Annotated in this window: 51 protein-coding genes, 1 tRNA gene and 1 CRISPR repeat array (2 of these 53 cut by a window edge); of the genes, 42 read left to right on the forward strand and 10 right to left on the reverse strand. The window is 36.1% G+C overall.

The window, feature by feature from the left end:
- From ACI6PB_RS04895 to ACI6PB_RS04935, 9 genes are all read left to right on the forward strand, one after another.
- Positions 1-518, forward strand: the final stretch of a protein-coding gene (locus tag ACI6PB_RS04895) for a CRISPR-associated helicase/endonuclease Cas3 (protein ID WP_056955990.1). 2314 nt of this gene lie to the left of the window's left edge; the window shows 518 of its 2832 coding nt (coding positions 2315-2832); its start codon lies beyond the left edge, outside the window; its stop codon occupies positions 516-518.
- 2 nt (positions 519-520) lie between these two features.
- On the forward strand, positions 521-2233 hold the full coding sequence (locus ACI6PB_RS04900) for a type I-E CRISPR-associated protein Cse1/CasA (RefSeq protein WP_404327819.1): 1713 nt from the start codon (positions 521-523) through the stop codon (positions 2231-2233).
- A 9-nt stretch (positions 2234-2242) separates the two neighbouring features.
- Positions 2243-2845, forward strand: coding sequence for a type I-E CRISPR-associated protein Cse2/CasB (gene casB, locus ACI6PB_RS04905; protein ID WP_404281079.1), 603 nt, complete (start codon positions 2243-2245; stop codon positions 2843-2845).
- Positions 2845-3915 carry a type I-E CRISPR-associated protein Cas7/Cse4/CasC gene (gene cas7e / locus ACI6PB_RS04910; RefSeq protein WP_404327820.1) on the forward strand — a complete coding sequence of 357 codons (1071 nt, stop codon included), beginning with the start codon at positions 2845-2847 and terminating at the stop codon, positions 3913-3915. The genes casB and cas7e overlap by 1 nt, the downstream gene beginning before the upstream one ends.
- Entirely contained in the window at positions 3896-4615 is a 720-nt protein-coding gene (gene cas5e / locus ACI6PB_RS04915; RefSeq protein ID WP_404327821.1) for a type I-E CRISPR-associated protein Cas5/CasD, read from the forward strand. Before cas7e ends, cas5e begins: the two co-directional genes overlap by 20 nt.
- A gap of 15 nt (positions 4616-4630) precedes the next feature.
- Positions 4631-5305 (forward strand): type I-E CRISPR-associated protein Cas6/Cse3/CasE, encoded by a 675-nt coding sequence (gene cas6e / locus ACI6PB_RS04920; RefSeq protein ID WP_025085955.1) that lies wholly within the window; start codon positions 4631-4633, stop codon positions 5303-5305.
- A gap of 1 nt (position 5306) precedes the next feature.
- Positions 5307-6263, forward strand: a complete 957-nt coding sequence (gene cas1e, locus ACI6PB_RS04925) for a type I-E CRISPR-associated endonuclease Cas1e (RefSeq protein WP_404327822.1) — start codon at positions 5307-5309, stop codon at positions 6261-6263.
- A complete protein-coding gene (gene cas2e, locus ACI6PB_RS04930) occupies positions 6260-7162 on the forward strand; it encodes a type I-E CRISPR-associated endoribonuclease Cas2e (RefSeq protein ID WP_404327823.1) in 903 nt (300 codons plus the stop codon). Before cas1e ends, cas2e begins: the two co-directional genes overlap by 4 nt.
- 29 nt (positions 7163-7191) lie before the next feature.
- Positions 7192-7463: direct repeats of the CRISPR family, unit length 28 nt; unit sequence GTGCTCCCCATATACATGGGGATGATTC.
- A 270-nt stretch (positions 7464-7733) separates the two neighbouring features.
- The gene (locus tag ACI6PB_RS04935; RefSeq protein ID WP_034544610.1) at positions 7734-8666 is read left to right on the forward strand and encodes an IS30 family transposase; all 933 of its coding nucleotides are present in this window, start codon (positions 7734-7736) and stop codon (positions 8664-8666) included.
- Between the two features lie 26 nt (positions 8667-8692).
- Here ACI6PB_RS04935 and ACI6PB_RS04940 read toward each other — a convergent pair whose 3' ends face one another.
- On the reverse strand, positions 8693-9322 hold the full coding sequence (locus ACI6PB_RS04940) for a 1-acyl-sn-glycerol-3-phosphate acyltransferase (RefSeq protein ID WP_025085173.1): 630 nt from the start codon (positions 9320-9322) through the stop codon (positions 8693-8695).
- Between the two features lie 62 nt (positions 9323-9384).
- Here ACI6PB_RS04940 and ACI6PB_RS04945 point away from each other — a divergent pair, with 62 nt between their 5' ends.
- The 17 genes from ACI6PB_RS04945 to rbfA all read left to right on the forward strand — a co-directional run bounded on the left by ACI6PB_RS04945 (position 9385) and on the right by rbfA (position 28278).
- Positions 9385-10116, forward strand: a complete 732-nt coding sequence (locus ACI6PB_RS04945; protein ID WP_404327824.1) for a tRNA1(Val) (adenine(37)-N6)-methyltransferase — start codon at positions 9385-9387, stop codon at positions 10114-10116.
- Positions 10103-10387, forward strand: coding sequence for a GIY-YIG nuclease family protein (locus ACI6PB_RS04950; RefSeq protein ID WP_025085175.1), 285 nt, complete (start codon positions 10103-10105; stop codon positions 10385-10387). Before ACI6PB_RS04945 ends, ACI6PB_RS04950 begins: the two co-directional genes overlap by 14 nt.
- 123 nt (positions 10388-10510) lie before the next feature.
- Positions 10511-11314: a 30S ribosomal protein S2 gene (gene rpsB / locus ACI6PB_RS04955; protein ID WP_025085176.1), complete on the forward strand. Its 804-nt coding sequence runs from the start codon at positions 10511-10513 to the stop codon at positions 11312-11314.
- 67 nt (positions 11315-11381) lie between these two features.
- Complete coding sequence (tsf, locus tag ACI6PB_RS04960) at positions 11382-12257, forward strand: translation elongation factor Ts (RefSeq protein WP_025085177.1); 876 nt, start codon at positions 11382-11384, stop codon at positions 12255-12257.
- A 168-nt stretch (positions 12258-12425) separates the two neighbouring features.
- The gene (pyrH, locus tag ACI6PB_RS04965) at positions 12426-13157 is read left to right on the forward strand and encodes a UMP kinase (RefSeq protein WP_025085178.1); all 732 of its coding nucleotides are present in this window, start codon (positions 12426-12428) and stop codon (positions 13155-13157) included.
- Positions 13150-13707: a ribosome recycling factor gene (gene frr / locus ACI6PB_RS04970; protein WP_025085179.1), complete on the forward strand. Its 558-nt coding sequence runs from the start codon at positions 13150-13152 to the stop codon at positions 13705-13707. Before pyrH ends, frr begins: the two co-directional genes overlap by 8 nt.
- Positions 13708-13715: 8 nt before the next feature.
- A complete protein-coding gene (locus ACI6PB_RS04975) occupies positions 13716-14456 on the forward strand; it encodes an isoprenyl transferase (protein ID WP_025085180.1) in 741 nt (246 codons plus the stop codon).
- 14 nt (positions 14457-14470) lie between these two features.
- Positions 14471-15265 (forward strand): phosphatidate cytidylyltransferase, encoded by a 795-nt coding sequence (locus tag ACI6PB_RS04980; RefSeq protein WP_025085181.1) that lies wholly within the window; start codon positions 14471-14473, stop codon positions 15263-15265.
- Between the two features lie 19 nt (positions 15266-15284).
- Positions 15285-16547 (forward strand): RIP metalloprotease RseP, encoded by a 1263-nt coding sequence (gene rseP, locus ACI6PB_RS04985; protein ID WP_025085182.1) that lies wholly within the window; start codon positions 15285-15287, stop codon positions 16545-16547.
- 12 nt (positions 16548-16559) lie between these two features.
- Positions 16560-18266, forward strand: a complete 1707-nt coding sequence (locus tag ACI6PB_RS04990; RefSeq protein ID WP_404327825.1) for a proline--tRNA ligase — start codon at positions 16560-16562, stop codon at positions 18264-18266.
- A 39-nt stretch (positions 18267-18305) separates the two neighbouring features.
- Entirely contained in the window at positions 18306-22607 is a 4302-nt protein-coding gene (locus tag ACI6PB_RS04995; protein WP_404327826.1) for a PolC-type DNA polymerase III, read from the forward strand.
- Between the two features lie 118 nt (positions 22608-22725).
- Complete coding sequence (gene rimP, locus ACI6PB_RS05000) at positions 22726-23199, forward strand: ribosome maturation factor RimP (RefSeq protein WP_034544097.1); 474 nt, start codon at positions 22726-22728, stop codon at positions 23197-23199.
- A gap of 10 nt (positions 23200-23209) precedes the next feature.
- The gene (nusA, locus tag ACI6PB_RS05005; RefSeq protein ID WP_025085184.1) at positions 23210-24415 is read left to right on the forward strand and encodes a transcription termination factor NusA; all 1206 of its coding nucleotides are present in this window, start codon (positions 23210-23212) and stop codon (positions 24413-24415) included.
- Between the two features lie 14 nt (positions 24416-24429).
- A complete protein-coding gene (rnpM, locus tag ACI6PB_RS05010; RefSeq protein ID WP_025085185.1) occupies positions 24430-24738 on the forward strand; it encodes an RNase P modulator RnpM in 309 nt (102 codons plus the stop codon).
- Positions 24738-25034 (forward strand): ribosomal L7Ae/L30e/S12e/Gadd45 family protein, encoded by a 297-nt coding sequence (locus ACI6PB_RS05015; protein WP_309511015.1) that lies wholly within the window; start codon positions 24738-24740, stop codon positions 25032-25034. Before rnpM ends, ACI6PB_RS05015 begins: the two co-directional genes overlap by 1 nt.
- A gap of 20 nt (positions 25035-25054) precedes the next feature.
- Positions 25055-27907 (forward strand): translation initiation factor IF-2, encoded by a 2853-nt coding sequence (gene infB / locus ACI6PB_RS05020; RefSeq protein ID WP_404327827.1) that lies wholly within the window; start codon positions 25055-25057, stop codon positions 27905-27907.
- Positions 27908-27918: 11 nt separating this feature from the next.
- The gene (rbfA, locus tag ACI6PB_RS05025; RefSeq protein ID WP_025085187.1) at positions 27919-28278 is read left to right on the forward strand and encodes a 30S ribosome-binding factor RbfA; all 360 of its coding nucleotides are present in this window, start codon (positions 27919-27921) and stop codon (positions 28276-28278) included.
- A gap of 201 nt (positions 28279-28479) precedes the next feature.
- On the opposite strand, the gene ACI6PB_RS05030 is transcribed toward rbfA, so the two are convergent.
- Positions 28480-29403 (reverse strand): IS30 family transposase, encoded by a 924-nt coding sequence (locus tag ACI6PB_RS05030; RefSeq protein ID WP_404327429.1) that lies wholly within the window; start codon positions 29401-29403, stop codon positions 28480-28482.
- 82 nt (positions 29404-29485) lie between these two features.
- Positions 29486-30697: an ISL3 family transposase gene (locus tag ACI6PB_RS05035; RefSeq protein ID WP_404327829.1), complete on the reverse strand. Its 1212-nt coding sequence runs from the start codon at positions 30695-30697 to the stop codon at positions 29486-29488.
- 277 nt (positions 30698-30974) lie between these two features.
- On the opposite strand from ACI6PB_RS05035, the gene truB reads away from it, so the two are divergent.
- The 6 genes from truB to dnaJ all read left to right on the forward strand — a co-directional run bounded on the left by truB (position 30975) and on the right by dnaJ (position 37813).
- Positions 30975-31886 (forward strand): tRNA pseudouridine(55) synthase TruB, encoded by a 912-nt coding sequence (gene truB / locus ACI6PB_RS05040; RefSeq protein ID WP_025085188.1) that lies wholly within the window; start codon positions 30975-30977, stop codon positions 31884-31886.
- Positions 31887-31898: 12 nt separating this feature from the next.
- Entirely contained in the window at positions 31899-32834 is a 936-nt protein-coding gene (ribF, locus tag ACI6PB_RS05045; RefSeq protein WP_025085189.1) for a riboflavin biosynthesis protein RibF, read from the forward strand.
- A 179-nt stretch (positions 32835-33013) separates the two neighbouring features.
- Positions 33014-34060, forward strand: a complete 1047-nt coding sequence (gene hrcA / locus ACI6PB_RS05050) for a heat-inducible transcriptional repressor HrcA (RefSeq protein WP_025085190.1) — start codon at positions 33014-33016, stop codon at positions 34058-34060.
- A 16-nt stretch (positions 34061-34076) separates the two neighbouring features.
- A complete protein-coding gene (gene grpE / locus ACI6PB_RS05055; RefSeq protein ID WP_309511013.1) occupies positions 34077-34643 on the forward strand; it encodes a nucleotide exchange factor GrpE in 567 nt (188 codons plus the stop codon).
- Positions 34644-34683: 40 nt separating this feature from the next.
- Entirely contained in the window at positions 34684-36549 is a 1866-nt protein-coding gene (dnaK, locus tag ACI6PB_RS05060; RefSeq protein WP_025085192.1) for a molecular chaperone DnaK, read from the forward strand.
- A gap of 124 nt (positions 36550-36673) precedes the next feature.
- Positions 36674-37813 (forward strand): molecular chaperone DnaJ, encoded by a 1140-nt coding sequence (gene dnaJ / locus ACI6PB_RS05065; RefSeq protein WP_025085193.1) that lies wholly within the window; start codon positions 36674-36676, stop codon positions 37811-37813.
- A gap of 54 nt (positions 37814-37867) precedes the next feature.
- Here the strand turns inward: dnaJ and gap are convergent, their stop codons facing one another.
- Positions 37868-38881 carry a type I glyceraldehyde-3-phosphate dehydrogenase gene (gene gap / locus ACI6PB_RS05070; protein WP_056955939.1) on the reverse strand — a complete coding sequence of 338 codons (1014 nt, stop codon included), beginning with the start codon at positions 38879-38881 and terminating at the stop codon, positions 37868-37870.
- A gap of 107 nt (positions 38882-38988) precedes the next feature.
- Here gap and ACI6PB_RS05075 point away from each other — a divergent pair, with 107 nt between their 5' ends.
- From ACI6PB_RS05075 to ACI6PB_RS05100, 6 genes are all read left to right on the forward strand, one after another.
- A complete protein-coding gene (locus ACI6PB_RS05075) occupies positions 38989-39831 on the forward strand; it encodes an AraC family transcriptional regulator (RefSeq protein WP_025085753.1) in 843 nt (280 codons plus the stop codon).
- Positions 39832-39916: 85 nt separating this feature from the next.
- Positions 39917-41764 (forward strand): translation elongation factor 4, encoded by a 1848-nt coding sequence (lepA, locus tag ACI6PB_RS05080; RefSeq protein WP_025085752.1) that lies wholly within the window; start codon positions 39917-39919, stop codon positions 41762-41764.
- Between the two features lie 63 nt (positions 41765-41827).
- The gene (locus ACI6PB_RS05085) at positions 41828-43132 is read left to right on the forward strand and encodes a dihydrolipoyl dehydrogenase family protein (protein ID WP_404327830.1); all 1305 of its coding nucleotides are present in this window, start codon (positions 41828-41830) and stop codon (positions 43130-43132) included.
- A gap of 58 nt (positions 43133-43190) precedes the next feature.
- Positions 43191-44024: a helix-turn-helix domain-containing protein gene (locus ACI6PB_RS05090; protein ID WP_404327831.1), complete on the forward strand. Its 834-nt coding sequence runs from the start codon at positions 43191-43193 to the stop codon at positions 44022-44024.
- Between the two features lie 91 nt (positions 44025-44115).
- Positions 44116-45309 (forward strand): MFS transporter, encoded by a 1194-nt coding sequence (locus tag ACI6PB_RS05095; protein WP_404327832.1) that lies wholly within the window; start codon positions 44116-44118, stop codon positions 45307-45309.
- Positions 45293-46333: an alpha/beta hydrolase gene (locus ACI6PB_RS05100; RefSeq protein WP_309511008.1), complete on the forward strand. Its 1041-nt coding sequence runs from the start codon at positions 45293-45295 to the stop codon at positions 46331-46333. Before ACI6PB_RS05095 ends, ACI6PB_RS05100 begins: the two co-directional genes overlap by 17 nt.
- A 154-nt stretch (positions 46334-46487) precedes the next feature.
- Here the strand turns inward: ACI6PB_RS05100 and ACI6PB_RS05105 are convergent, their stop codons facing one another.
- The 3 genes from ACI6PB_RS05105 to galE form a co-directional block, all read right to left on the reverse strand.
- Entirely contained in the window at positions 46488-47720 is a 1233-nt protein-coding gene (locus ACI6PB_RS05105; RefSeq protein WP_227005137.1) for an ISL3 family transposase, read from the reverse strand.
- A 631-nt stretch (positions 47721-48351) separates the two neighbouring features.
- A complete protein-coding gene (locus tag ACI6PB_RS05110; protein ID WP_404327833.1) occupies positions 48352-48597 on the reverse strand; it encodes a hypothetical protein in 246 nt (81 codons plus the stop codon).
- A 419-nt stretch (positions 48598-49016) separates the two neighbouring features.
- Positions 49017-50009, reverse strand: coding sequence for a UDP-glucose 4-epimerase GalE (galE, locus tag ACI6PB_RS05115; RefSeq protein ID WP_025085746.1), 993 nt, complete (start codon positions 50007-50009; stop codon positions 49017-49019).
- Positions 50010-50181: 172 nt separating this feature from the next.
- On the opposite strand from galE, the gene ACI6PB_RS05120 reads away from it, so the two are divergent.
- From ACI6PB_RS05120 to ACI6PB_RS05135, 4 genes are all read left to right on the forward strand, one after another.
- Entirely contained in the window at positions 50182-50841 is a 660-nt protein-coding gene (locus ACI6PB_RS05120; RefSeq protein WP_404327962.1) for a class A sortase, read from the forward strand.
- A gap of 115 nt (positions 50842-50956) precedes the next feature.
- Complete coding sequence (gene recJ, locus ACI6PB_RS05125) at positions 50957-53266, forward strand: single-stranded-DNA-specific exonuclease RecJ (RefSeq protein ID WP_404351119.1); 2310 nt, start codon at positions 50957-50959, stop codon at positions 53264-53266.
- Between the two features lie 21 nt (positions 53267-53287).
- A complete protein-coding gene (locus tag ACI6PB_RS05130) occupies positions 53288-53806 on the forward strand; it encodes an adenine phosphoribosyltransferase (RefSeq protein WP_025085743.1) in 519 nt (172 codons plus the stop codon).
- A gap of 27 nt (positions 53807-53833) precedes the next feature.
- Positions 53834-53923, forward strand: a tRNA-Ser gene (locus ACI6PB_RS05135).
- A gap of 204 nt (positions 53924-54127) precedes the next feature.
- On the opposite strand, the gene ACI6PB_RS05140 is transcribed toward ACI6PB_RS05135, so the two are convergent.
- The 3 genes from ACI6PB_RS05140 to ACI6PB_RS05150 form a co-directional block, all read right to left on the reverse strand.
- Positions 54128-55276, reverse strand: a complete 1149-nt coding sequence (locus ACI6PB_RS05140; RefSeq protein ID WP_404327991.1) for a tyrosine-type recombinase/integrase — start codon at positions 55274-55276, stop codon at positions 54128-54130.
- A 348-nt stretch (positions 55277-55624) separates the two neighbouring features.
- Positions 55625-57214: an SIR2 family protein gene (locus tag ACI6PB_RS05145; protein ID WP_404327990.1), complete on the reverse strand. Its 1590-nt coding sequence runs from the start codon at positions 57212-57214 to the stop codon at positions 55625-55627.
- A 53-nt stretch (positions 57215-57267) separates the two neighbouring features.
- A protein-coding gene (locus tag ACI6PB_RS05150; protein WP_404327989.1) for a hypothetical protein crosses the window boundary here: on the reverse strand, positions 57268-57671 show its 3' portion. The gene runs 199 nt beyond the window's last position; 404 of the gene's 603 nt are visible here — the last part of the coding sequence; its start codon lies beyond the right edge, outside the window; the stop codon is at positions 57268-57270.

The following is a 57671-nucleotide window of genomic DNA, read 5'->3' on the forward strand; positions in this document are numbered from 1 at the left end:
CAGAAATCGGAGAATCGAGAATTAAGTTAGATAAAGATCAAGCACAGGAAAAACAGCGTTCAAAGGTTTTCCAAATTGCGGCACCAAAATTTAGACTTAAATCGACTATTCATGGTTGGTTAGATTATGATTTCCGTAATTTAAATAAAGATGAACAAAGTGCTAATGCGGCGGTAAGAGATATTCAAGAAACGGTTGAGGTTATCTTGATACAATGTACAGCAAAAGGACAATATTTAGTGGATGGACGGTCATTAAGAGACGTTTCAGATCGTGAAATATCTGAACAAGTAATTCGTCTACCAATGGCCATTACGCCTAATGCTGCCGTGATTACTAAAGTTATAAATGATCTAGAAGATAAAACTGCAGAATACTTTGATAAATGGCAAGAGAGCCCATGGTTAAGGGGGTCCTTGGCATTGCCATTGGATGATAATTTATCAGCAACTCTTGGCAACTGGCGATTAATGTATTCAGAAGATTTAGGATTAAATTATACAAAGGAGGATAAGTAAATATGACGAGTCAGAGCTTTAATTTGACAACAGATCCTTGGATTAAAGTGATACAGACTGATACAGGACGGGAGAAGTCTGTATCACTGATTGAATTTTTTAGTCATGCACAAGACTATCGTCAATTGGCCGGAGAAATGCGCTCACAGGATTTAGCAATTATGCGTTTTTTGTTAGCAATTTTGACTACAGTATATTCGCGTTATAATGCTGGCAATATGCCATATTCTTGGATTACCGTGGATTCTGACACAATGCAAGCAACAGATGTTGATGATGATACAGATGCTGAGGATATTAATGAAGATTTACTCGATACGTGGAACAAACTCTATCGAGCAGGAAAATTTTCTAAAATTGTGACAGATTATTTGAAGTGTTACGATAATCGCTTTGATATGTTTGGTGATCATCCCTTTTATCAAGTGACGACCGCTGACTATGACGCTCTAGTTCCTAGTAATAAACGGGTCGAAAAGGGAAAAGGTCAGGTACTAGTTAAACAACTTAATCGACGTATTTCGGAAAGTGGGAATACGCCATCAATTTTTGCTCCAAAAACGGGCGAACGGAAGAATTCAATTGATATTGATGAACTTGTGCGTTGGTTGATTAGTTATCAAAACTTTACAGGTGTAACTGACAAAACCAAAATTGAGACGAAAGAAAAGTTTTCCAATTCTGCGGGTTGGTTGTATCGGCTTAATCCAGTTTATGCCCAAGGACAGACTGTATTTGAAACTCTGATGTTGAATCTGAAATTAGGTGGTGAACAAGTAGACCCGTTAGCCTTACAAAAGCCAGTTTGGGAGTATGAGATTCAAGATTACATTGCTGTTCGTAAACAACAGGTGGTACCGGATAATCTAGCAGAGCTTTATACAACTTGGTCACGAATTCTTCATATTGAATGGCAAGATAATAAGCATCCATTAATTTTTAGTGCGGGGATTCCAATTTTTGAAGCTACAGGTGCTTTTATTGAACCAATGACAACGTGGAGAGTAGACAAAAAAACAGGGGAATATCGTCCTGCTGTTAAGAGTCTTCGCTCGTTGAGTATTTCTATGTGGAGAAACTTTGGTAATTACGTTGATGTTCACAGCAATTCAGGACAATTGGAACCTGGAATTGTTAGTTGGTTGCATGATATAAAAGATCAAGATACATCAGTCATTGCAAATGATCAATTGTTAACATTAGCTTCAACAACTCTGATCAGCGATGGTAATGCGACCTCACAGGCTCCAGCGGTTGAAGTAGCCGATGATATACGATTACAATCAGACGTGTTGTTTGATCCTGAAATTGCGGAATATTGGCCTGTACGAATTGAAGATGCTATAGATACAACTCAAATGATTGGAACAGATTTTTACCATTTTGCTTCAACAATTGGTCAAATACGTAATGTGGATGCGCGTTCATTTGCCAGCAATTTAAGTGCCAGTTTTTATCAGAAATTGAATGCTCCATTTAAAGAATGGCTATCCCAATTGACTGGTGATGATGACAGAGATCAAAAAATTGAACAATGGAAAGAGCAATTAGAAGATATTTTAAATGACACAGTTCGTGATGTCATGAAGTCTAGTTCTCCTAGGGACGTCAGTGGTATTGAGGATGATAAAGGCCGTTTGTTGAATATTTTTACCGCTCGAAGAAGACTAAATTATAATGTTCGCATACATTTAGGGCCTCAGGATAAGGAGTGATATATCGTTATGGGAAAAATAGAAAAGGTTACCGATAGAGTGATTCGGAGTCTTTGGAGAGATGGAAAACCAGACAAAGCTGTTTTATCAAATGTTCGAGGTGCTGCTACGCTGTTAAGTCGGCAAGCACAGTCTGTTTGGCCAGTGATGATGGCTAATCTGGATGAAAAGATGTTAAGTCGCGATGGTCGTCCCACTTATGCGGAAACGGCAGTATATGCAGCCATTCGTTTTTATGCGATTCATCAACAAGGACAAACACAATTTGTTTACAGTTCAGTTCACGGGGATGATGAGAATAAAGGAGTGAGTTTATTTAAAGCGCTTGCTCAGTTAAGAAATCAACCAGATCGTCAAGAAGCTCTGGATCGTCGAGTGAAAGCACTCTTGGCAACAAGTAATGTGGCTAGTATGATTCAGTCTTTATCTCATTTGGTTAGTATTTTAAAAGCCACTAATCCAACAATTAAAATTGATTATGCCTTATTAGCACAAGATTTATATGATGCACAATTTGGTGTTGATGTTGCGAACCAAGTTCATTTGCGCTGGGGGCAGCAGTACTATTGGAGCACGAAAAATCAGAAGACAACTGAAGGGGAGAAAAACTAATGACCAATAATTTATATTTAGACATAAATATCATTCAAACTGTTCCATCATCTAATTTAAATCGAGATGATACAGGAGCACCTAAGACCGCTTTGTATGGTGGTGTTACGAGAGCTCGAGTTTCTTCACAAAGTTGGAAACACGTCGTACGCCATGCATTTAAGGAAGATCATGTGACATTTAGTTCACGAACAAAAGAGTCTGTTCAATTATTGGCTAATGAGTTACGTAAGCAAGATGGTTCTCTTGATGAAGAAGCTGCTTTAACCAAAGCTAATGAAGCTTTTAAATCAGCTGGTATCAAGGTTGACAAAAATAATGAGACGGGTGCTTTACTTTTAATCAGTAATGGCCAAATTAAAAAATTGGCTCAGTACATACTCAATAATGATGAACTTGATAAAAAAGAAATTAAAAAAGTTCTTAAGGGGGACCAATCCCTAGATTTAGCTTTATTTGGTCGAATGGTAGCCGATAATCCTGAATTAAATGTTGATGCCGCCTCACAAGTTGCTCATGCAATTTCAACTCATGAAGTGATTCCTGAATATGATTACTTTACTGCCTTAGATGATGAACAAGGTGAAGATACTAGTGGAGCCGCTATGTTAGGAACTATTGAGTTTAATTCGGCCACACTATATCGGTATGCTAACGTGAATGTCAATGAATTAGTTCATAATCTGAATAAAGAAGATGCCATCGCTGGTATATCTGCTTTTATCAAAGATTTTGCCCTATCAATGCCAACTGGAAAACAGAATACTTTTGCAAACAAAACGCTTCCAAACTATGTCATGGTTACGATTCGACAAGATACACCTGTCAATTTAGTTTCGGCATTCGAAAAACCAGTTGTATCTAACGATGGTTATGTTGAAAAATCTGTTGAACGACTAGAAAACGAGTATAAGCAGACATTGGATTTTGTAGATCAACCGTTATTGACGGTAGCTTTGAGTAAATACAATACAGAAGCTGGCAAGACAGCAACAAACTTGTCTGATCTCTTGAAACAGGTTATGACGGAGTTGACGAAGGTGGTTGAGGATGAAAATACTAACGATTAGATTGACGTCGCCTTTACAATCCTATGGTGATGAGGCTACGTTTGAACGTCGGACAACCGGAGATTATCCTTCAAAAAGTTCAATTATTGGAATGATTGCAGCAGCTTTGGGTTATTCAAGAGAGGATCCACGAATCTCGCAATTGAATGATTTGAATTTTGCTGTACGAATTGACCAAGCTGGACAAATTTTAACTGATTTTCATACTGTTGAATGGAAAAAGAATGTTCGCAAAATTACTTATCGCGATTACATACAAGATGCAGTATTTGTAGTTGCCGTGGGAAGTAATGATGATCAACAAATTACAAAAATTCACAATGCACTGCGTCATCCGCATTATCAGTTGTTCTTGGGGCGTCGAGCTAATGTTCCAGCAGGGGTTCTTCTAATGGAAGAACTTGACGATAAAAATCCTGTAACAGTTCTGGAAAATTTAGGTTGGCAAGTTTCACCTTGGTCTCAAAAAGTTTATCGAAAACAAAATCCTGGTAAAATGTTTCCCAAAGTTGATATATATGCAGATGCAAATTTACTTAACGATCATCATAGTGTAATGGTTAAAGATCGAGTGGGTTCATTTGATCAAAGAAATCGATACTTTGGTTATCGAGCAATGTCAACAGAACGAGTTCAACTGACACATTCTTGTATAGCAGTTGATGAATCAACAGAACATGATGCATTAAGTGCACTTTAGAAAGGGGGGTAGTCTATGTATTATTTATCAAGAGTTGAAGTTGATGTTCAAAATCGTGCAAAAATCAAAGATCTTACTCATTTAGGTGCATATCATAACTGGGTTGAGCAGAGCTTTCCAAAGGAAATAGCGACCGGAGAACGTCATAGACATTTGTGGCGTTTGGATACATTAGCGGGGAAAAAGTATTTATTGATCATGAGTGAATCCATACCTGATTCTGAGTTTTTATTGAAATATGGTGTTACAGGAACTATTGTGACTAAATCATACGATGGATTCTTAGACAAAATTCATGATGGTCAGATTATGCGTTTCCGATTGACGGCTAATCCCACACATACGATTACACGTCCTGGAAAAAAACGTGGGAAAGTTTTCCCTCATGTTACAGTTACTCAACAGGAAAAATGGTTGGTAGATCGATCAGAGAAGTCTGGATTTGAATTGGTCAAACAAGTTGGTGTTAATGATTTAAATGAAACGCAGACGCTGGCTTTTAAAATTGTCGAACGTGATTGGCCAATGTTACACCGCAATCCAGGACGAGCCGTTCGTCTCAGTCGAGTAACGTTTGAAGGCCTGTTACGCGTTGAAAATGCAGAGACTTTTAAACAGACTTTAGTAAAGGGAATTGGACGTGAAAAAGCTTTTGGTATGGGAATGATGACTGTTATTCCGGAGGCTTAATATGTCAGAAAGAAAAATGGGTGCTAAGAAGCCAGAAATTTCTGAACTTGGTCGTGTACAAGATCGTATGACCTTTTTATATTTAGAACATGCTGATGTTAATAGGCAGGATAGTGCTATTCAAGTGACGGATCAACGTGGAATTGTATGTATTCCAGCTGCTATGGTGAGTGTCTTATTGTTGGGCCCTGGGGTTAATGTAACTCATAGAGCTATGGAATTAATTGGAGATTCAGCTATGGCTGTAGTCTGGGTTGGTGAGCAAGGAGTACGTGCATATGCTCATGGTCGTGCTTTGAACCACTCATCACGTTTATTACAAGCACAAGCAAAATTAGTTTCGAATCAACGTACTAGAGTTGCTGTTGCGCGTAAGATGTATCAGATGCGCTTTCCTGATCAAGATGTTTCAGGGTTGTCTATGCAAGAACTTCGTGGCAAAGAAGGTGCTAGAGTTCGAAGTGTTTATCACAAAGAATCAAGAAAAACAAATGTACCCTGGAATCGTCGTGAGTATAATCCAGATAATTTTGAGTCGGGTACACCAATTAATCAGGCTTTGACTGCAGCACATCAAGCACTTTACGGATTGAGTTATAGTGTAATTGTGGCGTTAGGGGCATCACCAGGATTGGGATTTGTCCACACAGGTCACGATTTATCTTTTGTTTACGATTTTGCAGATTTGTATAAAGCAAAAATATCTATTCCTGTTGCATTCGAAATGACTGCAAAATATAGTCAAGAAGAAGATCTAGCAGCTAGAACACGATTAGCTATGCGAGATGCCTTTCGAGACGGTAAACTATTGTCTCAGATGGTGACTGATTTGAAAAATCTATTAAACATAGATGATGGTCAAGATGGCGCAGATTTATTTCAACTTTCGGATGATAAACTTGGTATGCAGAAAATGGGAGTTCAGTATCATGATGTAACGGCAGGTGATGACGAATGATTGTTGTTACTTTATCTAAAGTTCCGCCTTCACTTCGTGGTGACTTGACTAAATGGTATCAGGAGATTCAAACAGGTGTGTATGTAGGTAATGTCAGTGCACGAGTCCGTGACCTACTCTGGGAACGTATTTTGAAAAATATTGGGACCGGTGAAGCAACAATGGCGTATAATGCTGCCACTGAATTAGGCTATCAGTTTCGGACAACACGTAAGGATCGACAAGTGGTCGATTATGATGGTATTCCCTTAATGATGCATTTAAAGCAACAAGAGGTGCCAGTTAAACATGGGTTCAGTAGTGCGGCCAAATTCCATAAAGGGATGACAATGTCACATCGACGTATGACTAAATATCGAAAAGATGTAAAGCCTATATTATCAAAACCTTTGGTGGCACTTGATTTAGAAACAACTGGATTGGATAGTACTAAAGCAGAAATTATTTCAATTGGAGCAGCCAAGATAATGCCCGACGGACAATTACTGCAATTTGAAAAATTAATTCGAAGTGTGGATTTAGTACCATCCAAAATTACTGAACTTACCGGAATCACTTCAGAACAGTTGCAAAAACAGGGTGTTGAGCTTTCATTAGGATTAGAGGCATTGTCTGATTTTGTTAAGGATTCAGTCATCATCGGTTATAATCTTGAATTTGATGAAGGGTTTTTAACGGAAGCATTGCGGAAAGTTGGAAAAACCGAATTTACTAACTCTACCCACGATCTTATGCCAATAGTAAAAACAACTCAGGAGTTTTTAGATAACTATCGTTTAACAACTGTCTTGGAGGCATATCAGATAGAGAATTTAGATCCACATCATGCATTATCTGGTGCTCAAGCTACGTTGTCTTTAGCAGAGAAGTTAATAAAAAACGGCAACCTTGTAATTTGAAAATGCCTATGTAACGGCTTTTTTTAAGTGTGCTCCCCATATACATGGGGATGATTCTAAAAAATGAACCAATTGAGAGTACAAAAAAACGTGCTCCCCATATACATGGGGATGATTCCACTATGTTTTCTTGACTTATGCCATGGGCTCTGTGCTCCCCATATACATGGGGATGATTCTTGACTAGCGATTTTTTTGTATAAAAAGGTTCCGTGCTCCCCATATACATGGGGATGATTCCTTTCTTACGTCCACTTGCATTAATACTTGTAGGTGCTCCCCATATACATGGGGATGATTCTATTAAATATGGTTATAATTTAATGGTTAGTGTATGAAATAGGAAACCAATTATTTTATATTTAAGCAAATAAAACCCCACATAGATTATACGTGAGGTTTTGAAGATGATTTTTAAATGCATAATAACCAAAAAAATTTTATTATTTGATTAGGTAGATTGTAAGATTAAATAGAATTCTACCCAGACGAAAAATTTGGATAGAAAAAGGGCAATGGACCCGGTATTGTTTTAAGTGACAAAACTATAAACAATAGGAGTCCATTACCCATGAGTCACATTTTAACATTATCGGATAGAACTGTCATCCAAACGCTGCTTAAGGTTGGTTACTCACAAAAACAAATTGCTGAAGAAGTTGGTGTAGTTCCTTCAACCATCAACTATGAACTAAAGCGCTGTCCTAAGGGATACTATGACGCTGATCAAGCTCAGGAAGACTGCGAAAAGAAGCTAACTCACCGGGGGCGGAAAACTCTTCTAACAGAGAATTTAAGAGAATTCGTCCGTGGGATCATTCTCGAACAGCGGTGGAGTTTTGAAGTCATCGCGCATATTCTCCAAATGCCATTCAAAACCCTCTATAACTGGCTGGACAAGGGCTGGTTGGACATCAAACGCGAGGTCCTTCCAGACCACGGTGTGCGGTACCGAAAGAGCCACGACGGTCGTGGTCAGTACACACGTGGGGCGAAGTTTATCAACCAACGCCCGGACGAGGCTAACCTGCGTCAAGAGATTGGTCATTTTGAAGTCGATACCATCCTATCAGGAAAAACCAGGGGCGAGGTCCTAGCTACCTTTACTGATCGTAAGTCCCGACTAATGATTATTCGTCGTTTACCGGGACGTGATAGTAAAGCTATGACTAAGGCAATCCTAGAGCTTAACGAGGAGTTGCGCGGCTTGGTCAAGTCAATCACCAGTGATCACGGTAAGGAATTCGCAGGCTTCAAGGAAATTGAAGCCTGCGGAATTGCCCATTATTTTGCCCACCCGTATGCGCCACATGAACGCGGAACCAACGAACGGTTGAACCGCGAGATTCGGCTACACATTCCAAAGAACCAGCCAATTGAGAGCGTTACGGACGAAGAGCTGACTATGATCTCAAAGTACTTAAACTGGCGTCCCCGGAAATGTTTAGGGTGGAAAACGCCACTCCAAGTCTTCTTTGGTGACTTGTCCGAAAAATTCGATTAATTGTTGCAATCTACCATATTATATAGTTACTTATTTTTTTTCTCAGGTGGAATATACTCAAAGGATGGATCAATTTCATTATCAATTCTATCCCAAGCTTTTTCCATATCATCATTGACTTGTTTAGTTTGTTTTTCATCAAGCTTAGCCTTGAAGTCAAAGTCGATTTCAGGTCCTACACCAATAGTAATCTGTTTATGCTTCATTAAACCACCAAAAGATAAGGGCCCTTGATAAACGAAGGGAACTAATGGGGCTTTTGAAAGTTTGGCAATCAGTGAGGCTCCACCTTTCAGTTGTTCAGAGTAACGAGTTCCTGATGGAAACATGATTAAAACTTTATCTTCCTTTTTCAATGCCTTAACGGGTGTTTTTATTACCGAAGGACCAGGATGAGCACGATCAACAGGAAAAGCATGCGCGTGTACAAGAATAAACCTTAAAATCGGATTCTTAAAAAGTTCCTTCTTTGCCATAAAAGTGGCCTCACGTGGAGAAATTACTAATGCAAAGAAAATTGGTTCCCACCAAGTACGGTGCGGTGCTACTAAGATGAAAGGCTTGTCGGGCAGATTTTCTTTACCCACGACTTTATAACGGCCATTTAAAATGAAAACAATGCCTCTCGCTATTACACGGATAAATTTATAAAACATAGAATTATCATTCTCCCTAAAATAATCTTAACTTATTTAAAATACCATAAAGCAGGTGTAACATGTCGATTTATTCTCAAGATATTATTTCTAATAGCGGAATAATTATTAATCAAGATAAAAAACTTTATTCATTTAACCTCGATACTATTTTACTTTATAATTTTGCAAAAACTGTTAAAAAGGGAAAAATAGTCGATTTATGTTCTGGAAATGGAGCCATTGGGTTGTCATTGGCCTCGAAAACTAAGGCTCAAATATATTTAGTTGAGATCCAAAAAGAGCTAGCTAATTTGTCTCAAAAAAGTATTGAAGATAATAATTTGGAACAACAAGTACATCTTATCAACGATGATTTAAAAAATGTTCAAAAACATATTAATCATGATACGGTCGACATGCTAGTTTGCAATCCACCTTATTTTAAAGTTTCCAATCAAACTGCTTTGAAGGAGAATCCAGTTTTAGCAATTGCGCGTCATGAATTAAAAGTTAATTTAGAGGATATCTTATATGCAATTAAAGTTTTGTTAAAGGAAAATTCTCATGCATATTTAGTGTATCGACCAGAGCGTTTGAGTGAATTAATTGCCTTAATGTTACAACAGCGCCTGCAACCAAAGCGCATACGCTTTGTCAGAACTAGTTCACAGAAAGATGCTAATCTGGTTTTGATTGATGTTATAAAGACAGTTAAAGAGGCATCGCTAAAGGTTGAACCAGATTTAATAATTTATGATGAAAATCATCAGTTAACTAAAGAGGCTAGTCAGATAATTAATGGAAACGAGTAAATATTATGTTTATATGCTTTTATGCAATGACAAAACTTTTTATACTGGCACAAGTAACAATGTAAAGAAGAGAGTTGCGACTCACAATGCTGGCAAGGGTGCTAAGTATACTAAAAATAGACGACCAGTTAAATTAATGTATACCGAGGAATTAGCAAATAAATCACAGGCTTTAAAGCGGGAAATTGCTATCAAAAAGTTATCACGAACGCAAAAAGAGAACTTATTAAAAAGTAATGGAATAAATTGGCAGGACTACTTGATTTCATAATAATATTCCCTTATAATATTTATCTGTATTGAATACACACACTTAACGATTTAGTTGTTGGTGCACAGATGTGTTTCAACTAGACATGACTTAGGTGGAGGTAAAAACCAGGAGGAACTTTTTATGTCAGTTATTTCTATGAAACAACTTCTTGAAGCCGGTGTACATTTCGGTCACCAAACAAGAAGATGGAACCCTAAGATGAAGCCATTTATCTTTACACAAAGAAATGGTATTTACATCATTGATTTACAAAAAACAGTACGCATGATCGACGATGCTTACAACTATATGAAGGCCGTTGCCGGTGATGATGGTATTTTCCTATTCGTTGGTACAAAGAAACAAGCACAAGATGCTATTGCTGAAGAAGCAACACGTGCTGGTCAATACTATGTTAACCATCGTTGGTTAGGTGGTACTTTAACTAACTGGAACACAATTCAAAAACGTATCAAGAGATTAAAGGACATCAAGGCAATGTCACAAGATGGTACTTTTGATCGTCTACCTAAGAAGGAAGTTGCTTTACTTACAAAGCAACAAGCTAAGTTAGAGAAATTCCTTGGTGGTATCGAAGATATGCCAAGAATCCCTGATGTTATGTTCATTGTTGACCCTCATAAGGAAAACATTGCTGTTAACGAAGCTAAGAAACTTAACATTCCTATCGTAGCTATGGTTGATACAAATACAGATCCAGATCCTATCGATGTTATCATTCCTTCAAATGATGATGCTATTCGTGCCGTTAGATTAATTACATCTAAGATGGCAGATGCTATTGTTGAAGGTAAACAAGGTGAAGAAGCTGTTACAGATGCAGACTTTGCTAAAGACGACAACAAAGATGAAAATTCAAATGCTGCCGATGCAAAATCTATTGAAGATTTAGCAGAAGCTAAGAACAATAACGAAGATAAATAATAATAATAAGCGTAAAATAGAGTCATCTGAGTAAGATGGCTTTATTTATACGACTGGAGGATTACTAATGGCTAAAATTACTGCTGCTCAAGTTAAAGAATTACGTGATAAGACAAGCGTTGGTATGATGGATGCTAAAAAGGCATTGGTTGCTGCTGACGGTAACATGCAAGAGGCTATCGACAAACTTCGCGAAAAGGGTGTAGCTAAAGCTGCTAAGAAGAGTGGAAACATTGCTGCTGAAGGTTTGACACACATTGAAGTTTCAGGTAACAAAGCTGCTATCATCGAAGTTAATTCAGAAACTGACTTTGTTTCATCAAATGACAAGTTTATCAATCTTGTAAATGAAATTGGTAAGGCTATCGTTGCTAACGAACCAAAGACAATGGATGAAGCTTTGGCACTTAAGATTGGTGACCAAACAATTAACGACGCCATCACAGGCTTAACAGCTGTTATTGGTGAAAAGATTTCCTTGAGACGTTTCAAGGTTCTTGATAAGACAGATTCACAAGTATTCGGTTCATACCTACATAATGGCGGTTTGATCGGTGCTATCGTTACTCTTGAAGGTAGCGACGAAGATGCTGCTAAGGATGTTGCTATGCACGTTGCTGCTATCAACCCTGAATTCATGGATCGTAATCAAGTTCCTGCAGATCGTTTGGAACACGAAAAGGCTATCTTTACTGAAGAAACAAAGGCTGAAGGTAAACCTGAAAAGATTATTCCTAGAATCGTTGAAGGCCGTCTAAACAAGTTCTTGTCAGAAATTAGTTTGGCTGACCAAGAATTTGTTAAGGATTCAGACATGACTGTTCAACAATTCGTTGAATCAAAGAATTCTAAACTTGTTTCATTTGTTCGTTACGAAGTTGGTGAAGGAATCGAAAAGAAACAAGAAGACTTTGCTGAAGAAGTAAAGAACCAAATGAAGTAGTTTAAAAACATTTTTTGGAAAGGTCGCTTAATTCATTTTGAATTAAACGGCTTTTTCTTTATATTTAGGGTTGTATCCACACAAAATTTATTTAAAAATAGTCTTTGGATAAATTTAGTGTAGCGAATATGTTAAAATATTTAGTAGCAAAATTAAAGGAGAGAACTTATGCCTGATATCAAGTATAAAAGAGTAATTTTAAAAGTTTCTGGAGAAGCCTTAGCCGGTGAGAAAGGCTTTGGTATTAATCCACCAGTTATCAAAACAATAGCTGAACAAATTAAAAGTGTTCATGATCTAGGAGTTCAAGTTGCCATCGTTTGTGGTGGTGGTAACATTTGGCGTGGTGAAACAGGTGCCGAAATGGGAATGGATCGTGCCCAAGCAGATTACATGGGTATGATGGCCACTGTTATGAATGGACTTGCTTTACAAGATGGTTTGGAACATATTGGTGTCCCAACACGTGTACAAACATCAATCGAAATGCGCCAGGTTGCTGAACCTTACATCAGAAGAAAGGCAATCAGACATCTGGAAAAGGGTCGTGTTGTTATCTTTGCTGGTGGTACTGGTAATCCTTACTTCTCAACAGATACCACTTCCGTACTTCGTGCTGCTGAAATTGAAGCTGATGTTATCTTAATGGCTAAAAATAACGTTGACGGTGTTTACTCAGCTGATCCTAAGAAGGACCCTAATGCTAAGAAGTATGCAGAATTAACACAACTTGATATTATTAATAAGAATCTTGGAGTTATGGATACAACTGCTTCATCATTGTCAATGGATAATGATATTCCATTGATCGTATTCAATTTGAACAAAGCTGAAAACATTAAGAAAGTTGTTCAAGGAGAAAATATCGGAACAATAATAAAGGGTGGTAATGATGACTAACAAAGCTGTTACAAAAGCACAAGAAAATATGTCAAAATCAATTGACGTTCTTAGAAAAGAATTGGCTAATATCCGTGCGGGTAAAGCTAACGCTTCTATCTTGAGTAACGTTAAAGTTTCATACTATGGTACTGATGTACCATTGAATCAAGTTGCTTCAATCAACATTCCGGAAGCACGTGTTTTGATGATTACACCTTATGATCAATCATCATTGGATGATATTGAACATGCTATCAATTCATCTGATTTAGGATTGAACCCTGCTAATGATGGTAAGGTTATCCGTTTGGTCATTCCACAGCTTACTGGTGAACGTAGACAAGAGATTGCTAAGCAAGTAGGTAAAGAGGCTGAAGAGAGCCGTATTGCCGTTAGAAACGTTCGTCGTGAGGCTATGGACGATCTTAAGAAGCAATTGAAAGCTAACGATGTAACTGAAGATGAATTCCATGATGTTGAAGATCAAGTTCAAAAGGTTACTGATAAAGCTATTGCACAAGTTGACGAATTAGCAGCAGCCAAAGAAAAAGAAATTACTGAAGGATAATAGTCTTTATGACAGAGAGTAAGAGACAGTTGGATTCAGATATATCAGTTCCTAAGCATATTGCTATTATTATGGACGGTAATGGTCGTTGGGCTAAGAAAAAGGGTCAACCTCGTATTGCTGGTCATAAAGAAGGTATGAACAATGTCAAGACGATTGCTACAGCAGCTAGTCATCTTGGGGTCAAAGTTTTGAGTTTGTATGCTTTTTCTACTGAAAATTGGAGTCGACCTAGTAAAGAGGTTAATTTCTTAATGAAATTACCAGTAGACTTCTTTGGAACTTTTATGCCGGACCTAATTAAAGAAAATATTCGAGTGTTTGTAACCGGATTTACTGATCACTTACCTGACAAAACCAGAAAAGTAGTTTTAAAAGCAGTTGAGGATACTAAGGGTAATACTGGAATGATCCTCAATTTTGCTTTTAACTATGGTGGTCGTGCTGAGATTGTTAATGCTGCTAAAAATTTGGCAATCGAAGCGGCTAGTGGTTCAATAGATCCAAGTGAGATTAACGACACTATGTTTGCAGATCATTTGTTGACTAATCACTTAAAGGAATTAGCTGATCCGGATTTGCTAATTAGGACTAGTGGAGAAGAAAGAATTTCTAACTTCATGCTCTGGCAATTAGCTTATACAGAAATGATCTTTGATGACAGTTATTGGCCTGATTTTACAGTCGATGATTTAGTCGAGGATATTAAAGAATTTGACAGAAGAGATCGTCGTTACGGTTCTGTTTAGTTTGGGGGAAAATTATGAAACAACGTGTCATTACTGCCGTTATTGCACTAGCAATCTTTATTCCCATATTGCTTGCAGGTGGAGTCTGGCTGGAAGTTGCAGCAGCAGCTCTAGCCGCAGTCGGTGTCTTTGAAGTTTATATTATGCGTAAACGTATCATCGTTTCATTTGACTTTTTAGTAACTATCCTAGGAACGCTAGCCTTAGTGGTTCCTAATGGGTTTTACCGTGGGTGGTTTCCAAAAAGTTTTTCAAGATTAGATTTATTCTATGTTTTTGCAGTGATTTTATTGATTATTACAGTACTAACAAAGAACAAGTTTAATTTTGAAGATGCAGGCGTTTCAGTGGTTTCAATGTTGTACATTGGTACAGGATTCCACTATTTAGCAGCTGTAAGAAATTCAGATCCCGGTTTGGGATTGTTAATGTATGCTTTGATTGTTGTTTGGTCAACGGATATTTTTGCTTATACATTTGGTAGAAAAATTGGAAAGCATAAATTATGGCCTGCAATTAGTCCTAATAAAACTTGGGAAGGAACAATTGCCGGTATTATCATGGCTCTAGTTCTTTCTGGTGTTTACATGTACTTTGTACCTCAAGAGTACTCAATGACAACAATGTTGATGATTGCCTTTGTTCTATCAATCATGGGACAAATGGGTGATTTGATTGAATCAGCTTATAAGAGATATTACAAAGTTAAGGATTCAGGAAATATTTTGCCAGGACATGGTGGAATTTTAGATCGATTCGATAGTATGTTAATCGTATTACCTTTGTTACACATATTCGGTTTAGTTTAAGCATCTCGTGGAGGTTAAAATGACCGCGATAATTACATTTATAATCGTTTTTGGAATATTAGTTATTGTCCATGAATTCGGACATTATTATGCTGCCAAAAAATCAGGAATTTTGGTTCGTGAGTTTTCTGTAGGAATGGGTCCGAAAATCGTCGCTTACCGTAAGAATCATACGACATACACATTGAGATTATTACCTTTAGGTGGATATGTACGTATGGCTGGTGCTCAGGAAGATGATTCTGATATTCAACCAGGAACGATGGCATCTTTAGTATTAAATGATCAAGATAAAGTAATAAAAATAATAACTTCCAGTAAGGTTTATGATGCAAATGCGGTCCCCGTTCAAATTTCTAAATCAGATTTAGTCGATGATTTAGTGATTGAAGGGTATGAAAATGGCGACGAAACTGTCGTTAAGAAATATTCAGTTGATCATGATGCAACAATTGTTGAAGAAGACGGTACTGAGGTTCAAATCGCACCACGCGATGTTCAACTTCAGTCCGTTTCTGTTTGGAAGAGAATGATTACTAATTTTGCAGGTCCTTTCAATAATTTTGTTCTAGCAGTTTTGGCAGCTATTTTAGCTGCTTTCATGATGAATGGTGTTGCCACTAATCAATTAGGTCATATCGAAAAGAATTCAATTGCTCAAGAAGCAGGTTTGAAGGTTAACGATACGATTGTAGGTGTAAATGGCAAGAAGACTAGTTCATGGACTGCTTTATCAACTAACATTCAAAATAACCCTGGTAAGAAAGTTACTTTAAAAGTTGAATCAAATAAAAAACTTAAAACAATTAAATTAATTCCTAAGTCTGTTAAGTCACAAGGTCAAAGCTATGGGTTTATTGGTATTATGCCAAAAACTGATTCAAGTGCTTGGGCTAAGATTAAGTACGGCTTTTCATATAGTTGGGGAACGACCGTAATGGTGTTCCATGCATTAGGTAAAATGGTATCCGGTGGTTTTAATATTAATCAATTATCAGGTCCGGTGGGGATCTACTCGATGACTTCAAAAGTGGCATCACAAGGTATTATTAATATTATTTTATTTACATCAATGCTATCGATGAATCTAGGTATTGTTAATTTAATTCCAATTCCAGCCTTAGATGGTGGAAAAATTTTATTAAATATCGTTGAAGCAATCAGAAGAAAACCAATTCCTGAACAGTATGAAACTGTTATTACACTGATTGGTGTCGGAATTCTAGTCTTGTTGATGATTGCTGTTACATGGAATGATATTCAGCGCTTCTTTATAAAATAGGGGGATAAGAACTTGAAACAATCAAAATTATATATTCCAACACTGAAGCAAACTCCTTCAGATGCTGAGGCTGTAAGTCATCAGTTGATGTTGCGAGCTGGTTATATTAGACAAGTTTCTGCAGGGGTATATGCATACTTACCATTAGCTTGGTCAGTTATTCAAAGAATTGAAAATATTGTTCGTAAAGAAATGGAAAAAATTGATGTCGTAGAAATGCGTATGCCAGCAATTTTACCAGCTGATCTTTGGAAGGAAAGTGGTCGTTATGAAACTTATGGCGATAACTTATTTAAATTTAAAGATCGTCATGAACGTGATTTCATCTTGGGACCAACTCATGAGGAAACATTTACTAGTGTTGTAAAAGAAAGTTTGAATAGTTACAAGAAATTACCTCTTGTTTTATATCAAATGCAAATGAAATATCGTGATGAGGATCGTCCTCGTAATGGTTTACTTCGTGGCCGTGAATTTATTATGAAAGATGCATACTCTTTCACAGCTAATAAAGAACAACTTGATGTTATCTTTAACCAAATGGAACAAGCTTATCGTAATATTTTTGATATTTGTGGTTTAAATTATCGAGCTATTATCGGTGATGCCGGTGCCATGGGTGGTACTGATTCAAAGGAATTTTCTGCTATTGCTTCTATCGGTGAAGATACAATTGCCTACTCAGATGACAGTGATTACTCAGCTAATCTTGAAATGGCTGCAAGTAAAATGGAAGAAAATTTAGTTGAAGATAAAAAAGAAGCAAAAGTTGTTGATACACCAGATGTACATACAATTGACGCTTTGGCAGAATTGCTAAAAGTTGAACCTTCAAGAATTATGAAGGCTGTTGCCTACATGGCTGATGATGAACCAGTTATGGTTATGATTCGTGGAGATTACGATGTAAACGATGTTAAGTTGAAGAACTATTTAGGTGCTGATTTCTTACGTGAAGCAACTCCTGACGAGGTTAAGGATGTCTTTGGTAGTGTACCTGGATTCATTGGACCTAAAGGTATCAACGATAAAGTTAAGGTACTTTATGATAGTTCATTAGTTGGCTTGATGAATTTTGTTGTTGGTTTCAATAAAGCTAATGTCCATTTGTTTAATGCTAACTTTGAAGATATTGTTGATGAAACACCAGAATTTAGAGATTTCCGTGTTATCAAAGAGGGAGAAGTTTCACCTGATGGTCATGGTCATATCAAATTTACACGTGGTATCGAAATTGGCCATATCTTCAAATTGGGTACTAAATTCTCTAAGGCACTTGGTGCTAATTTCTTAGATGAAAATGGTAAATCTAATCCATTGATCATGGGAAGTTATGGTATTGGTATTTCTCGTCTATTGACAGCTATCATTGAACAACACAGTGATGAAAATGGTATTATTTGGCCAGTTAGTTTGGCTCCATATCAAGTTCATGTTGTTCCTATCAAGTACAACAATGATGTTCAAGGCAAATTAAGTGACGAAATCGTTGAATTGTTACAAAATGAAGGATATGACGTCTTACTTGATGATCGTAAAGAACGTCCCGGCGTTAAGTTTGCCGACTCTGATCTAATTGGTATTCCTATTAGAATTACTGTTGGTAAAAAGGCTGGCGATGGAATTGTCGAACTAAAGATTAGAAGCACCGGTGAGACAATTGAAGTAAGTAAAAATGAATTAGTAAATTCAATAAAAATATTGCTTAAGAATCAGTAATGAGGCTTAGGCCTTTTTTTATTTTTTGAAGGAAAGAATATGTCAGATACAAAACAACTTTTTGAAATTTTAGTTAAACAAATTAAACTAGATAGTTTGTTGACGTCTAGTGATGCGTTTATCGATGGAAAATTAAATAAACTTGAAGTTCATAAGAACAGTAAACGCTGGACATTCTTTTTTGAATTTAAACGCGTGTTGCCATTCAATGATTTCATGACATTTGTTAAGGCTTTAAAAGCCAGTTTTGATGGTATTGCACAAGTTAATTTTGAAATCAAAACAACTGATTCAGAATTGTCTGAAAGTGAGATCAAAGATTATTGGAATTATGTTTTGAATGACTGTAATGTTGAGTCTCCAATGGTTTTGGATAAAATCAGTCAAACACCACCACATGTTGAGAATGGCCAGGTCTTTTTGGACGTTTCCAATAGTTTTATGGCTGATTTTGTTGATGGAAAAGTTATTGATGGATTACAGTCTGAATACAGTAGTTTGGGTTTTCCTGACTTTAGAATTAGAACAAATGTCGATAAAGCTAAATATCAAGAAAAAACCGAAGCTATGAAAGCTGCCAATGCTGAAAAAACTAAGCAATTTCAAGCCAAAGCCAAAGAAGTTAGTGCCAAAAAAGCGGCTAAACCAGCAGGTAATGTTTCTAAAGTTGGTCGTAAAATTCCTGATGATCAAGAAGTTACTCAAATGGTTGATATTATTGAAGAAGATCGTAATAAAGTCGTTGAAGGTTACGTTTTTGATATTGATGTTCGTAAGTTGAAGTCTGGTCGTTCACTTTTGATTATGAAAGTTACCGATTATACTTCATCGTTTAGTATCAAAAAATTCTCTAATGGTGAAGATGACGAAAACTTCTTTGCTAGTTTGGATCAAGGTGCTTGGATTAGAGTTCGTGGTAACGTTCAAGAAGATAATTTCTCACGTGAATTGGTAATCATGGCTAATGATATCAATATTATTAAACATGAAATGCGTAAAGATACAGCTGAGGATGAAAATAAACGAATTGAACTACATGCTCACACTAATATGAGTCAAATGGATGCTATTCCTAGTGCAACTGATTTGATCAAACGCGCTAGTGACTGGGGACAAACGGGAATTGCTATTACCGACCATCGCGCTTTGCAAGCCTTCCCAGAAGCCTATAATGCTGGTAAGAAGTTCGGAGTTAAAATTGCTTATGGTGTGGAAGTTGATTTGGTTGATGAAGGCAATCCAATTGCCTATAACTTACGAGATCAACCACTAAATGGTTCGGAATATGTTATTTTTGATACCGAAACAACGGGTTTATCTGCCGTCTATGATTCAATCATTGAAATTGGTGCTACTAAGATGAAAGATGGCGAAGTGATTGAACGCTTTGATAAATTTATCAATCCGGGTCATCCTTTGTCGGAAGTAACAACTAACTTGACTAGTATCACGGATGATATGGTTAAAGATGCGCCAGATGAAACGGTAATTATTGGTGAATTCATGGACTTCATTGGTGATGATATTTTAGTAGGTCATAATGTTACTTTTGATATGGGGTTCATGAATGCGGCTTTGACAAGAATGGGACGCCCACGTCTAGCAATGCCAGTTATTGATACTTTGGAAATGTCGAGAACTCTCCACTCAGAGTATCGTAATCACAAGTTGGATTCTTTGGCTAAACGTTATCATATTGTTCTAGAACATCACCATAGAGCTGATTCTGATGCCGAGACAACTGGGTATTTGATGTATAAATTGTTTGATGAGTTAGAGGATAAGTTTGGAACTAGAAACGTTAATCAATTGAATGACCATGTTGGTGGTGAAGAGGCTTATAAACAGGCTCGACCAAGTCACGCAGTACTTTTGGCTAAAACACAGGCTGGTTTGAAAAATATGTTTAAGATTGTTTCTTATTCAATGACACGTTACTTTTATCGAACAGCACGTGTGCCTAGAAGACTGTTAAATAAGTATCGTGAGGGTATCATTGTTGGATCTGCTTGTGAAAATGGTGAAGTCTTTACTAGTATGATGCAAAAGGGTTATGACGATACTCGTGAATTGGCACAGTATTATGATTACTTAGAAGTTATGCCACAGACTTTATACCAACATCTAATTGACATTAAAATTATTAAAGATGAAGATGCTTTACAAGAAATCATCAAAAATATCGTTAAATTAGGTAAAGAGTTGAACAAACCAGTTGTTGCGACAGGAGACGTTCATTATCTTGATCCACATGATAAGGTCTATCGAGATATTGTTATTAAAGCTGTAAAGAGTAATGCTCTGGCACGTAGACCGGAATTACCTGATGTGCAATTTAGAACTACTAATGAAATGTTCGATGAATTTGATTTTATGGATCAACAAACTGAACAAGAAATTATAGTTGATAATCCCAAAAAAATTATGGATTCAATTGATGAAATTTCTCCGGTTAAGGATAAGCTTTATACTCCTAAGATGGAGGGAGCCGAAGATGAAATTCGTAGTTTAACAATGAACAAAGCACATGAACTTTACGGTGATCCTTTACCAGAATTAGTTCAGAAACGAATGGATCGGGAATTAAAGAGTATTATCGGAAATGGTTTCTCAGTTATTTACTTAATCGCCCAACGTTTAGTTTATAAATCTAATAAAGATGGATATTTGGTTGGCTCTCGTGGATCAGTTGGATCTAGTTTCGTTGCTACAATGACTGGTATTACTGAAGTTAATCCTTTGCCACCACACTATCGTTGCCCTAATTGTAAATATTCTGAGTTCTTTACCAAAGGTGAAGTTGGTTCAGGATATGATTTGCCAGATAAAGATTGTCCTAAATGTGGAACAAATATGAAAAAAGATGGTCAGGATATTCCATTTGAAACTTTCCTTGGTTTCAAGGGTGATAAGGTTCCTGATATCGATTTGAACTTCTCTGGCGACTATCAACCAGTAGCGCATAACTATACCAAAGTATTGTTCGGAGAAGATCACGTATTTAGAGCTGGTACAATTGGTACAATTGCTGATCGTACAGCTTTCGGATACGTTAAGAATTATGAGGAACTAACAGGTCAAAATTTCCGAAATGCTGAAGAAGAACGTTTAGCTATGGGTTCAACCGGAGTTAAACGTACAACTGGTCAGCATCCGGCTGGTATCATTGTTGTGCCAGATTACATGGATATTTTTGATTTTACGCCAATTCAATATCCAGCGGATGATCAAACCGCACTATGGAAGACAACCCATTTTGATTTCCATTCTATCCATGATAATATCTTGAAGCTTGATATTCTGGGACATGATGATCCCACGATGATTCGTATGCTTCAAGATTTATCAGGTATTGATCCTAAGACTCTGCCGGTTAAGGATCCTGGAGTTATGGAGTTATTCAGAGGGACTGATTCGTTAGATGTTACTCCTGAACAAATTTTCTCAAAAACAGGAACTTTAGGCGTTCCCGAATTCGGTACACGTTTTGTTCGTGGAATGTTAGAAAAAACTCATCCAACTACCTTTGCCGAATTATTACAAATTTCAGGATTATCACACGGTACTGATGTGTGGTTAGGTAATGCGGAAGAATTGATTGACAAGGGTGTTGTAACTTTGAAGGAAGTTATTGGTTGTCGTGATAATATCATGATGGATTTGATTCACTATGGTATGGATTCACAAATGGCTTTCCAAATTATGGAACATGTTCGTAAGGGACGTGGTATTCCTGATGATTGGAAACAAGCTATGAAAGATGCCGATGTGCCTGACTGGTATATTGATTCTTGTTTGAAGATCAAGTATATGTTCCCTAGAGCTCATGCGACAGCCTATATTATTATGGCGTTAAGAATTGCCTACTTTAAAGTTCATCATCCACTTTATTATTACTGTGCTTATTTCTCAGTTCGTGCCGATGATTTTGACTTGGTTGCGATGACAACTGGGAAAGATGCAGTTAAGGCTTCAATGAAAGCTATCAATGATAAAGGGATGGATGCTTCTACTAAAGAGAAGAACCTTCTTACAGTTTTGGAATTAGCTAATGAATGTTTGGAACGTGGCTTTAAGATTAAGATGGTTGATTTGGATAAGTCCGATGCCTTTGATTTTAAGATCATTGATGATAAAACTTTATTAGCTCCTTTCAATGCTATTCCTGGACTAGGTGATAACGTTGCTAAACAAATTGTGGCTGCACGTGAAGAGCAACCATTCCTATCTAAACAAGATTTGGGAACTCGTGCTAAAGTTTCAAAGACAGTTATCGAATATATGACAGAAAATCATGTTTTAGATGGCATGCCGGATGAAAATCAGTTATCATTGTTCTAGGTATGGTTGTTATAAGTTGCTTTAATATTAAATATATGTTAAATTAACTACTAGTTAATTACTGATTAATGAGTGAGCAGAAATGCTCACTCTTTTTATTGCCGATTACTTTGGAGGAATGTCCTTGGATACAAAAGTTGAAGAATTAAAAGCCATTTTAAAGCCAATCTTGGATCAACATGATTTCTTTCTTGTTGATTTGGAATTCGTTCACGAACGTGGAGATTGGTATTTGAGAGTTTATGCAGATAAGAAGGGTGGAATCAGCATCGATGATTGCGCGCTTATTAGTGAAGAGTACGGTGAAAAGTTGGATGAATTGAATCCAATTGAACCTGCTTATTACTTAGAGGTTTCATCTCCAGGTGCAGAACGTCCCTTGAAGAACGATGAAAGTCTTACTGATTATGTTGACGACTATGTGCATGCATCTCTTTATCAAAAACAAGATGGTCAAAAAGCTTTTGAGGGAACTTTACTAGAAGTAACGGATACCAAGATAACTTTGAACATTAAAGTTAAGAATTTAAGGAAACAAGTAGAAATTAGTCGAGATAACATCGCTAAGCTCAGACTTGCAATCGAATTCTAAGGAGAAAATCATGAGTAAAGAAATGGTTGAAGCACTTGATGCGCTTGAAAGCGAAAAGGGCATCAAAAAAGAATATGTTATTGAATCACTAGAAGCTGCTTTGGTAGCTGCTTATAAGAGAAACTACAATCAAGCTCAAAACGTTAATGTTGAATTTGACGCTAAAAAGGGTAATATACATGTTTATGCGGTTAAAGAAGTCGTTGAAGATGTTGTAGATGATCGTTTGGAAGTTAGTCTTGAAGATGCTCAGAAGAAAAGTAGAGGTTACGAAGTTGGTGATCACGTTCAAGAAGAAGTAACACCAAAAGATTTTGGACGTATTGCGGCTCAAACTGCTAAACAAGTCATTATGCAACGTGTTCGTGAAGCAGAACGTGATATCATTTATAATGAATACAGCCAGTATGAACATGAAATTATCCAAGGAACAGTTGAACGTAGCGATAATAGATACGTTTATATTAATTTTGGTAAGATTGAAGCTGTTATGTCTAAGAATGATCAAATGCCTGGTGAAACTTATAATTCACGTGATAGAATTCGTGTTTATGTAACTAAGGTTGAAAATGCTACAAAGGGACCTCAAGTCTTTGTATCTAGAACTGATCCAGGTTTAGTTAAACGACTATTTGAACAACAAGTTCCAGAAATATATGATGGAACTGTAGAAATTGTTTCAATCGCTCGTGAAGCTGGAGACAGAACTAAGATTGCTGTAAAATCTGACAATCCTGATGTTGATCCTGTTGGTACATGTGTTGGTCCTAAGGGTACTCGTGTACAAGCTGTTGTTGATGAATTAAATGGTGAAAATATTGACGTTGTGCCATATGTTGATGATCCTGTTGATTTTATTGCTAATGCGTTGAACCCTGCTGAAGTTATCGCTGTTCAATTTGATGAAAATGATAAGAAACAATGTATTGTAATTGTACCTGATTATCATTTATCATTAGCTATTGGGAAGAAAGGTCAAAATGCACGTTTAGCTGCTAAATTGACTGGTTATAAGATTGATATCAAACCTGAATCACAAGTTGAATTCGTTGATGATAACGATCAAGATGTCGATATCAGTGATGTTGAAAGTGGCAAGATCGATATTGAAAAGACTCGCGAAAATGCTGCTAACGCTGATGATGCAGAGAATCCAGCTGCAAATAATTCAGATGAAATAGATAATGAAGACGATTCAACAGATTCAGAAGAATAAGAGAGGTGATAGATTTGCCAACTCGTAAGATACCTATGCGTAAAGATATTTTAACGAATAAGATGTATCCAAAAAGAGAAATGGTAAGGATTGTTAAGGATAAGGATGGTAACATCTCTATTGATCCAACTGGAAAGAAAGCCGGCCGTGGCGCTTATGTTGGATTAGATCCTGAAGCCATTAAAAATGCAAAGTCTAAAAAATCACTAGAAAAAGTATTCTCACATGCAGTACCAGAGAATTTTTATGATGAATTATTTGATTTTGTCGATCATCAAAAGGCCAGAATGGATCTCTTTGGTGATTTGGGAAAGAAACATTAATGAACTCATTTTATAATTTTTTAGGGTTAGCTGTTAGAGCTGGTAAATTTATCAGTGGAACAGAACTGACTATAAACGGCATTCGTGATGGCAAAGTGAAATTAGTTATTATGGCTAATGACTGTAGTCCACGAACAATGAAAGATTTACATAATAAAGCGACTTACTATAAGGTGCCGGTAATTGATACGGTGGATAGTGCTTCGTTAAAAACTGCTATTGGAAAAGACAGAAAAGTTATGGGAATAACAGATTTTGGATTTGCTAAAAGGTTAAAAGATATTATGGACAATTAACAATTAAGGAGAGTGATAGGATGGTCAAAAAGAGAATTTATACTATTGCAAAAGAAAATGGTGTTGAGAATCAAGTAATTCTTGATGCTGCCACAAAATTGGGTATGGATGTGAAGAACCATATGTCATCAGTAGATGAAAATGACGAAAAGAAAATTGTAAGTAACTTAAAGAGTGGTAAAAAGCCAAGCAACACAAGTAATAATGGTAGTAGACCTGCCCCCGTTCAACACAATAATCATGCACAAAATCATGTGCAAAAATCTACAGGTGAGAAACATGAAAGTGGTAACCACAATTCAGGTGATCACAAGACTAAGATTAAGATTACTGCTGTAAGAAGAGATGCTAATAAGGGTAAGGGTCATTTTGACCATCGCAATAACAATCACAACTCCAATGGTAATCGTCCTAACAGCAATAACCATCGCCCAAATAGCAATAATGCTAACAATAGTAACAACAATAATAATAGTACTAATAGTAACAACCGTAACGATCGCAATAATAACGGGAATAGAAGAAATGATAATCGTAATTCTCAATCACGTGATAATCGCAATCGTAACAACAATAACAGACGTGATCGTTCTACTACACAAGGACAAGCTCCACGTCCAAGACAAAGTGCTGGTAACAAGTATCTAGAACAATTTAAGACAAATATTCAAGATGCTAGTCGTATTCCTAGTCATCCAACTAGAAATAACAGGCACAATAACAATAATCACAATAGTAGTGACAATAATCATAAGAACAATCACCGTCCTAATAACGATAACCGTTATAGAAACAACAATAACAACCATAATAACAATACTAATAGCAACAACAATAATCGTAATAACAACAATTCCCAAAACAGAAGACCTAACAACAATAACAATGTAGCTGCTAAGGCTAAAGAAGCACCAAAGACAACTGTTGCAAATACTAATGTTCCTAAGCCAGAATACAAGAAGGCAAAGCCAACTAATAGTAATCGTGACTTTGGACACAAGCAAAACCTTGCTAATCCATTTGGTAGTCGTAGAAAGAAAAAGGAACGTAAACGTCAACAACGTCAACGTACCGAACCTAAGAAGCCAATGCCACAAAGAAAGGAACGTCCATTACCAGAAACACTTGTTTACTCTGTTGGTATGAACGCTCAAGATATTGGTAAGTTAATTCATAGAGAACCAGCTGAAATTGTTAAGAAGCTATTTATGCTTGGTATTATGATTAACCAAAACAAGTCCTTGGATAAGGATACAATTGAATTATTGGCTGCTGATTATGGTATTAAGGCTGAAGAAAAAGTTGAAGAAGATGTTGCTGATATTGACAAGTACTTCGAAACAGAAGCTAATACAACTGATAATCTAGTAACACGTCCACCAGTTGTAACTATTATGGGTCACGTTGATCATGGTAAGACAACCTTGCTTGATCACTTGAGACATACACATGTTACAGCTTCTGAAGCCGGTGGTATCACACAACATATTGGTGCTTATCAAGTACGTCTTCAAGACAGATTGATTACATTCTTGGATACTCCAGGACATGCTGCCTTTACTAATATGCGTGCTCGTGGTGCTGATATTACTGATATCGTTATTTTAGTTGTTGCAGCTGATGATGGTGTTATGCCACAGACAATTGAAGCTATCAACCATGCTAAGGCCGCAAATGACCCTATCATCGTAGCCATTAATAAGATCGATAAGCCGGGTGCTAACCCACAACACGTTACTGAAGAATTGATGAAGTATGATCTTGTTCCTGAAGATTATGGTGGGAATACTATCTTTGTTAATATTTCAGCTAAAATGGGTACAAATATCGATGAATTGCTAGAAATGATTCTACTTGAAGCTGATGTTTTGGAACTTAAAGCAAATCCTAAGCAAAAAGCTATTGGTACAGTTATTGAAGCTAAATTGGATAAGGGCCGTGGACCGGTTGCATCATTATTGGTACAACAAGGTACATTACATGTTGGAGATCCAATTGTTGTCGGTAATACCTTTGGTCGTGTTAGAACAATGACTAACTACAATGGTAAAGAAATTACTGCTGCTAAACCTTCAGAACCAGTAGAGGTTACTGGTTTGAATGATGTTCCTGAATCAGCTGATAAGTTTGTCGTCTTTGACGATGAAAAGACAGCTCGTGCAGCTGGTGAAGAACGTGCTAGTCGTGCTCTTCAAAAGGAACGTCAAAATACTAACCCTGTAACACTTGATAACTTGTTCGAGACAATGAAAGAAGGAGAACTTAAACAAGTCGACGTTATTATTAAAGCCGATGTTCAAGGTTCTGCTGAAGCTATTGCCGGAAGTTTGAAGAAGATTGAAGTTAAGGGCGTTCGTGTCAACATTATCCATTCAGCCGTAGGTGCTATTACTGAAAGTGATGTTAACCTTGCTGCTGCAAGTAATGCCATCATTATTGGATTTAATGTTCGTCCAACAGCTCAAGCTAAGGTTCAAGCTAAGGATGAAAAGGTTGATATTCGTCTACACAGAGTTATCTATAAAGCTATCGATGAAATTGAAGCTGCCATGAAGGGTATGCTAGAACCAGTTTATGAAGAAAAAGTTATTGGTAACTTAACAGTCCGTGAAACATACAATGTTTCTAAGATTGGTACAATTGCTGGTTGTTACGTAAACAGTGGTAAGATTCAACGTGATAGTGGTGTAAGACTTATCAGAGATGGTATTGTTGTCATGGAAGGTAAACTTGCTTCACTTAAGAGATTTAAGGATGACGTTAAAGAAGTTGGTTCTGGATTCGAATGTGGTATCACAATCGAGAACTACAACGACATCAAGATTGGTGACGAAGTTGAAGCCTATGTAATGGAAGAAGTTCCAGTTAAATAGGAGATGAGAATATGGTAAAACATCGAATTGGTCGAGTTGAACAAGAGATTCAAAAAGAAGTTAACGATATTCTTTTAAAACGTGTTCGTGATCCTAGAGTTCAAGGAGTTACAGTAACTGGTGTTGAAATGACTGGTGATTTGCAACAAGCAACCGTTTATTTTAGTATCTTATCTGAAAAAGCTAGCGATGTTGAAAAGACTCAAGCTGGTTTGGATAAAGCTACTGGACTAATTAGAAGAGAATTGGGTCAAAACTTAACGTTGTATAAAGTACCTGAATTGGAATTTAAGCAGGATCAGTCAGTTCGCTATGGTGAAAAGATTGATAAGTTGATTGCTAAATTACATCAGGATGAAGCAAATCGTTAATACAATTTGATATTAAAGAAGATAGGTAAATCCGAAAGTGGGTTTCCTATCTTTTTTGGCTGTTCGTCAAATCAAGTTGATGGCGGTTCAAGTTAACAGTTAGACCATAAATGGTCTAGCTGTTTTTTTATTTGGCTGATGAGCTTGCTCGAAGCCAAAACATTTGAATATGGCAGATTGCAAGAAATAACTTGAACGAATTTAGTGACGTAAATTAAGCAAGAAGATCTCGATTGGTGTATGCCAATTAAGACATTTAAGTGGCCGTGAATTCAAATACCAATTAATTTGAATCAGCTTGTGATCGCTTAACTCTTCAATGGCTTGGCCTTTGGGAATAAAGCGTCGTAAAACTCGGTTACGGTTCTCATTACTACCGCGTTCATGTGGTGAATAGGCATGGGCAAAATAAACCTGTGTACCAGTTTGCCGTTCAATTGTCTGATAGTTAGCGAACTCTTTACCATGATCTACGGTAAGCGTCTTGAGCTTGTTTTGAAGTTGACTAGCTAGTTCAAGTACGGCTTGAGTCATGGACTGACTGTCGCGACCATGGAGCCGTTTAACAATTGTCAGGCGACTCTTACGCTCCACAAAAGTAGCCACAGCTTGACCTTTACATTTGCCAGAAAGTACGGTATCAGCTTCAAAGTGGCCGAATTCCTGGCGAGTTTCGACTTTATGAGGACGCTCCTCAATGGAGCGGCCGTGACTGAACGTACCACGCTTTTCTTTAGCACGATGACGACGAATTCCATGATCAGGCAAATCGGGCAACTGTATATCAAGCCAGCCTTGATCAATCCAGTTATAGACCGTCTTGTAGGCAATCCCAACCACATGGGCAACTTGTTCAGGGGACCACTTCTGGACTTGAATCTTTTCCTCGACCAAGTGTTTAAGGTTTTTAGTGAGCGAAGACTTCCGCCCCCGTTGACTAACCTTTCGTTCAAAGTCAGTTTGCGCTAGCTCAGCCTGGTACTCACTATTTAGCCGGTGAAGTTCGTTAAAGATGGTGGTCTTACTAAAGCCTAAGTAGTTAGCGATGTATCGCAAGGAACGTCCTTCATTATGAAGCGTTTCAATGACAACACGGTTCTGGAATGATAAAATAGTGGTGCCCATTAAGGTCCTTCTTTCTAATGGAATGTTGTGGTAACACCATTAAAGACCTTGATGGGTTTTTCTGTCCACTTAAATGTTCAACTTAAATTTTACAATCTGCCATATTTATACGTTCAGTAAAGTTGTTCCAACTACGATATCCATAAGCACTACTTTTTATCTTTTTTATTCTTCCAATGATTCCCTCTAAAAATCCGTTGGAATATTTAAGCTTCAGTGCATTTAATACTTGTTTACGATATTTTCTTAATGATGTCATTGTTTGATCCATAGCGGTATTGAGTGGATGATAATTGAGTAGTATCTGATTCATTGTATCAGTATCGCCTGTTCTAATAGCCTTTAAAATATCTTGATATACTTCGTAGGACTTGGCGAAACCTTCGTCCAAATCTAAACACTTTGTGATTAAATTTAGATCCGTTTCATAATAACCAACACTGTACTGATACTTAGGGTTTATCTTTTCGATGGAATCGAATGATTCCAAGAATTTTTTCCAATCTCTCTTCATGAACAAGTATTCTTTACTTCTTTTAGGCATTCGTTTCATTACCTGTATTCTAGTTGAATTGAGAGAACGATTCATCATCTGAACGATATGAAATCTATCAACAACGACTTTGGCCTTTGGAAACAACTTTGGTACTAAATTAATGTATCCGGCATTTAAATCCAAAGAAATAGTTTTTACCTGTCTTCTGACTTTCAAAGGAAATCGACTGAAGTATTTACTGATTTGATATGAAGTTCTTCTGGGCAAGATATCACCCGTACGATGATTATCGCTATCTAACCAAATAAAGCTCATCTTGTCAGTAGACATAAATTCATCAAATGCCAAGTGCTTAGGAAGATGTTCAGGAAGTGATTTCTTGTGCATCTTGGCTTCTTCATCGATGATACGTTGAACGGTCTTATCGGAGACGTTAAAACGTCTGCCGATATCCTTCAATGATGTATTAAAAGCAGTTTCTGATAAGATCATTTGTCTAACAGGTTGTGCGATTTGACAATATTCCCAAACATAACTAGTTTTGGCTACAAAGATAGAGTTACAAGATTTACATTTATACTTTTGACGTTTCAGACTTATATACGTTGGACGTAATGATAATGATGGAGCGACTATCATATTTTTATTAAATCCATTCTTAACTAAGTGGCCTGCAAGGCCACAGTTAAGACAACGGTCAATCTGTTTAGTTAGCATTGCAAAATAGACTAAGGACTTGATGCCATTAACTAACATAAATTTTGAGTCTTCAGTAAAGATAATATTCTCATCTTTCATTTCAAGAGCGTTTCGTATAGACTTATTACTTAGGGACATCATTCAAATTCCTTTCATTGTGAAGCTGTAGAGGGTAGAACATCTAAAGGTATGGATGGTGTCTTTTTGATGTTCTAAAATAGTTTTATTAATAAATGGTATACAAAAATAGAGTTGATGGCAAAATGCCTATCAACTCTATTTATCGTACAGCCTCTTTTTTTATTTATGGCTTCTTTTCATTCTATAAAAATACTAGTAAAATTACTGTTAATGACATTTAGATACGGAGATTATTATGGACGGAGTAATTCCATTAAATAAAGAAATTGGACAAACAAGTTCTGACTATGTTTATAAGTTAAGAAAAATATTACATACTAGAAAAATTGGTCATACAGGGACCTTAGATCCTTTGGTAGACGGAGTTTTACCCATCTGTGTAGGACAAGCTACTAAACTAGTAAATACTCTGACAGGCTCTCCTAAAGAGTATGAGGGTGAGATAACTTTAGGCAAATCAACCACAACTGAAGATCGTGAAGGCGAAACGGTTGAAGAGAAGAAATTAGTCGGACCAATAGCTAATGAGAATCTACAACAAGTTTTTCAACAAATGACAGGTGATTTAACACAGATTCCACCAATGTTTTCAGCAGTAAAAGTTAATGGCAAAAAGCTTTATGAATATGCTCGTGCTGGACTTGAAGTTGAACGTCCTAAGAGACAAATTCATATTTATGATTTCTATATTATGGGGGATCCAATTTTTGATGAAACAACAGGGTATCAAACACTCAAATTTCATGTTAAGTGTTCTAAAGGAACTTATGTAAGAACATTAGCGGTTGAATTTGGTCGCATTTTAGGATATCCCGCCTTTATGTCCCAACTTACACGAGTAAAGAGTGCCGCTTTTTCAATTGATGAAACCTTCACCTTAGGACAAATTGAAAAAATGCTTGAGAAGAACGATACAAGCTTTTTGAAGTCGATTGATGAAGTTCTAAGTGATGTTCCTAAACACGAGTTGACCGATGAAGAGTGGGAAGTACGTGTGTCACATGGTGGCTTCTTGGAACCGGAAATTGATTCTGATATAGAAGATCGTTTGCGAGTTCAAAGAGCAGGAGTGACCAAGGCACTTTACAAGTATGATAAAGTAAGAAATATGTGGATTCCAGATTTAATGTTATTAAATAATAAATAGAAGAGATTGAAAATGCAGATTATTAAAGTTAAACATCCGCTTCTAGAGCAACAACGCCCAACTGAGGATACAGTTTTAATCATGGGTTTTTTTGATGGGGTACATCTTGGTCATCAAAAAGTTATTAAAACGGGAGTAGATCTTGCCCGTAAACACGGATTAAAATCAGTATTATTGACCTTTGATCGTTCTCCTAGAACGGTGTATCAACATGAAACAGATTATAAATACCTATCAACAATGGACCGAAAAGCCGAGTTAGTAGAAAAACTTGGAGTTGATCGGCTCTATTTTGTTGAATTTGGACAGGCATTTGCACAATTAAAGCCTCAAGAGTTTGTCAATCAATATATGATTGATTTAAAGGCTAAATTTGTTGTGGCTGGTTTTGATTATACATATGGAAAAAAAGATATTGCCAATATGCAGACATTACCACAGTATTCACATAATGAATTTGAAATTGTGACTGTGCCAGAACAAGTTTTGGATGATCGAAAAATTGGTTCAAGTGCAATCAAGCAGTTTATTTCTGAAAATAAAGTAGAAGAAGCTAATAAATTTTTAGGATATACTTATCAGAATCAAGGGACAGTAGTTCATGGTTTGCAACGAGGTCGAACTTTGGGTTATCCAACAGCTAATTTGGCAACCGAGGGTAATCAGTTAATTCCTTCAATTGGGGTTTATGCCACAAGAATTAAAGTCGGCGATACTTGGTACAATTCGATGACATCTGTGGGCTATAATGTAACCTTCAAAGAGAATACTGGAGTTACAATTGAAACTAATATTTTCGATTTTGATGCTGATATTTATGGTGAATATGTGGCATTGGAATGGGTTAAATATTTGCGTGGTGAAGTTAAGTTTGATGGAGCATCAGGGTTAGTCAAACAATTGGAATTAGATAAGATTAATTCAATCAAGGTTTTATCAAAAAAATAAGAGAACTTGGGTAAATGACAATAGAGATGTCATCAAGAGTTCTCTTTTTTAGATTTCTGAATTTTTTAGCAAATAATTTCAAAAATTGAGCGTGCATACTTGACACTATAGGGATAGATTGTTATATTTTACATTGTTAGCACTCAGGTATGAATAGTGCTAAAAAGGAGGACGGTATAATGCTATCACAACGTCAAGATGCAATCTTGAGAGAAGTCGTGCGCATATTCACAGATACCGGCCAGCCGGTTGGTTCGAAGACATTGATGAATGAATTACCTTTTCATGTAAGTTCTGCGACAATCAGAAATGAAATGGCAGTACTTGAAGAAGTGGGTTACCTCGAGAAGACTCATCTTTCATCAGGTAGAATTCCTTCAGCGATGGGATATCGTTATTATCTGGACCATCTGGTACAACCAACTAGTGTACCGCAAGATATAGCACAGAGAATTGACGATGACTTTGGTAAAACTTATCATCAAATTGATGATATTATCGAACAATCTGCCAAAATTTTATCTCATTTAACTAGTTATACAGCAATCACATTAGGACCAGAGAGCAGTTCAGTTCTTTTAACAGGTTTTAGAATCGTTCCCTTGAATCCACATCAACTCATGGCAATCATTGTCACAAGTGATAATAATGTTGAGAATAATATTTATACAATTGATGATGATTTTGATACTTCATTAATTGAAAAAATTGTAAATATTGTAAATGATAAGTTGGTTGGACAACCTTTACCTAAGGTTATTCAAATGCTTCATACCGATGTTCCTGCAATTCTTTCTGAATATATGTATTCAACTGATGGTTTGTTGGATATGATGGATCAGCTCTTTAAGAAGGCTGGTGCTGAGAAGTATTATGTTGATGGACAATTGAATTTGTTAAATTATGCTAACAATGATGATTTATCAGAGGTTCAATCATTGTTCTCAATCATCAATCAAAGTACTGATTTAAGAAAATTGATTGATCCAAGCATTTCTGATGATGCCATTAAGGTTCGTCTAGGAAGTGAACTTGGGAGTGATGCATTAAAGAACTACAGTATTATCACTGCTAATTATGATGTTGGTCATCATGGTAAAGGTGTTATTGCTTTATTAGGACCAACAACAATGCATTATTCACAGTTGATAGGTTTACTTGGTGAGTTCAGAGTTGAATTAGCCAAAAGATTAATTGATTATTATTCAAGGTATGATGATTCTTGAAATTTAGGAGGAAGTAATGGCAGATAAAGAAAAAGATCAAGATTTGAAGACTGCTAAGGAAGCAGCTCCCAAGACTGATAATAAAGCTGATAAAAAGTCAGCTAAAAAGGATGCTAAGGTTGATCCCAAAGATCAAGAAATCAAAGATCTTAAAGCTAAGAATGATGAGTTGTCAGACAATCTTTTAAGAACACAGGCTGAACTTCAAAATATGAACAAGCGTCATAGTAAAGAAGTCGCTGGAATTCTTAAATATGATGGTCAAAAGTTGGCAACTGAGATTCTTCCCGTTATCGATAATCTTGAACGTGCCTTAGCAGTTGATGCTGACGATGATGCCAGCAAGCAACTTAAAAAAGGTATTGAAATGGTGCAACAGCATATGGCTAAAGCATTGGAAGATAACCATGTGACTGTTATTGACAATGCTGGTGAAAAATTCGATCCAGCAGATAGTCAAGCTGTTCAAACTGTTCCTGCTGATGATAAACATAAGAAGGATACAGTCGTACAAGTTTTACAAAAGGGCTATAAATTAGAAGATCGTGTACTTCGTCCAGCAATGGTCGTTGTTGCTCAATAGTAAATAATTAAATAAAGAAATTAAAAAGAGGTTAAGGTTTATGTCAAAAGTTATTGGTATTGATTTAGGTACTACAAACTCTGCTGTAGCCGTTCTTGAAGGCGGTTCTCCAAAGATTATTACAAACCCAGAAGGTGCAAGAACTACTCCTTCAGTTGTTGCTTTCAAAGATGGTGAAATCCAAGTTGGTGAAGTTGCAAAACGTCAAGCAATCACTAACCCAGATACAGTTTCATCAATCAAGCGTCACATGGGTGAAGCAGGTTACAAAGTTACTGTAGCTGGCAAATCATATACACCACAAGAAATTTCAGCATTCATTCTACAACACATCAAGAAGTTCTCAGAAGACTACTTAGGTGAAAAGGTTACAGATGCTGTTATCACAGTTCCTGCATACTTCAATGATTCACAAAGACAAGCAACTAAAGATGCTGGTAAGATTGCTGGCTTGAACGTTCAACGTATCGTTAACGAACCAACAGCTTCAGCACTTGCTTATGGCCTAGATAATGACAAGGGTGACGAAAAAGTTCTTGTTTATGATCTTGGTGGTGGTACATTTGATGTTTCCGTTCTTCAATTAGGTGACGGTGTCTTCGAAGTACTTTCAACAAATGGTGATACACATCTTGGTGGTGATGACTTTGACCAAAAGATCATCGACTGGTTAGTTGAACAATTCAAAGCTAAGAATGGCGTTGATTTAGCTCAAGACAAGATGGCTCTTCAAAGATTAAAGGATGCTGCTGAAAAAGCTAAGAAGGACTTATCAGGTGTTGCTCAAACATCAATCAGTCTTCCATTTATTTCATCAGGTGCTAATGGTCCACTTCACTTGGAAGAAACATTGACACGTGCTAAGTTTGATGAATTGACATCAGATCTTGTTGAAAGAACAAAGATCCCTGTTGATAATGCTTTGAAAGATGCAAACCTTACAAATTCAGATATTGACAAGGTTATCTTAAATGGTGGTTCAACACGTATTCCTGCTGTTCAAGATGCTGTTGCTAAATGGACTGGTAAAGCTCCAGACCACTCAATCAACCCTGATGAAGCCGTTGCTCTTGGTGCCGCTATCCAAGGTGGTGTTATCTCTGGTGATGTTAAGGATGTTGTTTTACTTGATGTTACACCTCTATCACTTGGTATCGAAACAATGGGTGGTGTCTTCACTAAGTTGATCGATAGAAATACAACTATCCCAACAAGCAAGTCACAAGTATTCTCAACTGCTGCTGATAACCAAAGTGCTGTTGATATTCACGTCTTACAAGGTGAACGTCCAATGGCTGCTGACAATAAGACCTTAGGTCGTTTCCAATTAACAGATATTCCTGCTGCACCTCGTGGTGTACCTCAAATCCAAGTTACATTCGATATTGATAAGAATGGTATCGTAAATGTTTCTGCTAAGGATATGGGAACAAACAAGGAACAAAAGATCACTATCAAGAGTTCATCAGGTTTGAGTGATGAAGAAATTGATAAGATGATGAAAGAAGCTAAGGAACACGAAGAGGAAGATAACAAACGTAAGGAAGAAGTCGATGTTAAGAATGACGTTGAACAAACATTGTTTGCAACAGACAAGACTCTAAAAGACGTTAAAGGTAAAGTTTCTGACGATGAAATCAAGAAAGCCCAAGATGCCCGTGATGCTTTGAAGAAAGCTCAAGACTCAGGTGATCTTGAAGACATGAAGAAGAAACGTGACGATTTGAACAAGATTGTTCAAGATCTTTCTGTAAAACTTTATCAACAAGCTCAACAAGCACAACAACAAGCTGGCGGCGATAAAGGTGCTGCTGGTACAGGTTCAGCTGATGATAAGAAGTCAGGCGATGACAATACAGTTGATGGCGACTTCTCAGAAGTAGATCCTGATAAAGATAAGAAATAATAATTGTGATAAAGAGCAGTCGTTTAATTACTAAAACCAATTATGGTATAGTAAGAACATAACTGCTCTTTTGAGCGTTAAAAAGGAATAGGACTCAAATGTCCTGTCATGCAAAGGTGATTTAATGGCAGATAAAAATCCATATGACGTACTAGGCGTTGATAAAAACGCTTCTGATGACGATATAAGAAAAGCATTTCGTAAACTTTCAAAAAAGTATCATCCTGATTTGAATAAAGCACCTGATGCTGAAGCAAAGTTTAAGGAAGTTAATGCCGCTTATGAAATTTTAAAGGATCCACAAAAGCGTGCTCAATATGATCAATATGGTTCTGCCGGTATGAATGGTGGCCAAGGTGGATTTGGCGGCTTCGGTGGTGCCGGTGCTGGTGATCAGTTCGGTGGCTTTGAAGATATCTTTAGTCAATTCTTTGGTGGCGGTGGTGCTGCTCGTCAAAATCCTAATGCCCCAAGACAAGGTTCCGACTTACAATATCGCATGGATTTGACTTTTGAAGAAGGTGTCTTTGGTAAGAAGACTAACATTTCTTACAATCGTGAAGAGGAATGTTCAACTTGTGGTGGTTCAGGTGCTAAACCTGGTACACATCCAGAAACATGTTCTAAATGTCATGGCTCAGGTTATGTTGAAGTAGATCGTCAAACTCCACTTGGCCGTATGCGTACAAGAGTTGTTTGTGATGTCTGCAATGGTACTGGTAAAGAAATCAAAGAAAAGTGCAACATTTGCCATGGTTCAGGTAAGGTAAATGAAAAGCATGAACTTAAGGTTACAGTTCCAGCTGGTGTTGAAGATGGACAACAAATGCGCTTAGATGGTCAAGGTGAAGCCGGAACAAACGGTGGACCTTATGGTGATTTGTATATTGTCTTTCATGTTGCTCCAAGTAAGGAGTTCAGACGTGATGGTTCGACAATTTATGCATCAGTAAATATCAGTTTCCCACAAGCTACATTAGGCGATAAGATCAAGGTTAATACAGTTCATGGTCCTGTAGAATTGAATATCCCAAGTGGTACTCAAACAGGAACAACATTCAGATTACGTGGTAAAGGTGCTCCAGTTTTAAACAGTAAGAGTATCGGTGATGAAAAGGTAACAGTTAATATCGTTACACCTCGTAAGTTGTCTAGTGAACAACGTAGTGCTTTGAAACAATTTGCTGAAGCTGGTGGCGACAAAGTTAAAGAAAAAGATAGTAACTTTTTCAACAAAGTAAGAGATGCCTTTAAGGGCGAATAAAAAATAAGAACTTGCAATTCTAATTTGAATTGCAAGTTCTTATTTTTTTGTTTTTTAAATTTGAGCAAACTTGTTAAGAAGACGAATCATTTGGCAAGTAAAACTATATTCATTATCATACCAGGAAACCGTCTTTACCAAGTTCAGATTGCCGACTTGAGTTACTTCTGTTTGGGTAGGGTCAAAGACAGATCCATAGGTAGAATTGATAATATCACTAGACACGATTTCTCTATCATCATATCCAAAGGATGGATTGTTTTTGGTATGGCGTTGCATAGCATTATTTATGTCATCAACGGTAACTTCTTTATCTAAAATAGTAACTAATTCAGTCAATGAGCCGTCGATGACTGGTACTCTTTGAGCATGTCCTTTTAGTTTGCCATTTAATTCAGGAATAACTAAACCAATGGCCTTAGCGGCACCTGATGAATGAGGGATAATATTAATAGCGGCAGTTCTAGCAGCTCTTAAATTACCTCCACGAACTGGTCCATCAAGAATCATTTGTGTTGAAGTGTAGGCATGAACAGTCGTCATAGTTCCAACCTTAATGCCGAAATCTTGATTCAAGTAGTAAGCCATTGGGGCTAAGCAATTGGTTGTACAAGAACCAGCTGAAATGATTTTATCATCGGGATTTAATGTATTATCATTGACGTTGTAAACAATAGTTTTCATTTGACCAGCTGGTGCTGATATCAAAACCTTCTTTACGCCAGCGTCTAAATGGGCCTGTGACTTTTCAGTGGAAGTATAAAATCCAGTACATTCAAGAACAATATCCACACCATCATTTTTTACCCAAGAAATTTTTCTGGCATCTGGTTCAGCGTAAACATGAATTTTCTGGTTATCGACTAAAATGTCACGTCCATCTGATTTGACCTCGTGTTCAAATCTTCCGTGTGCAGAATCAAATTGTAATAATTGTGCTAACATTTTAGCATTAGTTAAATCATTAATTGCGACAACTTCTAGGTTGCTGTCCTTTAGTTCACTAATTCTTTTAAAAGCTAAACGACCAATGCGGCCGAATCCATTAATTCCAATTTTTACTGTCATGTTGATGACCTCCATCTCTTTATTACATGTGTAATCTTAACGAGAAATGAATTGACCAACAATGTCATAAATGAAGTGCTTAACTATACTATTTGTAGGAGATAAAAATGAGTCAAATTGATAGACATAAAAAACGAATTGTTCAAATAGATTTTTATTCTCATCAAAAATTACGGGAACTATCCTTGAGTAAAAAATATACGTTAGTCTTAATAACTGAGAATGAAGCTTTGGGAGTTCTGAATGGATATCCAATTCAATTAAAGGCTCCATGCGTCTTATGCTTACAGGACAATGATGATTTGAAAGTTGATTCAGAGATTAATGCATCAATTTTTTGTTTTGCTCCGATCTTTTTAGAGACAGTGCGTGTATCACAGTTGAAGGATATTAACGTTCCTAATACGCCACACATAAAAAAGGGATTGTCTTTATTTGAAGAACATAATCGAGTTATTCCACTTGATACAAAAGTCTATCCTAAATTTTTGCAGTGGTTTTTTACTATGGGGATGGAGGTTAGCGCCCAAAGTGACGATTTATGGGTCTGTCGTATCAAACAGTATTTGATTCAAATATTTAATCTCTTATTACAGTCAAAAGAGTCTCATTCACAATCCGTAATAGATATTGCATTGAATTTTATTCATATGAATTATTCACAACCGATAAGATTAGATGATTTAACAGATTTAGTACATTTAAATCGTGTGTCACTGAATGAACAATTTAAACAACGAGTTAATCAAACGGCGATGCAGTATTTATTATCATATCGTTTGAATATTGCAGAACAAATGTTGACACACACAGGAATGACTTTAAATGATATAGCTTTAGCAACTGGTTTTGAGTATGATACTTATTTTATGAAACAATTTCGGCAACGCAAAGGGATGTCGCCAACACAATATCGCAATATTAGTCGGAAAGTAGCGGCACAACAGTGAATATCCAAGTCAATGCTCTAGAACATAGTAGTACAATAGTGTAAAATAGAAAGAATGATAAATTTCTGATGGAAGGGAATAATTTATGGATTTAGATCTCGATAAGTTAAAAGAAAGACAAAAAAGAATTCGTAATTTCTCTATCGTAGCGCATATCGATCATGGTAAATCAACGATTGCTGATCGAATTTTGGAAAGAACTAAGACTGTTTCAAAACGTGAGATGAAAGCCCAGATCCTAGATGATATGGATTTGGAACGTGAACGTGGAATTACTATTAAGTTAAACGCGGTAGAACTTGAATACGAAGCTAAAGATGGTAAGACTTATATCTTCCATCTAATTGATACTCCAGGACATGTGGACTTCTCCTATGAAGTTTCACGTTCTCTAGCTGCTTGTGAGGGAGCCTTGTTGGTGGTTGATGCTGCTCAAGGTGTTGAAGCTCAAACGCTGGCTAATGCTTATTTAGCGATTGATAATGATTTGGAAATTGTACCAGTTATCAATAAAATTGACTTACCTTCAGCTGAACCTGATAAAGTTAAAGAAGAAATTGAAGAGATGATAGGTATAGACGCCGAATCGTCAATTTTGATGAGTGCTAAGACTGGTATCGGTGTCGACGAATTGCTTGAAAGAATTGTATCTGATGTACCAGCTCCTGAAGGTGATTTGGATAAACCACTCAAAGCGTTGATCTTTGATTCAGTTTATGACAGTTATCGTGGCGTTGTGTTGGATGTACGTGTTCGAGAAGGCGTTGTAAAGGTCGGAGACACGATTCAATTGATGAGTAATAAGAAGACCTTTGAAGTTACAGAAGTTGGTGTGATGTCTCCTAAAGCCGTTAAACGTGACTATTTGATGGCTGGGGATGTAGGCTATATTACTGCAAGTATCAAGACAGTTAAGGATACTCAAGTTGGTGATACAGTTACACTTGCCAATAATCCAACTGATTCACCTTTGACTGGATATCGTAAGAGTACACCAATGGTGTATGCTGGACTTTATCCTGTAGACAATGCTAAATATGAAGATTTGAAAGAAGCTTTAGATAAATTACAGTTAAATGATGCTGCCTTGGAATATGAACCAGAAACATCCCAAGCTTTAGGCTTTGGTTTCCGTGTTGGATTCTTAGGACTATTGCATATGGATGTTGTTCAAGAACGTTTGGAACGTGACTTTGATCTTGATTTGATTACCACATCGCCATCAGTTGATTATCATGTAACGACGACTGACGGTGAGAAAATTGTGGTTGATAATCCAGCTGAGTTGCCCGATGTTTCTGAAATCAAAGAAGTTCGTGAGCCATTTGTTCGAGCTGAAATTATGGTTCCCGAGGACTTCGTTGGTCCCGTCATGGAACTCTGTCAACATAAGCGTGGCGAGTTTGTCACAATGGATTATTTGGACAAGTATCGGGTAAACGTAGTTTATAAATTGCCATTGCTAGAAATTATTTTTGATTTCTTCGATGATTTGAAATCGAATACTAAAGGGTACGCTTCGCTAGATTATGATGTCGATGATTACGAACCAAGTGAATTGGTTAAAATGGATATCTTGCTTAATGGTGAACCGGTCGATGCTTTGAGTTTTATTGTTCATAAAGATTTTGCTCAAAAGCGTGGTCGTGATATCGTTGCTAAATTGAAGGAAGTTATTCCTCGTCAAATGTTTGAAATTCCTATTCAAGCTGCTATTGGTAACAAAGTAGTCGCTCGTTCAAATGTTAAAGCTTATCGTAAGGATGTTACAGCCAAACTTTATGGTGGTGACAGAACTCGTCGCGATAAGCTATTGAATAAGCAAAAGGCTGGTAAGAAACGTATGAAGGAAGTCGGAAAAGTTTCCATTCCTCAAGAAGCCTTCATGGCTGTTTTGAACCTTAACCGAGGCAAAGAAGACGGCAAAAATTAGATAAGTGCTTATAATGTAATTAGTGTTTACATTATAAGTGCTTTTTTATTTGGAGGGATTCATATGGAAAAATTTGATACGATCGTCATTGGTGCTGGCCCAGGAGGTCTAGCAGCAGCTTATGACTTGAGTGGAGCTGGTCAAAATGTAGCTTTGATCGAAAATAATTTATGGGGTGGAACTTGCCCTAACCGTGGCTGTGATCCCAAAAAGGTTTTGTTAAGTGCCGTTGAGGCCAGAGATAGAATGACTCAATTGAAAGGTAAAGGGTTTGGTGATGTCCCTTATGTCAATTGGGAAGGGTTAGAGAAGTTTAAAGCAACCTTTACTGATCCAGTGTCTGCTGGAAGTAAAAAAGGAGCCATCAATGCTGGTATTACAGCTATCGATGGCTCACCTAAATTTGTCTCAGAAAAAGAATTGAGCGTTAATGAGTCTACCTATCAAGCCGATCACTTTATTATCGCGACAGGACAACGTCCTAGTTATTCAGATATTCCTGGTAAAGAGTATCTTCTATCTAGTACCGATTTCTTGTCACTCAAACAGATGCCTAAAACAATCACAATTATCGGTGCAGGTTATATTGCTTTTGAATTGGCTACAATTGCTAATGCGACCGGAGCTGAGGTTCATGTAGTTCACCATAATGATCATCCCTTGAAAGCATTCAATGAAAAATATGCTCAAGAGTTAGTTCATCAATTGGAAACTAAAGGTGTTAAATTTCACTTCAATGTTGATACAAAAGAAATTATAAAATCAGCCGGACAATTGACATTGAAAGCAGATGATTTCAGTTTGACTAGCGACTTGATTATTGGTGCTACCGGAAGAATTCCTAATGTAGATATTCTTGATTTAGAAAAAGCTAATGTCAAAGCGGACCGCCATGGTGTAATTGTGAATGAAAAATTACAATCGAGTAATGATAAAATTTTTGCCATCGGAGATGTTGTTTCAACAAAGACACCTAAATTAACACCAGTAGCCGGTTTTGAAGCTGACTATGTTAGCAATGTTATTTTAGGAAAGACTACAGATGATATTAAGATACCATTAGTACCAACAGTCGTTTATGGAACTCCTAAGCTAGCTCAAGTTGGTGAACAGAATGGTGCCAAAGTGGTTGATCAAGATGTAACTAGTTGGTTCACTTATAGTCATACTAATGAACCTAAGGCAATGATCAGAATTGTTTTAAATGATAAATCTCAAATTATTGGTGCAACGGTTCTAAGCAATGAAGCTGACAGTATGATCAATCTTTTAACAAAAGCAATTGAACAGAAGATGACCAACGCTGACGTTAAGAAAGAAATATTAGCTTATCCAACTGCTGGTAGTGATTTGGAGTATTTATTCTAAATAAATGTATTGTAAAATAATCGTGATGATTCACGATTATTTTTTTGGAGGAAGAAGCATGTATCGACATGAGATGGTTGAACCGAGTCAACAACTATTAAAATTGATTGTGCACACTAATAGTTTTGCTAACGGGAATGTTTTACGTCATTGGCATCAGGCTATTGAAATTGATTATCCGATTGAGGGAACAGCTGATTTCACCATTAGTGGTAAAAGAATTAGTTCTAAATCAGGGGATGTTTTGATTATCAATTCCAACGAGATTCACTCAGTTGATAATATGAATACAAACAAGAATACTTTAGCTTTAACCTTTTTAATTCCATATGAAATTTTGATCAAAGAGATTCCGAATTATGAAAGTTACTGGTTTGTTCTTCCTAAGAAAAGAGAGGAAGTAGCAATAATCAAGCATGACTTATATTTGTACTATCAGCATGGTCAAATAGAGGATGAATACCGTAATTTACAATTAAAGAGCGATATGTTCTTGATTCTACATGATTTACTAAAGTATTGCAGTCACGATAAAAACACAGTTCATGGACTTCCCAGAATCCCTACATTACATAAATTGGCAAAAGTAATCGACTATATCAATCAACACAGCAGTGAAAAAATAATGTTAGACGAAATAGCTCAAGCAGGTCATTTGAGTACAGGTTATTTATCCAGAACATTCAGCAAACAAATGGGGATGAGTGTAATGGAATATGTAAATTACATTCGTCTAAAAAGGGCTTATGAGATGATAACAAATACGGATAAAAATATTGCGGTTATCTCTGATTTGACAGGTTTTTCTAATCCTAAATCATTTAGTAAACTATTTCTTCAGGTCTATAAACAGACACCAGGAAAATATCGATTCAGGTTAAAAAAGTCATAAAACGACCTAAAACTAGTTACTATTAACCGCTTACAGCAAACGGTTACATCGTACAATAAACTTGTTATTAAGAAAGACAAGGAGTGATACGATGACAAAAATCAATACTAAATCGTTTCTGTTTAAATTTGCTTTACTGTCGATATCAATGTTGCTAATGGCAGCTCCTAACATTGCTGCGGCAATACCATTGATGAGTAAAACTTTTACTGGTCAATCTGCTTCAGCCATTGAAACTATTTCGACAATTCCTAATTTAGGTATTATTGCTGGTATTTTTATCAGTAGTATTTTGGTTAATTTCTTGGGTCAAAAAAAGACTGTAATATTTGGACTTATTGTTGCGTTAATATTTGGAATAACTCCAGTATTCTCGAACAATTATTATGTAGTTATTATTTCTAGGCTGTTGCTAGGAGTCGGAATTGGGTTATTCAATTCTTTGGCAATCAGTATGATTTCTGATTTTTACGGTGGCGATGAACTCTCCACGATGATGGGCTTTCAAAGTTCGGTCAGTTCATTAGGGAGCTCAATTTTATCATTTCTAGTAGGTTATCTAATCGCCTTTGGTTGGCATGCAACTTTCATTATTTACGCAATCGCATTGCCTATCATGATTATTTTTGGAGTAGTGATTCCTAACGTTGAGAATAAATCGGTCAAGCATGAAAAGTCAGTTCACCAAAAAGTTAATTTGCCGGTTATTCTAATTTCAGTAATGACATTCTTTATTTATGCTTTTTTCATGGTAGTTACAGTGAAACTAGCCGATTTGTTGACGTATAAGAATATGGGCACAGGTAGTCAAGCAGCTACAATTCTAGGCGTCTTCACGTTAGTATCCATGGCAATCGGTTTTGTTTATGGATTCATCCATAAATTATTGAAGCAATATACTTTGGTAGTTGGGTTCTCATTAATGGCTGTTGGCTTTGCAATTTTATCCAGAGCGACAAGTATTGCTAACGTAACTATTGGAGTGGTAATTGTTGGTTTAGGCTTTGCCCTGGTGATCCCATTCATCTATACGATCATTAACACGATTGCTCCAAAAGGTTCGGAGAATTTAGCTTCTTCAGTCATGTTGATATTCACTAATGTTGGAGTTTTCATCTCACCAACCTTGATCAATTACTTGTCTGGTTTAATGGGTAGTCAACAACCAGATATGAACATGAGAGTTGCTGCATATGGATTTGGTTTCTTATTGTTGATTGCTATTTTTACACTTATTTATCAAAAGGTCGTTCAAGGAGGAAAGTATTTTGTTAGAAAAGGTTAATGTTAAAAATACAGATTATCAAATGAAGTTGGTTCCTGGAAAAGATACAGAAGGGTATCTTGATCCTAAAGCTAAAGAAGAGTTAGAGGATTCCATTAAACAAACTAATACTGGTGACTTCGGTAGTGAAGTGAACGGTAGTGTTACAGTCGAAGATATCCGTTCGTCAATGGGCTGGAAAAAAGCCAATCATACCTGTCAACAAGAATTGAGTATTACTAATACAATTTATAATGGTGTCAAGGTTCGTGTTTATCTGCAAAAATCTTTGGCTAATGAAACTTTACCAACAATTCTATTTATGCATGGTGGAGGTTTTTTCGGCGGTAGTCTGGATAATGTTGAGTATCCATGTGAAGCGTTAGCCGATTTTGGTGAAGTCCGAGTAGTTTCTGTTGATTATGGATTGGCACCAGAGCATCCATATCCTCAAGATTTAATTGATTGTTACCAAGTTCTAAATTACTTGGCAAAAAATAAGGCCGCTTTAAAAATTGGCAATATTACAGCAATGGGTGATTCAGCTGGCGGTAATTTGGCTTACACATTATCATTATTAGATCGTCAATTAGGAACAAACTATTTGAATAAGGCAGTAGCATTGTATCCTGTTACTTACCAAGGTAAAGATGCTAAGAGAAGGGCAACATTTGATACACCGGAACCATTAATTGGATGCGAAAAGGCCGAAGATATCAGAGCTTATATTAATAACTTTAATGGTAGTCAAGGGATGATCAACGATTGGTATATTCGTGATAGTGATCCAGAAAGTATGTATATTTCACCATTGAATGCACCAGAGAATTTATTGAAGAAAATGCCCCAAACTTTGTTCATGATAGGTGAGTTTGATCCTTTAAGACTCCAAGGGGAAGCCTTCTATAACAAGATGAAATTAGCTGGTGGCGACATTACTTATATCAGATATAACGGAATGACTCATGCCTTTATGGATAAAGTTGGCGATTTTGTTCAAGCTGATGACTGTTTGCATGAAGCAATTGATTTTATTTTGAAATAAGATTGGGAATATAATTACATTGTTTTTTCTATCTAAAAAATCTAGTTTAGTGATCACTTTATAATCACTAAACTAGATTTTTTGGGCTGTTCGTCAAATCAAGTTGATGGCGGTTCAAGTTAACAGTTAGACCATAAATGGTCTAGCTGTTTTTTTATTTGGCTGATGAGCTTGCTCGAAGCCAAAACATTTGAATATTTATACGTTCAGTAAAGTTGTTCCAACTACGATATCCATAGGCACTACTTTTTATCTTTTTTATTCTTCCAATGATTCCCTCTAAAAATCCGTTGGAATATTTAAGCTTCAGTGCATTTAATACTTGTTTACGATATTTTCTTAATGATGTCATTGTTTGATCCATAGCGGTATTGAGTGGATGATAATTGAGTAGTATCTGATTCATTGTATCAGTATCGCCTGTTCTAATAGCCTTTAAAATATCTTGATATACTTCGTAGGACTTGGCGAAACCTTCGTCCAAATCTAAACACTTTGTGATTAAATTTAGATCCGTTTCATAATAACCAACACTGTACTGATACTTAGGGTTTATCTTTTCGATGGAATCGAATGATTCCAAGAATTTTTTCCAATCTCTCTTCATGAACAAGTATTCTTTACTTCTTTTAGGCATTCGTTTCATTACCTGTATTCTAGTTGAATTGAGAGAACGATTCATCATCTGAACGATATGAAATCTATCAACAACGACTTTGGCCTTTGGAAACAACTTTGGTACTAAATTAATGTATCCGGCATTTAAATCCAAAGAAATAGTTTTTACCTGTCTTCTGACTTTCAAAGGAAATCGACTGAAGTATTTACTGATTTGATATGAAGTTCTTCTGGGCAAGATATCACCCGTACGATGATTATCGCTATCTAACCAAATAAAGCTCATCTTGTCAGTAGACATAAATTCATCAAATGCCAAGTGCTTAGGAAGATGTTCAGGAAGTGATTTCTTGTGCATCTTGGCTTCTTCATCGATGATACGTTGAACGGTCTTATCGGAGACGTTAAAACGTCTGCCGATATCCTTCAATGATGTATTAAAAGCAGTTTCTGATAAGATCATTTGTCTAACAGGTTGTGCGATTTGACAATATTCCCAAACATAACTAGTTTTGGCTACAAAGATAGAGTTACAAGATTTACATTTATACTTTTGACGTTTCAGACTTATATACGTTGGACGTAATGATAATGATGGAGCGACTATCATATTTTTATTAAATCCATTCTTAACTAAGTGGCCTGCAAGGCCACAGTTAAGACAACGGTCAATCTGTTTAGTTAGCATTGCAAAATAGACTAAGGACTTGATGCCATTAACTAACATAAATTTTGAGTCTTCAGTAAAGATAATATTCTCATCTTTCATTTCAAGAGCGTTTCGTATAGACTTATTACTTAGGGACATCATTCAAATTCCTTTCATTGTGAAGCTGTAGAGGGTAGAACATCTAAAGGTATGGATGGTGTCTTTTTGATGTTCTAAAATAGTTTTATTAATAAATGGTATACAAAAATAGAGTTGATGGCAAAATGCCTATCAACTCTATTTATCGTACAGCCATTTTTTGTTAAATATTAGAAACAGATCTACCGAAGAATTTTTCTTGAATTTAAGGGATCACCCGATTTTTTAGTCTGTCTCCGGATACTTGATACGATTTTTTTATTTAATGAAATCTTTACTTTGTTCATCGGATTTTAATCTATATAATTAGCTTTTTTCGATAATTCATCGTAATTTTTATTTAAATAGTCATACAATTTTACTTTTTCCAATTTTGATAATTCATTTAAATTAAAAGGATCTTCTAAGGGGATATTGTGATCTTGAAAGACTGTTTTATATTCAGAATATTTATTTATAGCAAAGTCAAAAAAGCCGTAATGGCTATCAAAGGTTTTAATATATATCAACATAGAGTAAATAGGAGTTGGGACAACTGGATTTCCCCAGTTGACATAGCCAAGGCTTCGGATGATTCCAAATTGGATATATTCTACTTTCTCAAATGGAATTGAAAATACATTCTTATTATTTGTTGCGAGATTAATATTATTTTCAACTGAACAGTCAAAGATTTTTTTTCTCCCAATATACTTCTAAATATACTTTTCGATTGAGATTCCAGTTTATTAGTATGCTTTTTTTCAATCAATGTTACTTGAATGGGTTTTTCATCAAAAATATTTCCCCCATAGTAAGGATTTTGAAGGGTAGTGAATGCTCTATCAATGCTATGCATAATTCATTTCTCCTAACCTAAAATAAATACATATTCAATATTTTATTCGATTCATCTATTATGGAATTATCAAACGTTTGATTCAAATCAAATGCACATATAGCGTCTTTGTAATCGCTTCCATAATACATCTACTGTATATTTAATCAAGAAGTGAAATAAAAAATAATATTTTACATTGTGAATTAAGATGTTTTCCCAAAAGAAGGTCATCTTTGAATTGCAAATATTAGATTAAGAACATTATCGCTCAAGGGGGGTGCTACAAATCAACAAGAATTTAAAGATATCATTAATTTCAACCGTAGTTTATGGTGACTCCAAGTTAGTTAAATTTGGCATTAAAATTAGTTTTAAGAATATTAAAATGTCAAAAAAAACAGTTGCTGAAATTTTGTTTTCAGTAACTGTTTCTTTAATTATTTTTCTTCGTAACCATTTAGATGTTTTGATTTGAAGTTCCAAGCATCACTGATAACTTTTTCAACGTCATCATACTTAGGTTGCCACTTCAAAACTGTTCTGGCCTTTGTTGAATCAGCAATCAAAGTACTTGGATCACCGGGACGTCTTGGACCAATTTTAGCAGGGATTTCCTTACCAGTAGCTTTACGAGCTGCCTCAAGAATTTCCTTGTTTGAGAATCCAGTAGATGAGCCAAGGTTAAAGACATTGCTGTCATTACCACTACGAAGATATTCCATAGCCAAACGGTGAGCTTCGGCTAAATCTTCAACGTGGACATAATCACGGACGTTAGTACCATCTTTAGTATCGTAGTCGTCACCGAAGATTGTCAATTCATCACGTTGTCCAGCAGCAACTTGCAAGACAACAGGAATCAAGTGAGTTTCAGGATTGTGATCTTCACCGATTGTGCCATCAGGCTTTGCGCCACCAACATTGAAGTATCTCAAGGCAACGAATTTAATACCATAAGCTACGTCACACCAGTGCATGATTTTTTCCATGGCTAATTTACTTTCACCATATGGATTAGTAGGTACGGTAGGGTCAGTTTCCTTAATAGGAATTTGTTTAGGTTCGCCATAAGTTGCGGCAGTTGATGAGAAGACAATGTGTTTAACGCCAAAATTATGCATTACTTGAAGTAATGAAATCATACCACTTGTATTGTTGTCGAAATACTTAAGAGGGTCCTTCATTGATTCAGGAACAACTGAAAAGGCCGCAAAGTGAATGACATCAGTAATGTCTTCATTTTGGAATAGTTTGATCAAAAATTCCTTATCGCGGACATCTCCCTGATAGAATTTAGCTTTTGAATTGATAGCTTGTTGATGACCGGTTGATAGGTTATCTGCTACAATGACGTCGTAACCAAGTTCACACAAATGGTCTACTGTATGTGAACCAATGTATCCGGCACCACCTAAAACAAGAATGCTCATAAAATTACCTCCAGATTCATTTATAATTACATTATAGCTTATTTATAAGCTTTTAAATGTTGATATTATTGAAGTTTTTAGAAAAAGATTAAAGACTTAACTTTTTTGGACAGATGTTTTAATATTAAAATTGTATTGCATATTGTAAATTTATTGGAACGGAATGAAAAAGATGAAGAAATTCTTTTCAATTTTTGGAACTATCCTTGTTTTATTGATAGCTCTAGCTTTAATTTTTAATCAACCAATTAAGGAATATGCTGTTAAGCAAATTTCTAATCGTAATTTGAGTAGTTTGACAGCTGACAAAGTCAAAGCAAATCAGAAGAAAAAGGGACAATTTGATTTTAACAAGGTGAAACCTATTTCTGCTAGTCAAGTAGCTAAAGCTGCCGTTAATAATGATGCCGCAGTAATCGGAAAAATGTCTGTTCCATCAGTCGATCTTCGTTTACCGATCGTTGTTGGTTTGAGCGATAATGCTCTATCAACTGGTGGTGGTACGATGAAAGAAAACGAGAAAATGGGCAAGAATAATTATGCTTTGGCAGGTCACTACATGACTAATAAGGGTGCGCTTTTCTCACCATTGGAAAATGCTCAAATAGGTGATTTAGCATATATTACTAATATGAAACGTGTTTACACTTATAAAATTTACTATAAGAAAATTGTTCCACCAACAGCAGTTTATTTATTAGATGATGTGAAGGGGCAAAATATTTTAACTTTGATCACATGTGCTGATGGAGGAACTAATCGTTGGGCTCTACAAGGATCACTTGTCAGAAATGAACCAGCGAATAAGGCTACTTTAGCAGTCTTTTCTTAATAGTAACTTAAAAGCTTGTGAAGGCAGAATTTACAAAATTAAATTGTAATGATGCTTTCAAGGCTTTTTTTTTACGTTCAAAAATTGCTATAATTAATTGACAGTAGGTGATGGATTGACATTAATAAATTGGGAAAAGCGTAAAAATCCCTCAAAACAAGAAATAGAAAAATTTGCGACAGATAAAAAGGTCGACAATATCGTAGCTCAGTTATTGATAGAAAGAGGTATAACTGACAATTTAGAGATTGAATCCTTTTTAAATAGCAATGTAGATGAACTACAGGATCCATTTGGTTTGCATGATATGGATAAAGCCTTGGAAATAATTGATGATGCTGTACAATCACAGAAGAAGATTGCTATTTATGGTGATTACGATGCTGATGGTGTTACAAGTACTTCAATTATGAAATTAACTTTGCAAAAATTAGGAGCTAAACCTATTTTTTACATTCCAGATCGTTTTAAAGACGGTTATGGCCCTAACTTGGATCGTTATAAAGAATTAGCCGATAAGGGAATTGATTTGTTGATCACGGTCGATAACGGTGTCAGTGGTAAAGATCAGATCAAATATTTAAAAGATCAAGGTATTCAAGTCGTTGTGACTGATCACCATGATTTGCCTAAGGAATTACCTGAAGCTGACGCAATTGTTCATCCAACTATTCCTGGTGCAGAATACGTTTGCCCATACTTATCTGGTGCAGGAGTGGCTTTTAAGATAGCTGATGCACTTCTAGGCGATGAAGCGTTGGAATTGATAGACCTAGCTGCAATTGGTACTGTAGCCGACTCAGTGGCTCTTAAGGGCGAGAATCGTGTCATTGTTTCTGAAGGTCTTAGACAGATGCGTCAGAATCATCATGTGGGCTTAAGTACCCTAATTAAAAAATGTAAAATTAAAGTTAACGATATTTCTGAAGAGGATATCGGTTTTAAAATTGCACCCCGCATCAATGCCTTAGGACGCTTGGATAATGCCTCATCTGGTGTTGAATTGTTGACAACAGGTGATGAAACTTTTGCTAAAGAGATTGTTGATGAAACTGAAGATATTAACTCTCATCGACAAGAATTAGTCAATTCAGCTTTCAACGATGCTCAGGATCAAATTGAAGCTCAAAAAGATAATGGTGTATTAATCTTGAAGGGGAATGGCTGGCATCAAGGTGTTCTAGGAATTGTAGCTAGTCGTGCCATGGACCAAGAGAATAAGCCGGTTTTGGCAACACAATTTGACGAAAATAGTGGTGTGATGAAGGGATCTGGCCGCAGTCCTGAAGGATTCAACCTGTTTACGGCCTTGGATCAATATCGAGATTTATTTACGGCCTTTGGTGGACATGCCCAAGCTTGTGGTTTCTCGATTGAAGAAAGCCAATTGGATAAATTGACTGAATTAATACAAGCTGAACCTGCCAAACAGAATTTTGATCCACATGCACCTGTAGTCAAAAAGTATGATCTTAGTCTGAAGATTGCTGATTTGAATTTCGATTTGATAAAAAAAATTAATCGTTTAGCACCATTTGGAATGGGAAATCCTAAACCAGTAATCAAATTGACTAATGTTGAGTTAGCTCAGCCTCGTTCAATCGGAAAAGATGGTACACATTTGAAAACACAGGTGGCTGATCAGAGTCATCAAGTTGATGCCATTGGATTTGGTATGTATCAGAAGTCTCAAGAAGAGGAAACTGATGTCTGCGATGTTTACGGTGAGTTAGGTATTAATGAGTGGGCTGGCCGTAAGAATCTTCAATTGATGTTGGATGATTTTCAAGTTTCACCAGCGGCTCAAAAAGTACAAGAATTGAAAAAAGTTTATCTCGATTATCGAAATAAACGTATATCAACGGAGATAATTAATCACTTCGATGATGTAGTTTTCTTTAATGAAGCGTATTATGAAGCTGCTAAACGTTCTAAATTACAAGTCAATATGGTTCGTTACGATGAAGATGTGTCTGGTGATAATGTTTTGATTTATGACCGTCCGCACAATTTGGATTTATTTAAGAAATTCATTAAAAAGAATAAGTCGCAGCACACAGCATTGTTCTTCCATACGAATCTAGCTAATGGTTATTTGAAGCCGGATATGGTGAAGATGAAAGAGTTGTTAAAATATATCTACTCTCACCAAAATATTCAGGCAAATCAGATGGATTTGGTCGCAAAATACTTAAATTTTGAAAAAAATGACGTTGATTTTTATTTAAAAGTGTTTTTTGAGTTAAATTTTGTTAAAATGGTAAATGGCTTTGTTGAAAAAGCTGATGCTTCACAACAACGCGAATTGATTGAATCTCCGACATACTTGAAGAGATTACAACGCAATGAAGTTGAAAAAATATTAATTGAATCCAACTTTGACGATCTCTTATCTTGGATGAGTGATTATGATTGCCATTGTTAGGTTGAATGGGGAATTTTAAAAATGGATATTGATTTTAAGAAATATGTTGCTAATGTTCAAGATTTTCCAGAACCTGGTGTACTATTTCGAGATATTTCACCATTAATGGCTGATGGCAAGGCATATGCTGCAGCAACCGATAAGATTGTTGAGTATGCTAAAAGTCGTGGTGCAGAAATGATTGCAGGACCGGAGGCACGTGGCTTTATCGTGGGATGTCCGGTAGCATATAACATGGGTATTGGCTTTGCTCCTGCTCGTAAGAAGGGAAAATTGCCTCGAGAGACTGTTTCAGTCACATATGATCTTGAATACGGTCAAGGCTCATTGTACATGCAAAAAGATGCTATTAAACCAGGACAAAAAGTTTTAGTTGTTGACGATTTAATGGCGACTGGTGGCACATTAGCTGCTACAATTAAGTTAATTGAAAAATTGGGCGGTATCGTAGTTGGAACAGCTTTCTTAATTGAGTTAACTGATTTGCACGGACGTGATAAAATAAAAGGGTATGATATGTTTACTCTTATGCAATACTAGTAAAAGGGGCCTAAAGGCCTTTATTATGGAGAGTTGGCAGAGTGGTAATGCATCGGACTCGAAATCCGACGAACCTGTTTTATAGCAGGCGCGCAGGTTCAAATCCTGTACTCTCCTTTTTTAGAATAAAAGAGAACAAAAGTTCTCAAAAACAGTTAGAGGAACACCGAATTAACGGTGTTCCTCTTTTTTTGCTTTATAAAAAATGTAAGAGAATTTAAATGTTATTTGCGCAGAATTTTGCGCAGCGGAAGATTCATTGTCCCATTTTGCGCAGGAAAAAATCATCAAAAAAGGTGTGCGCAAAATATTGCATTAATACTAATCATTATTATTAGTTTCTTCAATGCCGTTAAATAATTTTCTAAGATCACTACTTTGCTCAAGCGATGTTGAATCGAACATATGAGTGTAATATTTTAATGTAGTAGCGGTTGTTTTATGACCAACACGTCTTGATACATATTTAAGATTAAAGCCTTGATCAAGTAGGTAGGATATGTGAGTATGTCTAATTCCATGGAAATTAATTATTTTGCTTGCACCGATTTCATTTAGCAATTTCTTTAATTGCTGATTGACTGATTGAGAAGTAGGAGTTTCTTTACGTCTGCTTCTAAAAACATAATTGTAAGGATCAGTGTAATTAATTCTATTGAAGTATTCTTCCTGACCAATTTTGAGCTTTTTAAGTACATTAATGCAGTCACTACTAACATCAACATACCTAACACCAGCAGGTGTCTTGGTAGTTTTTTGATTACGAGTATCATTTTCGATGGCCTTATTGACACGAATTACTTTTTTATTAAAATTGATATCATTCCAAGTAAGCCCCGCGCATTCCTCGTATCTCATTCCTGTTTGTGTTACTAAATATACTTCAGCTGATGATATATCATTAATAGAAGTATGCATTTTAGCAACTTCAATCAGTTTTATGTAATCATCAGGTTCAAGAAATTTTTCATCAGGGCTTTTTGATTCCTTACCGGCAACAATGGTTGTATTTCTAGTGAAGTCTGTATAGATTAATTGCTCAGCTATTGCATCTTCACACATTGATCTAAAAAAACTGTTGTATTTGCTAACGGTTACTTTTGTGCGAGTTTTGCCAAACTCATTTAAAAAATGCTGATAGTCTGCTTTAGTAACATCAACTAGTCTCATGTTTGGAAAGTACTTCTTGATTACATCTATCGCAAAATAGTATCTATTAACCGTAGAATGTGATTTACCCTTAATGCGATATAATTCTACCCATTCTTTAAAATAATCAGAGAAAAGCATATCTTGCTTTGCAAGGTTAGCATGATTTGATTTTTGTAATTCAATTTTCCTAGCGGCTTCCTCACATTCTGTTTTCCTGACGAACCCGCCCTTTGTTTTATTTCTATATTTGCCAGTAGTAGGATCTTTATAGGAAACACGATATTCCCATTTTCCATTGCGTTTATGAATTGTTGCCATAATTACAATTTCCTTTCTTTCGTAAACTTGTTTTATAAGATTTGTCTTGTTTTGAGTATTTTTTATAGTTCTATTGACGAATATGAAGAAAATGTCAATTTATGGGGCACATATGTTCTTTTGGCGATAAAAATAAAAGGCCAAATATGGGCCAATTATTATTAACAATTAGTTATTAAATTTTATTTATTTAAAAATGTTTAAATTATCATTTGACTTGAAATCCATAATGCCATATCATGAATCTTGTCAATGAGATATTCCTATCCTTAAGCGGGTACGAGAAATATTTCATTTCAAGAAAGAGCATTCATTTCCTATCCTTAAGTGGGTACGAGAGATGAATGCTTATTTTTCTTTTTTGAATTTCAATATATCCCAAGCTACAAATAATTTTCTATACGCACTTTTCTCATTACCATTCTTTTGAGATCTTTCCTTATACATTTCAATAAAGTTAGGAAGTGCTTTTGTTTTAACGTAATTATCAAAATCCTTGAAGTCAAATGAATCACAATTATAAACCAGAACACCCAGTTCCTTGGATAATTTCATATGTTTTTTGAGTATGGAGTTAAAATCTGTACTTTTTATTTTATGTGATTTGTTCAAACTAAATTTCAACTTATCTAAATCAAAATCATACTTAAGGCGTTGTTTTATTCTATCCTTTTCAAAATCCTCTAAGTTAGCTTTATCTAAATCACAATTGTAAAAATGATGTAGAAGGGGATATCTTCCTCGATCCCTTGCTATAAACCTTAGGGCATTTTCAGGAAGAATATCAAATTTTTCGAGAATATAATCTCTTATATAGTCGGTCGGAGTTGGGGTTATATAAATGTTTTTATCATTACCCAAAGCAGCTACTATTGGTCGGTTCATATCGATATCATCAATAACATTATCCATATCGGATGGTGTTATTAGAACTGCATCTAATGCGCCGGTGGTTCCTCTTGTTACAATCAATTTTTTTATAGCAGTATTGAATTTCATGATTTCATGAGGAGATAATCCTTCATTTATCTTTCCAATCATCTCATAAATTTTTTCAAAGTTGTCCGTTTCAATAGAGGCATATTTAATACCATTAGTACTATTCTGCATGACTTCGCTCAGATTATGAATATTGCTAGAGTATTGAATCACTGTAATTCGCTTATAATCATTTTCAACATGTGTCTGAGAAGAAAATGAAGATAGTAAGGCTGTAACATTTCTATCTGTTAATGAATATCCTAAAAATAATATGGGGGCATCAATCATTGAGGCAATAATCTTGGCATTGATTAAGATTGAGTTTTTGTCATATTGTGCATAATCACTTGAATTAAGAACAATTGAATTGGTATCGGTAACACTACCGTGAATTTTGAAAAGATCTGCCCATCCTGTTGTATCTTCAAAGAATCCCTGCTGACCTATATAAATATTTGGCTTTTCAGGGAGCATATCTTCAATGAAGGTATCGTAGTTTGTTGTAATTATCATTTTGGCTTTTGCTAAAAATGATTTAAATAATTTAAATTCTCTATTATCATCTTTAAGGTATACATCTTTAATTTCATAGTTTTTGAATCTTTGAGCCACAGCATATTTGAATGGTGAAAGATTCTTTTCATAAACTTCTTTAGAGCTTAGACCTTTGAGAGGGATTTCTTGATCAAAATATAATTTGTTATATCTTTTTTCGATTTCAGTTGCCACTCTCGTGTTAACCGCAAAGTTAAGATCATCGGCATCGCTGAAGCTGTCTTTTAAATTATTTCTTAAGGAACCCAAATATTTGTAGAAATCATCCGAACTTACTTGCTTCCAGAATTCTTCTAGCAATTCCATCCATGAAGGAAAGTTTTTTAAGTATCGTTTTGAGATTCCTGATCCGATAAAAACAATGGGATAAATGTTATTTTTTTCTATATCCTTAAGACTCATATAAAATCATCTCCTTCAGTCATGCTACGGCACGGCTTTTTATATATTCAAAATTATTGACCTGAATAATCGGGACCAATGTAGTTACCGTTCTCATCGATATACCCTTGTTCCATACCTGTTTGAAGCTGTTGTTCACCAAATGTTTTCATATCATCTGGCGTACTTTGAAGTGCTTGCAATGTTGACATTCCGTGTTGTTCTTTGTATAAAGCAGGCGAGACACCATATTTATTAACGAATCCTGTCAAAGTATTTTCATCATAAGAAATACCACTAGATTGTTGCTGTGTATTTTGAGCTGGTTGTTGCTGTGTATTTTGATCGTTTTGAGATGTTTGTTGTTGATTTGTGCCTGAAGCCTGTTGAGATTGATTAGAAGTCTGATTTTGAGCTTGTTGATTGGTGTTATTTTGTTGAGCGTCATTCTGATCAGTTGCTTGCTGATTATTGTTAC

The organism is Companilactobacillus paralimentarius (assembly GCF_963227125.1).
Classification (GTDB): Bacteria; Bacillota; Bacilli; order Lactobacillales; family Lactobacillaceae; genus Companilactobacillus; species Companilactobacillus paralimentarius.

What these genes read in the sequence shown, in the direction of transcription:
- ACI6PB_RS04900 (WP_404327819.1), top strand. Translation starts at nt 521, where the DNA reads ATGACGAGTCAGAGCTTTAATTTGACAACAGATCCTTGGATTAAAGTG.
- casB (WP_404281079.1), top strand. Translation starts at nt 2,243, where the DNA reads ATGGGAAAAATAGAAAAGGTTACCGATAGAGTGATTCGGAGTCTTTGG.
- cas7e (WP_404327820.1), top strand. Translation starts at nt 2,845, where the DNA reads ATGACCAATAATTTATATTTAGACATAAATATCATTCAAACTGTTCCA.
- cas5e (WP_404327821.1), top strand. Translation starts at nt 3,896, where the DNA reads ATGAAAATACTAACGATTAGATTGACGTCGCCTTTACAATCCTATGGT.
- cas6e (WP_025085955.1), top strand. Translation starts at nt 4,631, where the DNA reads ATGTATTATTTATCAAGAGTTGAAGTTGATGTTCAAAATCGTGCAAAA.
- cas1e (WP_404327822.1), top strand. Translation starts at nt 5,307, where the DNA reads ATGTCAGAAAGAAAAATGGGTGCTAAGAAGCCAGAAATTTCTGAACTT.
- cas2e (WP_404327823.1), top strand. Translation starts at nt 6,260, where the DNA reads ATGATTGTTGTTACTTTATCTAAAGTTCCGCCTTCACTTCGTGGTGAC.
- ACI6PB_RS04935 (WP_034544610.1), top strand. Translation starts at nt 7,734, where the DNA reads ATGAGTCACATTTTAACATTATCGGATAGAACTGTCATCCAAACGCTG.
- ACI6PB_RS04940 (WP_025085173.1), bottom strand. Translation starts at nt 9,322, where the DNA reads ATGTTTTATAAATTTATCCGTGTAATAGCGAGAGGCATTGTTTTCATT.
- ACI6PB_RS04945 (WP_404327824.1), top strand. Translation starts at nt 9,385, where the DNA reads ATGTCGATTTATTCTCAAGATATTATTTCTAATAGCGGAATAATTATT.
- ACI6PB_RS04950 (WP_025085175.1), top strand. Translation starts at nt 10,103, where the DNA reads ATGGAAACGAGTAAATATTATGTTTATATGCTTTTATGCAATGACAAA.
- rpsB (WP_025085176.1), top strand. Translation starts at nt 10,511, where the DNA reads ATGTCAGTTATTTCTATGAAACAACTTCTTGAAGCCGGTGTACATTTC.
- tsf (WP_025085177.1), top strand. Translation starts at nt 11,382, where the DNA reads ATGGCTAAAATTACTGCTGCTCAAGTTAAAGAATTACGTGATAAGACA.
- pyrH (WP_025085178.1), top strand. Translation starts at nt 12,426, where the DNA reads ATGCCTGATATCAAGTATAAAAGAGTAATTTTAAAAGTTTCTGGAGAA.
- frr (WP_025085179.1), top strand. Translation starts at nt 13,150, where the DNA reads ATGACTAACAAAGCTGTTACAAAAGCACAAGAAAATATGTCAAAATCA.
- ACI6PB_RS04975 (WP_025085180.1), top strand. Translation starts at nt 13,716, where the DNA reads ATGACAGAGAGTAAGAGACAGTTGGATTCAGATATATCAGTTCCTAAG.
- ACI6PB_RS04980 (WP_025085181.1), top strand. Translation starts at nt 14,471, where the DNA reads ATGAAACAACGTGTCATTACTGCCGTTATTGCACTAGCAATCTTTATT.
- rseP (WP_025085182.1), top strand. Translation starts at nt 15,285, where the DNA reads ATGACCGCGATAATTACATTTATAATCGTTTTTGGAATATTAGTTATT.
- ACI6PB_RS04995 (WP_404327826.1), top strand. Translation starts at nt 18,306, where the DNA reads ATGTCAGATACAAAACAACTTTTTGAAATTTTAGTTAAACAAATTAAA.
- rimP (WP_034544097.1), top strand. Translation starts at nt 22,726, where the DNA reads ATGTCCTTGGATACAAAAGTTGAAGAATTAAAAGCCATTTTAAAGCCA.
- nusA (WP_025085184.1), top strand. Translation starts at nt 23,210, where the DNA reads ATGAGTAAAGAAATGGTTGAAGCACTTGATGCGCTTGAAAGCGAAAAG.
- ACI6PB_RS05015 (WP_309511015.1), top strand. Translation starts at nt 24,738, where the DNA reads ATGAACTCATTTTATAATTTTTTAGGGTTAGCTGTTAGAGCTGGTAAA.
- infB (WP_404327827.1), top strand. Translation starts at nt 25,055, where the DNA reads ATGGTCAAAAAGAGAATTTATACTATTGCAAAAGAAAATGGTGTTGAG.
- rbfA (WP_025085187.1), top strand. Translation starts at nt 27,919, where the DNA reads ATGGTAAAACATCGAATTGGTCGAGTTGAACAAGAGATTCAAAAAGAA.
- ACI6PB_RS05030 (WP_404327429.1), bottom strand. Translation starts at nt 29,403, where the DNA reads ATGGGCACCACTATTTTATCATTCCAGAACCGTGTTGTCATTGAAACG.
- ACI6PB_RS05035 (WP_404327829.1), bottom strand. Translation starts at nt 30,697, where the DNA reads ATGAAAGATGAGAATATTATCTTTACTGAAGACTCAAAATTTATGTTA.
- truB (WP_025085188.1), top strand. Translation starts at nt 30,975, where the DNA reads ATGGACGGAGTAATTCCATTAAATAAAGAAATTGGACAAACAAGTTCT.
- ribF (WP_025085189.1), top strand. Translation starts at nt 31,899, where the DNA reads ATGCAGATTATTAAAGTTAAACATCCGCTTCTAGAGCAACAACGCCCA.
- hrcA (WP_025085190.1), top strand. Translation starts at nt 33,014, where the DNA reads ATGCTATCACAACGTCAAGATGCAATCTTGAGAGAAGTCGTGCGCATA.
- grpE (WP_309511013.1), top strand. Translation starts at nt 34,077, where the DNA reads ATGGCAGATAAAGAAAAAGATCAAGATTTGAAGACTGCTAAGGAAGCA.
- dnaK (WP_025085192.1), top strand. Translation starts at nt 34,684, where the DNA reads ATGTCAAAAGTTATTGGTATTGATTTAGGTACTACAAACTCTGCTGTA.
- dnaJ (WP_025085193.1), top strand. Translation starts at nt 36,674, where the DNA reads ATGGCAGATAAAAATCCATATGACGTACTAGGCGTTGATAAAAACGCT.
- gap (WP_056955939.1), bottom strand. Translation starts at nt 38,881, where the DNA reads ATGACAGTAAAAATTGGAATTAATGGATTCGGCCGCATTGGTCGTTTA.
- ACI6PB_RS05075 (WP_025085753.1), top strand. Translation starts at nt 38,989, where the DNA reads ATGAGTCAAATTGATAGACATAAAAAACGAATTGTTCAAATAGATTTT.
- lepA (WP_025085752.1), top strand. Translation starts at nt 39,917, where the DNA reads ATGGATTTAGATCTCGATAAGTTAAAAGAAAGACAAAAAAGAATTCGT.
- ACI6PB_RS05085 (WP_404327830.1), top strand. Translation starts at nt 41,828, where the DNA reads ATGGAAAAATTTGATACGATCGTCATTGGTGCTGGCCCAGGAGGTCTA.
- ACI6PB_RS05090 (WP_404327831.1), top strand. Translation starts at nt 43,191, where the DNA reads ATGTATCGACATGAGATGGTTGAACCGAGTCAACAACTATTAAAATTG.
- ACI6PB_RS05095 (WP_404327832.1), top strand. Translation starts at nt 44,116, where the DNA reads ATGACAAAAATCAATACTAAATCGTTTCTGTTTAAATTTGCTTTACTG.
- ACI6PB_RS05105 (WP_227005137.1), bottom strand. Translation starts at nt 47,720, where the DNA reads ATGAAAGATGAGAATATTATCTTTACTGAAGACTCAAAATTTATGTTA.
- ACI6PB_RS05110 (WP_404327833.1), bottom strand. Translation starts at nt 48,597, where the DNA reads ATGCATAGCATTGATAGAGCATTCACTACCCTTCAAAATCCTTACTAT.
- galE (WP_025085746.1), bottom strand. Translation starts at nt 50,009, where the DNA reads ATGAGCATTCTTGTTTTAGGTGGTGCCGGATACATTGGTTCACATACA.
- ACI6PB_RS05120 (WP_404327962.1), top strand. Translation starts at nt 50,182, where the DNA reads ATGAAGAAATTCTTTTCAATTTTTGGAACTATCCTTGTTTTATTGATA.
- ACI6PB_RS05130 (WP_025085743.1), top strand. Translation starts at nt 53,288, where the DNA reads ATGGATATTGATTTTAAGAAATATGTTGCTAATGTTCAAGATTTTCCA.
- ACI6PB_RS05140 (WP_404327991.1), bottom strand. Translation starts at nt 55,276, where the DNA reads ATGGCAACAATTCATAAACGCAATGGAAAATGGGAATATCGTGTTTCC.
- ACI6PB_RS05145 (WP_404327990.1), bottom strand. Translation starts at nt 57,214, where the DNA reads ATGAGTCTTAAGGATATAGAAAAAAATAACATTTATCCCATTGTTTTT.